Raw genomic sequence first — 57671 nt, 5'->3', positions numbered from 1 at the left:
GCGTGCAGTATCCATTTGGATATGGTTTAAGCTACACAACTTTTGATAAGACAATGACAAACTTCAAGGACAATGGAGATACCGTTTCCTTTGATGTTGAAGTAACCAATACAGGCGATGTTGCCGGAAAAGATGTAGTAGAAGTTTATTATACTCCTCCGTACACAAACGGTGGTATTGAAAAAGCATCTGTAAACCTTGTTCAGTTTGAGAAAACAGAAACACTGGAGCCTGGAAAATCCCAGACACTTTCCTTTGAGATTGCAAAAGAGGACATGGCTTCCTATGACTCCAGTGAGATCAAAGTAGCTGGCGGCGGATATATCCTGGAGGCAGGCGAATATACAATTTCTGTTCGTTCTGATTCCCATACTGTAATTGCAGAAGAAACCTTTACAGTAGACGAGGACATCGATTACAGCACAGAGGGACGTTCTACAGACAAGACTGCTCCGGTAAACGTATTTGAAGATTATACACAGGGTGACTTCATCCAGCTTTCCAGAGCAGACGGCTTCAAGAATGCCGGAGCTTCCTGGGCTGCACCTACAGCAGAAGCAGCACAGATGTCTGATGAGCTTCGCGCAGAAGTAGAAGCAAACACATTTGGTATTTATGACAGCACCAAATATGACAACGCAGATGATAAGATGCCGACTCTTGGTGCTGACAATGGTCTTACCCTCTTCGATCTGAGAGGCGTGGATTATGATGACGCAAAATGGGATGAGCTTCTCGATCAGCTTACTTACGAAGATATGGCTACCATGATCAATGTTGGTGGATGGCAGACCGCAGAGGTTACATCTGTTGGTAAGATCGCAACATCTGACTGTGACGGACCTGCCGGTCTGAACAACTTCGTAACCAAGACCTATGGTACTTCTTACCCGACAGAGGTACTGCTTGCACAGACCTGGAACAAAGAGCTTGCCCGTGAGGTTGGAGAATCTATGGGTCAGGAGTTCTCAGATGTTAAGAACTATGGATGGTACGGACCTGCTATGAACACACATCGTTCCGCATTTGCAGGACGTAACTTCGAGTATTATTCAGAGGACGGCGTACTTGCCGGATATCTGGCTATGAACCAGGTAAATGGTGCAGTAAGCAAGGGTGTATATCCATATGTTAAGCACTTCGCAGTAAACGATCAGGAGACAAACCGTGAATCCTTCCTGCTTACCTTTGTTTCTGAGCAGGCAATGAGAGAAATCTACCTGAAACCGTTTGAAATTTGTATTAAAGGCTTAGAGGGCGGCTCTATGGCTGTGATGACATCTTATAACTGGCTTGGAAGCGTTCCGGCTTGTGCAAACTCTGACCTGCTTCAGACCGTTCTTCGTGATGAGTGGGGATTCCGTGGCATGGCAATCACAGACTATGACGGATCCTATGGATACATGATTTCCGAGAACTGTGTAAGAAACGGAAATGACCTGATGCTTGGATATGGCAATGCAGCATCCAATCAGTTCCCGAATCAGAGCGCAACAGGAACACTGGCAATGCGCAACGCATGCAAAAACATCATGTATACAATTGTAAACAGTGGTGCATATGCAGGAGATGAGAATCCGGTTGGCGGAAAATCCAATATGGATAAGCTCTTCATGAAGGTCAATGTAACAGCTGGTGCTGTAATCGGCGTGATTGCAATTCTTGTACTGGTACGTGCTCTTCTTAAGAGAAAGAAAATGAAAGCAGCAGAAGCTGAAAACGCTGCGAAATAAAATCGGTTTATAATGAGAGGCTGGCGCAGATAATGCGCTGGCCTCTTTTGGAAAGGAGACATATGAAGACAAAGAAACTATTGAGACATTCTCTGTTTTTTCTGCTTCTTTTTGCAGGGGGAAGCACCGTTCTGGCACAGGATACTAAAGAGGAAAGCACTGTCTGGGAGCAGGACTGTGCAAAGGAAAGTACTGTAAATCCGGGGGTAGGAGGCTTTATTACAAGCCTTCCGCTGGATCCTTCATATGCGGAAGAATGTAAGGAACAGGGGACAGTCGAAACATTGACATATACCTGTCATTCCTATGCACTGGAGGCGGTCACAGGAGAAAGCAATATTATGCTTGAGAAATCTGTGAATGTATATCTTCCATACGGATATGATGAAAATCAGGAATATGACATACTTTATCTGCTTCATGGAACCGGAGGCTTCGAGGATTACTGGATTGGAGATAGTTCCACCGGAAAGGTGACCTGCAATATGCTGGACAATATGATAGAAGCAGGAGAGTGTGAACCTGTGATTGTGGTTTCCCCAACGTACTATTCTCCAACAGAAGAGATGGGGTACCGGAAAATGGATCCAATGGAACTGTTTAATAATGAGAAGGATCCTTATGCGGACCAGTGGCCTATGTATTTCTGGAAAGAGCTGCGAAACGATATTATTCCTCTGGTAGAATCCACCTATTCCACTTATGCAGGAAAAGATGTAAGCGAGGCGAAGCTTCAAAAGACAAGAGATCACCGAGGATTTGCAGGATTGTCAAGGGGATCAAAGACAACAGTGAATTCCGGAATGATGCACTGTGCAGATCTGTTTGCTTATATTGGCTCTTACTCCGGTGCATGGGCAGATGTGGAAGCGTTTAAGGAGATTCTGGAGTCAGAGGAATATAGGAATTGTGATTTTAAGTATTGGTACAATGGAAACGGAACAGAGGATTTTTCCCTGGAAAATCACGAAGAATTTCTGAATGAAGTTCTGGAAAAAATGCCGGATCGCTTTTCCCTGGATAAAAATGTGGCGTGGGTGGTGTTTGATGGAGGCGGTCATGCCTATAACTGCTGGATTGCAGATTTGTATAATTCATTGCTTGTTTTCTTTAAGAAATAGAATTGGAAATTCAGAATCGGATACCGCCTGAACGTAATCTGTAGGGTTTTGAGCGTGGGATGCTGTAGCTTTTTTCCAGGTTTCATTTTACAATGTAAGAAGATATAAATTTGCAGAAAGTAATTTAACGATCAAATAAATCTGGAGGAAATGAAAATGGAAAACACATTTTGGATCTGGTATCCGGGAGATTTTGAATTATATCATGCAATGAAGCAGAATTTCAGCCGTGTGGAGAGAGGCTTTGGCTGGCCGGCATTCTGGAAGAGCGAGGGCTTCCGCAACCGTGTGGCTCTTCGCCGCGTTTATGAACTGGAGCAGGAGACTAGCTTTACCGTATTTTCCAATGCAGTGGGCCACGTACTGGTAACCTGGGAAAACGGAGAGAAGAAATATCCATTTGGAAAGAAGATCACAGCAGGTCCCGGAAAGGTGAGAATTTCCATTCATGCAGGCTGTGTAGAGGCTTTTCCATGCGCTTATGTGCAGGGTGAGGTGATTCATTCTGACAAGTCCTGGACTGCTGAGGATTATTCCCAGCCTGCAGTTCCGGTTGGGGTATGCAAGTATTTCACCAAGCCGGAGCAGGATCCAACTGTTTGGGAATACACAGAAAAAGAGTGCAAGCCTGTAAACATTACAGAGGTAAACGGCGGTGTGCTGGTTGAGTTTGAGACAGAGCTGACTGCAGCTGTTTATGTAAATGACAAAAAGGGCAGCGATAAGGTTTATGAGGTTTTCTGCGGAGAGTCTGAGGATGAGGCTCTTGATCTGGAGCATTGCTATTACAGCTGGCAGCCGGATCCGGTTACAAAGAGATGCCCATGCTGTGCAGTACGTTTTGCGTTTATCCCAGACTGCAAGGCTGAGGATGTGGAGATTACCGCATTTTATCAGTATGTGGATTTCCCGAAGCGTGCTTCCTTTAAGAGCAATGATGAGAAGCTGAACAAAATCTGGGATGTGGCAGAGCATACCTTCCGTCTCTGCAGCGGAATCTTTTTCCTGGATGGCGTGAAGCGTGACAAATGGATCTGGTCCGGCGATGCTTATCAGAGCTTTTTCGTAAACCAGTATCTGCTGGCAGACCCGGATATTGACCAGAGAACCCTTCTGGCACTTCGCGGAAATGATCCAATGACCAGACATATCAATACCATTATGGACTATTCCCTGTTCTGGGTTCTGGGCGTGCTCTATCATTATGAAGTGTACGGAGATCTGGAATTCGTGCGTCAGGTTTATCCGAAAATGTGCTCTCTTATGGAGTTCTGTGAGGGACAGCTGGATGAGAACGGTTTCCTTGTGGGAAGAGAGAATGACTGGATCTACATTGACTGGGCAGACATGGACAAGACAGGCGCCCTTTGCGCAGAGCAGATGCTGTTTGCTGCATGCTGGCAGGCTATGGCGAAGGTAAGTGATGCCCTTGGGGAGAAAAATCCGGAATACACTGAGAAATATGAGAAGCTGATCAGCCAGATCCGTAAATTCTACTGGGATCAGGAGAAGGGCGCATTTATTGATTCCTTTGAATCCGGCAAGAGAAATGTGACCCGCCATGCCAACATTTTTGCGATTCTGTTCCATATTGCAACAGCAGAAGAACAGGAGAAGATTCTGGAGAACGTGATTAAGAATGATGCCATTCCGGCGATTACCACACCGTACTTCAATTTCTTTGAACTAGATATGCTTTGCCAGACCGGAAATCTGGAGTTCGTGCTGAATAAAATGCGCAGCTACTGGGGCGGTATGCTGGAACGCGGCGCGGTAACCTTCTGGGAAGAGTTCGACCCCAAGGCGCCTGTGGAAGAGCAGTATGACATGTACGGCGACCGCTTCGGCAAGAGCCTCTGCCACGCCTGGGCCGCAAGCCCCATCTATTTCCTGGCGAAATATTTTATGGGCCTGAAGTTCACCGCAGTTGGCGGAAAGGCATTCGAGCTGGAGCCTCACACTGAGTTCTTCGACAGTTTCGACTGCACCCTCCCTGTAGCAGACGGCCAGGTTCACCTTACCTGGGACGGAAAAGACCTGAAGGTAGAGACAAACGCCGAGGGCGGTGTGCTGAAGGTGAATGGGGAGTGCAGGAAACTGGAAACAAGCCTGTAATATTTGAGCCGTTTTGAACCTGGAAAAAGTCAGTTTCGAGCGATAAATTGGTCATAATCGGGTAACATGCAGAAAAAAACATATGCTATGCTTTTTACCGCAAAGGGAAAGATTCCTGGTCAGCAGGATTACCGCAGCGGTAAAAGGAGGACATTGAATATGAAGAAAAAGATAATAGCATTGTTTTTGACCGGTGTTATGCTGGTTGGCACAAGTGTGCAGGCACAGGCAGGAAGAATCGTAAAGCCTATTGATGAGCAGCTGGCAGAGAGAAAAGTCATTACAACTCCGCAGGAGAGAAAAATCCGTTTGGGAGAGGATGGAAAACCAAGGGTTATCATTACTTCTGACCTGGAAGTGGATGATATGAATTCCTTTATTCACCAGAGTCTGTTTTTTAATGAAATTGATCTGGCTGGAATCGTGGTGTCCGGATCTTTCTGCCACTTTACCGGAGACGGCGAGCATACCCAGGGAGAGGTAATGGACCACATCCAGAACCGGGAAGAAGGAGCTCTGGATATGACTGAGTTCCGTGCGCAGCCGCTTGACTGGCTTTCCAATCTCTGGAACAATGAATATGCAGAAGCCTATGAATATCTGTCTCAGAATGCGGAAGGTTATCCTACCCCGGAATATCTGACCAGCATTACCAAAATCGGAAATGTGCAGTTTGAGGGAGATGTGAGGGAAGATACAGAAGGCTCTGATCTGATCAAAGAGGCAATTCTGGATGATGATGAAAGAAGCCTTTACATTCTTTCCTGGGGCGGCTTTAACACCGTGGCAAGAGCGCTGCTTTCCATCTATGATGAATATTCAGAGACAGACCAGTGGGATGAAATTTATCAGAAGGTGTGTGACAAGGTCCTTATAAGCGGAAACGGACAGGACTTTACATTCACAGACTATATCGCAGACAAATATCCGGATCTTGTAATGGCATCTGGCAATTGCGGATATGCGGGATATTCAACAGCAATCAACGGACAGGCAGATGCACTTTACACATTCCAGGCTGACTGGTTGAAAGAGAATATCAAGTTTGATCACGGTTCTCTGATGGGAGTGTACAAACTGGTCAATGACGGACAGCATCTTGAAAATGAAGAAGATAAGTATCAGTTCGGGGAAACCAATATCGTTTACGAGAAAGAATATAACGATTATGACTTTATTGCGGAGGGCGACAGCTCCAGCATTATCGGTCTGTATTCCTGCGGACTCCGTGGTTTTGAAAATGGTGCCTTCGGAAGCTATGGCGGAAGATATTCTTATTACACAGCCAGCGGAGAGGATGCGGGATACCCGTCTACATTATCCGGCGGTGTAGTTCCCGGACAGTATGTAAATCCGGAGACAAACAATATTGAGAAATATAATCCATACCTGTTGGATTTCCAGCTTGAATGGGCTGCACGTGCTGACTGGTGTGTAAATACCTATGAAAACTGCAACCATGCGCCGGTTGTAGAAATGGACGAAAAAGATTTTACCGCGGCACCGGGAGAGACTGTTTCCTTTGCGGCAGCAGTCAGTGATCCTGACGGGGATGATTGTACAGCAACCTGGAGTACAGAGCCAACAGGCTGTGTATACAGCGGAAAAGATGAAACAATTTATAACTGGACAGCAGATAGCGCAGAAGGTTCCTTTACTATCCCGGAGGACGCAGCTTCCGGTGACTGCTTCTGCCTTACCTTAAGAGTTCAGGACAATGCGGATGCAGTGATGACAAGATATGCGCAGGTTATGGTGACGGTTGCCTGAGTGAGCATTTTTAATTTGAATAACTGAACATCTCAAATTCGTGGTACAATGTGAACAGGCAGTGTACCACGAATTTATTTTTTACAGGAGTTTCCAAAATTGAAAGAACGAATATCTCTGAATGTCAGGCTTTTTCTGGTAACCATGTGCATTGCGGTTCCAGTGATCGCAGCGCTTCTTTTTACAGGAATCCGGGAAAGAGAGTCTGCGAGAAATGAAAAAATAAACCAATTGCAGTCCGACGTGGAAATCGAAATGTCAGGAATTGATACACAGCTGAAATTCCTGAGAAACAGCCTGATCAATCTGGTAATGGATGATGGGGATTTCCGGCATATTGCATCAGCGAAGGAAAAGGACTCGGAATTCTGGCTTGCGAACCAGAGAGTTCTGGAAAAAATCAACAGTCAGACAGCAGATATGGATTCCGGGTTTACTGTGTTTGTATATTATCCGGAAAATGATGTTTTTTATAATTATATGAAGGACATTCAGGTCTCGGATTTTGTAAAAGAACAGGTGCAAAGCAAAGATTACATATCCCGGTTTAGCCAGTGGAGTACAGTATGGTGCGGCGAAAAAGCTTATTTATTTTTCATGCTGGATTACAACAATTATTATATTGGTGCCTGGAGTTCTTACGAAAATATTGCAGCAGATCTGCAGCAAAGCTCCGGGAATTTCCAAGATGGAGAAGGCGCAGAAAAATATCTGATCTGCGATGAAAATGGACAGGTGATGGTGCCGGATGAGGAGAAAGAAACCTGGCTGTCTTTTGGAGAAAATCTTTATAAAGACCAGAAACAAGACAGCTGGTATTATGCTGGAACCATCAGTGAGCTGGCAGATTTTTATCTTGTGAAAGAAATCAAAAAACAGGCATTGGAAAGCCAGCTTCCAGCAGTTGGAGGAGAAATTGCAGTGTTTGCTGCAGTCTTTATATTACTGTTTGCGGTGTACGGAATTTGCCTATATTTATGGATCCTGACCCCTATGGCGTACCTTCAGAAAAGTATGGATATTATCCAGAAAGGTGATCTGGATTACAGGATACCGGAGCTGTCGAACTGCAGCCGGGAATTCGATGCAGTGATTCAGGAGTTTAATTTTCTCATGGATCATATCAAAAACCTGAAGATCCAGATATATGAAGACCGTCTGGCTGGAAAAGAAACAGAATTACAGTATTTGAGCCGTCAGATCCAGCCCCATTTTATTCTGAATACATTGAATACCATTTATAATTACAGTGAAAATGATGTGAAAACAACAAAGCAGCTGATTCGCCTGACCTCTGGATATTACCGTTATGTTGTGAATGTAAATTCCAGATACGTGCAGCTGGGACAGGAACTGGAACACATTCAGGACTATCTGAGACTGCAGAAAATGCGTTACCCTAATGGGTTCGACTATGAGGTAAACTGCGAAGCGGCAATGAAGATTGTGCCCATTCCGCCGTTTATTATAGAAAGCTTTGTGGGAAATGCCATAAAGCATGGTCTGAAGCCTGGAGAGCTGACAAAGATTGAGGTAAATGTAAAACAGCTGGAAGAATTCCAGATTCTCATTCAGGTAAAGGATAATGGTACCGGATTTTCAGATGACAGCCTGGATGCAGTGGAGGAGTTTCTTGAGAAAGGAATTGTTTCAGAAGAATTGGGTGTAGGAATCCGAAATTCGGTGGCAAGGCTGAAACTAATTTATGGAGATAAGTGTGTGATCCATATTTATAATCAGGAGCCATCTGGTGCAGTGGTAGACATTCTGCTGGATTTACAGAAGCAGAAGGAAACATAATATCAAATCATGATTGTGCAGTTATTGCAAAAGAGGCAGTGATATATATAGAGCGAGGAGTGCCAAAAATATGGAAATGGAAATCAAAGCATTGCTTGTAGACGATGAAGAACAGTGTGTGAAAACACTTCAGGATGGGATTGACTGGAAGGACCTTGGCGTTGCGGAAACCTTCGGAGCGTACAATGCGGTTCAGGCCCGAGAAATCATGAAAGAGGAAATGATTTCCCTGATTCTCTGTGACATTGAAATGCCTGGGGAAAGTGGACTTGAATTTATTTCAAGCGTAAGGGAAAAAGCAGATCTGAATGACGAAAATATAGAATGTATTATTCTCACCTGTTATCCAGATTATAAATTTATGCGGAAAGCCATGCAGATTGGGTGCAGCGATTATCTGATCAAGCCTCTTGATACAGATGAAATGACAGCAGTTCTGGAAAAAGCTGTTGAAAAAATACAGAAAAAATTCCAGAAGGACGAAAAAGAGAAAAAGCTTTTTCCAGATACAATGAAAACTTCTTTTCCGGAAGGGCAGCAGAATATTATTGACGGGAAAGTGCTTCCCTATATCCAGGAACATTTTTCTGAGACGTTGACTGTCACGGAAATTGCGGATTATGCAGCGCTGAATGCTCAGTATATGATGCGGCTGTTTAAGAAAAGAACCGGGATTTCTGTGCTGGAATATGTTACAAACTGCCGCATGGAAAAAGCAAAAGAACTGCTTCGAAACACAGACTGGAACAATGAAATCGTTTCAGAAAAACTGGGATATGCAAGTTCCGGGTATTTTATAAAATTGTTTAAGAAAACTTTTAGCATGACGCCCAGGGAATTCAGAAAGGCATCAGATCTATGAGAAAAGGAAAAATACTGGCGGGTGCCGGGCTGGCACTTTTGAGTGCGGCAGTGCTTTGGGGGTGCCAGGACAGAGAAACGATTTCCCCGCTGGAAAATGGGGAAGCAGATGAAGTTTGTGAGATTGCCATCGAAAATCTGACGCTGGGCGCGAAATATCCGGACACAGAGGCAGTAGAAGAACTGATCAACGAAATTACAGTTCCGGCGATTTCCTGTAAAGTGAAAATCGTAAACTGCTTCATCGGAGATCATGCCAATATGCTGAAGAAAGCCAAAATGGGGATTCAGCAGCTGGATCTGGTGAATACAGGAACTACCACATCACTGTCTGATCTGGCAGCAGACGGCACTTTGATAGAGTTAAATGATCTTCTGGATAAATACGGCAAAGATCTTCAGGAAAAAGAAGGAGAGCTTCTGAAGGTTACCTCTTTAAATGGCAAAGTGTATGCTGTGTGTGCAAATCTGAATCCGGGCAGGGCATCTGGAATTGGTTATAACAAGGATCTTGCGGAGAAATATCATATAGAGGTTCCAGAACAATTGGAACTGCAGGATCTTACAGAAATCGGAAGGCAGCTGAAGGAAAAGAACACGGGCGTTTATCTGATTTCTTTCGGCAATGCAGGGAATGTGGATTCGTCTGCCTTTACTTCTTTGTTTGACGTGGAGGATTTGGGCGGGGATATGAATTATGGTGTGATTTTTAACCCGCTGAATAGTACGGAAATTGTGAATGCATATGCTTCTGAGGAATACCGTGATTTTTGCCGGACAATAAAGCTGTGGCGGGATGAGGGATATATACCGGAAGATTCTTTGTACAGCGGCGTGGATGCGCAGTCTATGTTTAATGAAGGGGAAATGTTTTTGCAATGGACAAGCGTGTCCACGGGAACCCTTCATCTGGTCAGTAAAAAGAGCCTGGATTTCGATGAAGTTTTGGTGGCAATGACGCCTAACCGGACAACCACTTCTCTTGTGCAGGAGTTTACCTGGGGAATTACCAGCTCCTGCAAAAATCCGGAAAAGGCTATGGAATTGCTGAACCTGATTTATACAAACAGTGATCTGGCAAATCTTCTGCAGAATGGCAGAGAGGGAACGGATTATGTAAAAACAGGGGAAAAGACTATTGCATATCCAGAAGGCAAGGATAACAGCAGTGTAGGGTATTCCAGCTATTTTACCTGTTATGGAGACAGTGACCAGGTGTATCAGTTTGGAGAAAATGGCACAGATTGGCGGGATTTCATGAAAAATTATTCTGAGGATTCCGAACCGTCCAGGACACTTGGTTATGTGTTTCAGACAGATCAGGTTGCAGCGGAGGTGGATGCGGTTTCCAGAGTGGTGAATGAGTACCGTCCGGTGCTGGAAACGGGAATGACAGAGGATGCGGATAAGACACTGAATCAGTTTCTGGAGGCACTGGATGAGGCTGGGATGGAAAAAATTATTGAGGAAAACAGACGACAGCTGGGTGTGTGGCTGAAGGAGCAGGAGAAAGAGTGACGGCATTGCATATGGGAAATGTAAAAGTCATTTTTGGATAAAAATCTGGTCATTATTGGACAACATAAAAATGTTTGTTGTGGTAAAGTAAAGGTAAAATGCAGAAGATAACTGGGTAAATTTTTTTAGAAGGAGAATATTATGCATAAGAAAAAATGGCTGTCAGTACTGATTGGAACTATTATTGGAACTATGAGTTTGCCTGCGTCTGTTTTTGCGGCGGATTCTGCTACGGCACTTCCGAAAACAGAGGGAAAGCCTCGTCTTCTGGTTACACAGGACGGGGAAGTGGACGATATGAACACATTAATTCATACGCTGCTTTATTCTAACGACATTGATCTGGAGGGAATCGTACAGACCAGTTCCAAACTGCATTACAGTGGGGATGATACTACAGAATCCCTTAGATGGATGGGAACTGACTGGATGTATGAATTTCTGGATGCGTATGCAGAGGTTTATGACAATCTGAAGATACATGATGAGGACTATCCTTCCCCGGATGATCTTCGTGCCATCACAAAAGTGGGAAATATTAAAAACGTAAGTGATACTTCCGAGGAGACAGAAGGATCAGAGTTGGTGAAAGAGCGGATTCTGGCAGAGGATGACAGACCCCTTTATATCGAGGTTGGCGGTGGTGCCAATACCGTGGCAAGAGCGCTGATGTCTATTGAGGAAGAGTATAAAGACCAGGATGGCTGGGAGGAGCTTTACAACCGTATCTGTGAAAAGGTGATTCTTTTTGCATGGGGAATGCAGGATGACTGCTATCTGAACTATATTCAGCCGAACTGGCCATCTATGCGTATGGTAGATGTTTCTGGTTCTACTCTTGCATATGGTTACAGATGGGCGACTCTTGAGGAGCTTTCCGATGAGTCCAGAGAAAAACTGAGCAGTGCATGGATGAAGGAGAATATTGAGCAGAATCTTGGTGCGCTGATGGATAAATATGTGACCTGGGGTGACGGCACATATCTGGAAGGAGAAGCAGATACCGATCAGTATGGTACCAATGAGGCACTTCTTGGAGATGACACGCTCTGGGTTGGACATGCTTACGAGCAGTATGATTTCCTTTCTGAGGGAGATTCCCCGGCATGGTTTGTGACCATTCCTAACGGGCTTCGCAGCCTTGAGGATTTGTCTTATGGCGGATGGGACGGTAGATACGCCCTGAAGGAGAATGATGAAAATCCGGATGTGCGTCTGTACCAGGCTGCCAAGGGGAATGAGAAGGGAATCGCGCAGTGGATTGCCGCAATCCAGAGTGATTTTGCCATGAGAGCGAAATGGTGCGTGACCGACAAGTATGAGGATGCTAATCATCTGCCAGAGGTTTCTGTGGAAGAGGGAATCGATCTGACTGCGAAAGCTGGAGACGAGATTACGTTAAACGGAACTGCAGTGGATCCGGATGGTGATACTACAACCTTCCGTTGGTATCATTATCCATATGGAGATACTTATGAGGAAGCTGAAGATGAGGATGGAAATCCGGTTGCCATTGAGGTGACAGCATCAGGTGAAAACCAGGAGACAGCTACTTTTACAATTCCGGAAGACGCCAAATCCGGTGACACTATCCATATTATCATGGAAGGCGTAGACGGCGGCGGAACCAATCCGGTAGCTTATCAGAGAGTGATTGTGACGGTGGAATAAAAAGAATATGAAGAAATAGGATATAAAGAAATTGGATATAAAGAAATAGCATTGGTTAGGGAGCTGGCTGATGCTATTTTTTTATGAAATAGAAAATTCTGCAAAGCCGAAGTTCTTGCTTATTTCGTGCCGAGTAATCAGCCGGACTTTTTCTGTAAAGGATGTTAAAAAATAGTGTTTTGTGTTGCAAAAATAAGATGAAAATAATATAATTGATATACAAACTCTTAAAGGTTTATAAAGTTCTTGCGTCTCCCGGTACTTTATGCTACGCTTATTTTACATCTCAGGAGTTTTCTATTTTATTCAGGCCGTTCGGCAAATAATTCCTGTGAAATAAGCAGAATAAAGAAGGTGGTGCACTTGGGTGTAAAAGACCAGGGACTACAGGAGTATTTAAGGGATAATGAGCGTTTCGCAGACCTTGTAAATGGTACTTTATTTGCAGGGAAGCAGATTATAGAAGCGTCTTATTTGAAAGAAGTACAAAGGAAAAAACGGGTTTCATGCCAATTGCAGACTATTGGCAGCAGTACACATAAGAGAAAGAGTTCGGATGAAAACGGCGTAAAATTTATATATCTGGAAAGGGAACGGGACTTTCTCCGCCTGTATGATAAGCCAGGATGCAGAGTGCTTCTGGCCTGTGAAGCCGAAAGCAGGGCGAACTATGAAATGCCAGTAAGATGTTTTACATATGACGGTGTAGAATATACGGATCAGCTGAAATCCCGGAAGAGAAACAGGAAAAGAGGAAAACACAGAAAAAGGCGTCCATTGGTGCCGGTTTTCCATCAGGTTCTTTACCTGGGAGAAACGCGTTGGCAAAGTAAGAAAAAACTGCAGGAAATGATGGAATCGTGGAGGTGAGAGACGTGTGTAAAGCATGGGACGGAGCAATGCAGATGTATGCGGATGAGGCGAGAGAAGAGATGAAGAAACAGCAAGCCGAAAAAAATCGCAGAGTGGTATCCAGAATGTTTTCAAAAGGCTATCCGCAGGCGGAAATCGCAGATATGTTAGAAATACCACTGAAAACAGTGAAAAGATGGTGTGCGGGATTGACGCCAGCTGCACAAAAATAGAGTGTGTATAATTAATACTGCTTTCCGCTTTTTGCATATTTAAAAAGAATATTAATGCTGAGGATGGAGGAAATCTTCATCCTCATTGTTTTGCACAAAAACAGGATACCTAATTTGTACAAAATAGATAAATGAATTTTGAATCTAAATTTCCTGTCGGTAGTTAGCGTATAAAAAAGTACTGTTCGCGTTTTTCATGCCACAGGGGCGGGGAAATACGGTACACTGTAGTCAGATTAAGAATGGAGTAAATCGGCTTTCAGATTTAGTGGTGTCTGCGTAAGCAGATATGTCCGCTTGGCGAGGAAGCTGGAAAAGGATAGAGAAGTCTGACGAAAAAGAAAGGAGCAGTTTACTGTATGCAGAAGATTGATTTTAATAAAGGATGGATGTGTAAATGTCTTACCCGCGATGAGGCGGCTTATCCGGTGACTTTGCCCCATGACGCCATGCTCAGCGAGCCGCGTACCCAGGAGAGTACCGGTGAGGGAAACATTGGATGGTACATCGGCGGAGATTACGAGTATACCAAGAAATTTACCGTGCCGAAAGAATATGAGAATCAGAAAGTCCTTATTGAATTCGAGGGTGTTTACCATAACGCTGAAGTCCACATAAATGGAAAAAAAGTAGCAGGCCGTCCATATGGATACACCAATTTCTACATAAATACAGATGGCTTTTTCAAATTCGGAGAAGAGAATGAAGTCAAAGTAATTGCTCATAATGCAGACCAGCCAAACAGCCGCTGGTACTCAGGAACAGGTATCTATCGTCCTGCATATCTGCATATTGGCGGTGAGAAATACATTCCTGTAAACGGAGTAAAAATCCGCACATTAAGCTATAATCCGGCACAGATTGAAGTTGCAGTAAAGACCTCCGCGCCAGGTGAGGTTTCTCTTGAAATTGAATTTGAGGGAAAAAGAGTCCTGACTGCGATTGGAGAAAGTAAAGCAGTAGCTGCACAGAATAATGAAACAAAAAATACATCTGCAGCTAGCGAAAAGCCTGCAAAAGAATATCAGGCAGTCTTTCTGCTGGATGTTCCAAACGCAAAGCTTTGGGATACGGAGCACCCGAGCCTTTACACCTGCAAAGCAGTATTCGGTGAAGATGAAGTAACTGAAACCTTCGGAATCCGTGAACTGGTATGGAATCCGCAGGTGGGTATGACCATTAACGGAAAGCGCGTAATCCTTCGCGGAGCATGCTTCCACCACGACAATGGCGTGCTTGGCGCATGTACATATCCAGAAGCAGAAGAGCGAAAGATGCGTATTTTCAAGGAAAACGGATACAACGCAGTCCGTTCCGCACATTACCCATGTTCTAAGGCACTTCTGGATGCCTGCGACCGTGTGGGAATGCTGCTGATGGACGAATACGTAGATGTCTGGTACATCCACAAAACAAAATATGATTACGCAAATCAGCTTGCCGGCTGGTGGAAACAGGATTTAAAGGATATGGTGGATAAAGATTTCAACCACCCAAGCGTTATCATGTATTCCACTGGAAATGAGGTAGCAGAGACCGCCCAGAAGAAAGGAATTGCCCTTACCGGAGAGATGACAAACTACCTTCACAGCCTGGATTCCACTCGCCCGGTAACCTGCGGAATCAACATTTTCTTCAACTTCTTAAGTTCCATCGGACTTGGAGTTTACAGTGATGATAAGGCAGAAAAAAGCGCCGAGAACGCAGAAAAGTTTGCTGCAGAGCAGGCTAAGAAAGCAGCCGCTGCGAAGCCCGAAAAGAAGAAAAAACCAGTTGGAAGTGAGTTTTACAATACCCTCGCCTGCCTGGTAGGTGACTACTTCATGAAGTGTGGCGCCACCCTTTATCCATGTGATCTGAAGACCAGGGATGCCTATGCAAACATGGATATTGCAGGCTACAATTACGGTATTTTCCGCTACAAACATGACCTTAAGAAGTACCCTAACCGTCTGATTCTTGGAAGCGAAACCTTCTGCAAGGACGCATACAGTTTCTGGGAAATTGCCAAGAAAAACAAGCGGATCATCGGTGATTTCGTGTGGGCTGGATGGGATTATATCGGTGAGGTTGGAGACGGCGCAGCCGAGTATTCCGACTATAAATTTGAAGATCCGTCAACCAGAATGACTGGAGGAAACGGACGAATTGACCTGAATGGAAAGCCTCGTGCGGAGGCAGCCTACACCAGAGTTGCTTTCGAAAGAGAGACAGGCCCGTTCATCGCAGTAGACCCTGTTTACCAGAAAGAAAAGCTTCGTCTCACTGGCTGGCAGCTGACCAAAGCACTGGAGAGCTGGGCATGGGGCGGCTGCAGCGGGGAGCCTGCAAAGGTTGAGGTTTATGCAAGAGCTGCTCAGGTTGAGCTGTTTATCAATGGCAAGAGTGTTGGCAAAAAGAACGTGAAAAAATGCCGCGCCAACTTTAACACAACCTATGAGGATGGCGAAATTACGGCTGTTTCTTACGATGAAAAAGGAAAAGAAATCAACCGCTATTCCCTGCAGACCGCTGGAAAAGAGACCATTCTACAGGTAAGACCGGAGGAGAAATCCGTGAAGCCAGAAGGACTTGCTTTCGTTCAGCTGCAGTACACGGATACAAAAGGCATCTGGAAGCCGATGGAGAAGCACAATTTGAAGGTGACAGTAGAAAATGGAATCCTAAAAGGCCTTGGCAGTCCGGCACCGTACGTAAAAGGGAACTATACAGATGATACGGTGGCAACTTATTATGGTGAGGCCATGGCAGTGGTACAGGCAGACGGAAACGGCCCTGTGAAGGTCACAGTGACAGATGAGACACGGTCTTATGTAGCCGAAATTCCATGTGAATAAATGAAATCACAGGTTTACGGTTGAGAGACTTGTAAACCTGTTTTCTAATAAGAAAAGAGGCAGATGAAATGAAGAAAAAAGGTCTTATGATAGGCGGAATTTGTCTTGCTGTGGTGGCAGGAATATTGGGATATAACCATGAAGCAGTTCGCGTGGTTTTTCATAATGTGTATTCACCTTCTGTGAAGCTGGATGAATCCACAGAATGGGATGGAGGAAACTCCTACGAGAAATTGCAGTATTCAGAGGTATCGGAAAACGATTATCTGGACTTATATGTGCCGGACAGTGACGAACCAATGCCCATGATCGTAATGGTTCATGGCGGCGGTTTTGTCTTTAATGACAGCCAGTCCAGACAGGCACAGCTGATGTATCGCTATTTCCGTGATCATGGATATGCATGTGCGTCCATCAACTATCGACTGGCTCAGGAAGCGGCATTTCCGGCAGGGGTGGAGGATGTGAAATCTGCGATCCGTTTTCTGCGTGCCAATGCTGAGAAATATGGATACGATCCGGAGCGTTTTGCTATTTGGGGAGAATCTGCAGGCGGCTATCTGTCCGTGATCTGTGGTGCTTCCAATGACGAAGAATTCAATAGTGTGCCGTTCATCGGAGAAGATGAGAATAATCCGGTTTCCAGTGAAGTACAGGTAATCCTGAACTACTACGGTTGCATGGAATTCGGAACCCAGGCAGCAGATTATAAGGAACTGAAAATCCCGAAAGTAGTTCAGTGGGCATCCGGTCTGTGGCTTACCGGTGCCATCAAGGATACTGGCTATAATGATGTGGAATCTTATTGGATGCGTAAGGATGTGAACACCCTTACCCAGGAGGAAAAAGATACCTACAGCCCCCTGTACTATATCCAAAAGAACCTTACCCCGGAAAACAGCCCAAGCGTGCTGATCTGGCACGGTGATGCAGACCTAAGCGTCCCCTACCTGCAGTCCGAGCGCCTGAACGAACTTCTCACAGAACAGATCGGTGCAGACAAGGTAGAATACAAGCTTTTCCACAATTACAAACACGCCGCCGACCAGCTCTACAGCGACGAGAATCTTGGAATCCTAAAAGAATATCTGGACACAAAATTAGCAAAATAAAACAAATATCTGGCAGAAAAGCAGAAATGCTCTATGCCAGATTTTTTTATTTTCCGATATCCCGGAAACTCCCTGAAAAAACCTTGGCGATACTTGAAAAAAATTGCTAACTTTGCTATGCTAATTCTAGGATGTGTTTACATGTGTGATTTACACGAAGGAGAGCTATGAGAATCGAAAAGAAACTATGGATTGCTCTGATTGTCTTTGGATTGTTTGCGGTTGGGTTTACTGGCTGGATTTTTAACCGCAGCATGGGTGGGGAGCGGGTGTCCTTTAATAATACAGTAAGGCTTGAAACGGAGGCTGATACGGCAGGAGAAATCAAGACCAAGAATCTGGTTCTGCCGGAGGAATTTGACATTCCGAGGTCGCTTTTGTTCAAGACCACCCATACGTCCGTGCAGATTCTGCTGGACGGAGAAGAAATTTATCAGTATGGACATGAGGAAAACGCTCCGAAATTCATGAAATCTCCAGGTTCCTGCTGGCATATTGCAGACATTCCCAAGAACAGTGCCGGGAAAGAACTGGAAATCCGTATACTCCCTGCATATTCCGGATATTATGGAAACAACATCAGCCTTTACCTGGGAACCAGAGGGGACTGCATCTTAAGGATCCTCAGCGACAGCCTGGGCATATTTATTATCAACTGCGGTATTTTATTCACAGGACTGGTAAGTCTGCTGCTCTATTTTTTTGCAATAAAAAGCAAAAGAAAAACCAAAGTAGAAGGGAAAAATGAGATCTTCCTGAACCTGGGAATCTTTTCTGTATTGATTGCCTTGTGGTCCTTGCAGCAGTGCGGATTTCTTCAGTTTTTGATCCCGGATGGAAGAACCCTGTACTATGTGGATCTGTTTACATTTTACCTTTTCCCGGTACCCTTTAACTTCCTTGTTTACGATATCTGCAGCAGCAAATACCGCAAGGGCGCATTGTATTTTCCGGTGCTTTATCTGGTGGATATGACGGTATCTGTGATCCTTCAGTGTGCCGGAATCGTGGACATGTTCCAGCTGCTCCCGGTAACCCATGTTCTCATGATATGCAACGTTATTTATACATTTGTGCTTATTCATTATGAGGCAAGGGTAGAAGAAAATGAGTCTGCAAGGGAGTTCACCTATCCCTTATATATTGTGCTGGGATTTGGCGTTGCGGAGCTTATTTTATACTATGCAAGACATTTTAAGACTACATCCATATTCCTTCCTCTTGGAACAATGGGATTTATTATTGCCCTGATCTGGATACAGGTGTCCCGCTTTTATGACCAGTATGTTGAGAAGCAGAAGGTTTTGTATCTGCTGAAGGTTGCCAACACAGATATGCTTACAGAAGCCATGAACCGAAATGCTTACGAGCACACCATCAGGCAGCTGGATGAACAGGCATCGCAGCTGCAGAAAACAGGCGTTGTGCTGTTTGACCTGGATAATCTGAAGGTGATCAACGATAATTTCGGACATGAGAAAGGTGACGAAGCCCTTAAGCTGTGCTACAACTGCATCCGCCAGGTTTTTAAAGAGGCACAGAACTGTTTCCGAATTGGCGGGGATGAATTCGCATATGTGTATCACAATGATGAGAAAGACCTGATCGCTGATCGTATAAAACGTCTGGACATATTGCTTGAAGAAGCAGCCAAAAAGGTCTCCTATCCATTAAGTGTATCCGTCGGATATGCTTATTATCTGCCTGATAAAGACCGTGCTTTTAAGGATATTGCGAAACGAAGCGATATCATGCTTTACCGCCGTAAGCGCAGGAAAAAGCTGAACCGTGCATGCATGGACACCGCAGCAGCCGGCATGGAAAAAATGCTGGCGCAGGAAAATGCAGAGGATATTTTCCAGGAAAAAGAGTACCAGGATATTACACCGGAGGAGCTTTGCAAAGTAATCGACCTGCTTAGCCCGAGTACAGATAATTACCTTTATCTGATAGATTTCAGAACGGATTTTTACTATATTGCACCTCAGGCAATGGAACGGTTCTGCATTCCGAAAAATGCTTTTCATGATGTGATGGAGTGTCACAGAGAGTTTGTATATGGACCGGATTATCCTCTTTTGAAAGCAGAATTTAAAGATCTGCTGAGTACAGACCGCAGTATTCACAATATGGAATACCGCTGGCTGGATCCCAAAAGAGAACCCATCTGGATTAACTGCAGGGGCTATGTTGTGCGGGATGAAAACATGAAGCCGCTGTACATGGTAGGCTGCATCAACGAGATCGGAGCACAGCAGAAAGCGGATAATGTCAGCGGATTATTGGGAGAAACCGGACTGAGAGAATATCTGAAAAAGCTGAAGCCGCCTTTTGAAAACGGATATTTGATCCGCCTTGGCTTGGACCATTTTAAAGAAATTAATGAGAATCTGGGATGGGAATACGGAGATCAGGTACTGCGTGAGACAGCAGTCTGCATTTCCGGCTGCATGTCAGAAAATCAGACGGTATACAGATTATTTTCCGATGAATTTATGATTCTGGATCTTTCTTCCAGGAGCGTAAAGGAGGTAAAGAAGCTTTACGATAAAGTGAGAGAATCTGTGAATCAGTTCATCAGAGATAACGAATATACTGTGATGTTTACAATTTCAGGAGGAATCCTGCCGCTGCATGCCATAGAAGAGATGGGGTATTCCGCAGCTATGAAGCTGACGGATTTTTCCCTGAATGAGGCCAAGAAGCTTGGAAGAAACCGCTGTTATGTATTTGAAGAAAAAGAATATCGGCAGTTCCTGCGAAGAAGCGAGCTGAAACAGGAACTGAGAAATGCAGTGATAAATGACTTTAAGGGATTTACCGCATTTTATCAGCCGGTATTTCGGTCAGAAACCGGAAAGCTTTATGGCGCGGAAGCGCTGATGCGTTTTATCTCAGAGAAGTTCGGAATGGTATCGCCTGCTGAATTTATTCCGATTCTGGAAGAGACGGGACTGATTATTCCTGCCGGACGCTGGATGATGGGTGAGGCAATGGGAAAATGCAGCCAGATCCGGGAAGTGCTTCCGGAGTTTCAGGTCAGCATTAATATTTCACAGGTACAGGCTGCCAAGTCAGATGTAATTTTGGATGTGATCGCAGCTATGGAGAAAGCCAAGCTTCCGGCGGATGCGCTTATTATTGAGCTGACAGAAAGTGATCTTTTGGAGCAAAATATAAATGAGAGACATTTCCTTACAGAGCTGCAGCGAATGAAGATCAAGCTGGCACTGGATGATTTTGGAACCGGATATTCCAACTTCCATTACCTTAGTGAGCTGGGTCCGGCAATCATCAAAATTGACCGTTCCTTTACAGCCAGTGCGGTGGCAGATGAGGAAGAATATTATCTTCTGAATCAGTTTTGCAGCATGATCCACAATCTGAACCTGAAACTCTGCATTGAGGGTGTGGAGAATAAAGAAGAGTGGTCGAAGATTCGGAACCTCCAGCCGGATTTCAGCCAGGGATTCTTCTGGGGAAGACCCTGCCCGTATGAGGAGTTCGTGGAGAAGTTTGTAGAGAAATAAAATAATGTTAAATGATAATCCGTTCTGGGCACTTAACCGGGACGGATTATTTTTATGGCATGATTTTGATATTACCCATTGGGCAGCGGGCACCGGAATTATGTTTTTGACGTTGAATAAGTCAGATAAGATTTTGGAGAAAATGATTTAGAGATCCTTTTTCATTTTGCAAATTGACGGTGGAAAGTATTTCTCCTATAATGAAAATAAGTATATTTGAAAAGTAAGGCTTGTAGCTGGGAGAAATGAGGTGTAAATTTGGGAACTTATCTGAATCCTGGGAATTATAAATTTCAGGAAGTGCTGGCATCGGATATTTATGTAGATAAGACAGGTTTGCTGAAATATACCAATTCAGTCCAGCACACGACAACGAAAATAAAACAGTAAAGATTCCCAATAATGAAATCCGTGCAGAGTATGTGAATACGGTTTCTACTTCTGACTGGGGAGAAGTATCGAAGAAATGCAGGAAATATATTGCTTGTTGGGGTAAGCTATGACAAAAAGACGAAAGAGCATGAATGCATAATAGAAAGATTGGACAAGTAAGACAGTGGCAAGAGTATATTTTGTAAGGGAAAAAATCAGTATGGAAGTTCCGCTGGGGGTAACGGTTTTGGAGGCGGAAATCCGGGCAGGGCTGGAGCCGGATGCGCCTTGCGGCGGGCAGGGAAGCTGTGGAAAATGCCTGGTGAAGGTAAATGGAAATCCTGTGCTGGCCTGTCAGACCAAGGTGGTAGGGGACTGCCAGGTGGAGATTCCGGGAAAGAAGAAAAGAGGAAAAATTCTCAGTGAGGGATTTTCAAGAAACGTAAATTTCCAGCCAGATTTACGGGTGAAAAGGATCCGCCTGGAAAAACCGGAGATTGGGGAAAAAAGGTCAGAATGGGAACGACTGCTGGCTGCGGTATATGGGGACGGGGAAATTCATAACGATCATGAAGAAATCGGGTGCAAAAACAGTGCTGTTCCATATATTAAGGTGGGGGCTGCAGATGTTCAGCTCTCTGGCATCTTATATGAGAAAAGGATGCTTGCGCCAGTGTGGGAAGTAATCTATACAGAGAATGAAATTCTGGATTTTCGGCAGAGTAGCAACACGGAAGCGGATCTCTGTCAAAACCAGTCTGGAAATGACGCAGGATATTCAGAAGCATGTTGTAACATTTTCACAGCGGCTATCGATCTTGGAACCACTACAATTGTTGGCTATCTTCTTGATGGAAGAAACGGACAGACTCTGGAAACAGAAAGCCGGATGAATCCTCAAATGCAGTATGGCGGAGACGTAATTCAAAGAGCCAATTATGTGTTGGAACATGGCACAGAAGCGCTGAGTGAATGTGTGCGAAAGACAATCAATGAAATATTAGAAACCCTTATTGAAAAATCACAAAAAGCCGGAGATATCTATCAGATCAGCCTTGTTGGAAATACCTGCATGCATCATCTGTTTCTTGGAATTTCGCCTGCATCATTAGTTCGTGCTCCGTACACTCCGGCAATCAGTCAGCCGCTTACGTTACGGGCATCTGATTATGGAATTCATATTCATAAAAAGGGCCAGCTTATTTTGCTTCCAAACATTGCAGGCTACATAGGTGCAGACACCAGCGGGTGTCTGTTGGCGCTTCGCCAGGATCTGAAAGAAGAAACCACACTGCTTCTGGATATTGGAACCAATACAGAAATGATTCTTGGAAATAAACATGGTCTGGCTGCCTGCTCCGCAGCATCCGGGCCTGCATTTGAAGGCGCAAAAATCCAGTGCGGAATGCGAGGACTTCCAGGTGCCATTGACCATGTGAAATATGAAAATGGAAAGTGGCAGTATACTACTATTGAAAATGAGAAGCCAACAGGATTATGCGGTTCTGGCCTGATTGACTTGATAGCAGAACTTCTGCGCACTGGGCTTTTGGACGAAAACGGAATTTTGCACAGTGGGCAGGTGAAAGCGGATACCTTTGTACTTGTGCCGTCAGGGGAATCACAAAGGGAAATTTATCTTACACAGAAAGATATTGGTGAGGTACAGTTGGCGAAAGCTGCCATTGCTGCGGGAATCCGACTTTTAATGAAGAAACAAAATGTAGAAGAAACTCAGGTTCAGACTGTGTATCTGGCTGGCGGATTCGGGAATTACATGAACGCCAGGAACGCCGCGCGAATCGGCCTGATTCCAGAAAACTTTGCTGAGAAAGTAAGTTGTGTGGGAAATGCTGCCGGAGAAGGGGCAAAGATTGCACTGTTAAATAAAAAGGAGCGCCATGAAGCAGAAAAGGCCGTACAGAAAATTGAATTTCTGGAGCTGGCTGCTTGTCCGGAGTTTCAGGACTGCTTCGTAGACGAGCTTGGATTTGGGAAGTGAAAAAATGAATTTTAAAGAGCTAAAGGAATTATGTCAGTCCCATGGTTTTACCCATACAGTGCCGCTGGCCTGTGATACCATCGAACTGAAACCAGAAGTCCGTCAGATGTGCGCTTCTGATTCCTGTCATAAATACAATAAATGCTGGAGTTGTCCTCCAGGCTGCGGCACTTTGGAAGAATGTGAAAAGAGAGTAAGAAAGTATAAGCTGGGAATTCTGGTGCAGACCGTGGGCCAGCTGGAAGATCCCATGGACGGGGAAGGTATGATGCGCACCGAAGCCATGCATAAGGCATCCTTTTACGCCATGGAAAAAGATCTGCGGAAGTTTTACCCGGACATGCTGTCCATTGGAGCGGGATGCTGTACGAAGTGCAAGGTTTGTACCTATCCGAATGCGCCCTGCCGTTTTCCAGGGGAGGCTTTTTCCTCAATGGAAGCATATGGAATGCTGGTTATGCAGGTGTGCCAGGCAAATCATCTGGATTATTATTATGGTCCAGGGAAAATTGCCTATACCAGCTGTTATTTACTGAAATAAGATCAAAAAAGCAAAATGCAACTCGTATTTACATGACGAAGCGTTTTGCTTTTTTTATGAATCCACCATAATATGTGAAAATATTCACAGTAAGATAGTATAATGGAATGAGAAAAAAAGAGAAGCGGCGTTCCCTTTTTCTGATATAAAATGAATTTGTTAAGAAGAATGTCTTAGCGGAGGCATTCAAGCGGAGAGAACGATGAATGCTGTCGAAAGACAGCAGCTGATTAGCAAAAACAATTTCATATTGGAGGGAAAATGCCATGATTATTATTGGTGAGAAGCTGAACGGATCCATTCCGTCAGTTGCCAAAGCTATCGCTGAGAAGGATGCGGACCTGATCAGAGAAAGAGCCAGAATGCAGGCAGAATCGGGAGCCACATTTCTGGATGTATGTGCGTCAGTAGAAGAGGACGTAGAGGTAGAAACTTTGAAATGGATGATTGATCTTGTACAGGAAGTGACAGACACACCGATCTGTGTGGACAGTCCAAGTGCAAAATCCTGTGTCGCAGCCATTCCATTTTGTAAAAGACCGGGACTTATTAACTCTGTTTCCCTTGAGGGAGACAAAATTGACACTATTTTTCCAGTGATCGCAGATACAGACTGGGAGTGTGTAGCCCTTCTCTGCGATAACGATGGAATTCCGGATTCCGTAGAGCGCCGTATGAAAATTTTCTTCGGAATTATGGAAAAAGCAAAACAGTACGGTATTGCACCAAGCCGTTTACATATTAATCCACTGGTTGTAACACTGGGAACAGACCAGACCGCATTAACTGTATTTGCAGACTGCTGTAGAAGAATTAAATATGAATATCCGGAAATCCATATCACCAGTGGACTTTCCAACATTTCTTTCGGACTTCCAGTAAGAAAGAATATTAACCAGGCATTTATGGTGCTGGCTATGAATGCTGGTATGGACAGTGCTATCGTAGATCCTACCAACAAGAATATGATTGGTATGATTTATGCCACAAATGCACTGTTAGAGCGTGATGAATATTGTCTAGAGTATATTGGTAAGTTTGGAAACAAAGCCGCAGAAGAAGCAGCACAGCCAGCTCCTGCATCTCCGCTTGATGAGAAAATGCAGAAGGTTTTCAAATTAACACAGGATGGAAAAAATAAAGAAATCGGACAGGCTGTCCAGGAAGCACTTGATAATTCCTTCTAAGATGGGGACAGCTTTCTGAGTGTTTAAATTCAGAGGGCTGTTTCTTTTTTGCCTGAAAATAGATTAAATTTGCCAGATGGGGCGTAAAGGGGCAAGGGTTTGATATTGTTGATAAGTGTGGTAAAATAATCTGAGACATAAGGTGGGACAGTAATGAAGATATGTGATGAAAAACAAAGAAAATTTGAGAAAGATGCGGTGGACTGGATTTGCCGGATTACATCGGGGATTTTGATTTTATTCGCCTGTATTGACATTGTCCGTTTTGCAATGCTGGGGGATAAAACAGCATTTATTACATTCGGGGTAATTGCGGTAGCGTTCATTTTGCTGGCTGTTGCTGCGTGGAAAAGCAGGATGCCGTTTTTGTATCTGGTGATTGGAGCGGCGGCGTTTGTCCTGTATTTTAATACAAATTTTTCTACCAGCACTTATTACTTCAACTGGATGTTTCTGGTGGAATGCATTGTGGCGGCAGTTGGGGGAATTCTGGGAACTGGGTATATGGTCTGGAAAAAGACACCAGTTGGAAAAGCGGCAGTTTTTCCATTATTGGCAGCAGTTCTGATTGCGGCAGGGGCACTGGGATTCTGGAAAATGAGATATGAGGCAGCACATAATGCCGATGGACAGGCCAGGGACGAGCTGTGGGCAGTGCCAGAAAAATATGATGGGGCTGAACCGGAGCAGGCGGGAACGGTAGAGGAAGTTGTTTATGAAACGAAAGCCTATGCAACTGATGAGAGAACTGTAACGAAAACCGCTTACGTATATTTGCCATATGGATATTCAGAGGAGAGGGAGTATAATATTTTATATCTCATGCACGGTACAGGGGATGATGAAAAATACTGGCTGAAAACCAATCCATATAACAAGACTATGCTGGACAATCTGATCGCCAGCGGGGATATTCAGCCGCTGATCGTGGTGACGCCGACTTTTTATGTGGAGGATGACTGTGCAGAGGATCTGGATCAGCTGACCTATTTTTTTGCAAAAGAACTGCGGAATGATCTGATGCCGGAGATTGAATCTTCTTATTCAACTTATGCGAAATCAGCGGATGATGTCGGATTTTCGGAGAGCAGGGATCACAGGGCCTTTGCAGGATTATCTCGTGGAGCTGTGACCATGTATCATTCCGTGCTTTGCCAGAGCCTGGATTATTTCTCCTGGTTTGGGGCATTTAGCGGAAGCAGGACGGATGCACAGGCGTTTGAGGATACCATTCAGGCGGGGAATTTTGCAGATTTACCAATTCATTATCTGTATGTGGCAAGCGGTAATTTCGATTTTGCATTGCCTGGACAGGTACAGGATTATCAGGCACTTCTGGATATTGAGCCAAGGCTGCGCAGCGGTGTGAATACGACGTTTGACGTATTTCCTATGAGGTATCATTCTATGGGAAACTGGCATTTGGCGTTGTATAATTATTTGCAGAAGATATTCTGAATAATATATTGACTTGATTGATTTTTTCATACGCCGCACTTACGTCAGTCAATGTAGCCATTACTGCGTTTGGCATATGAGAAAAACATTTGGCTTGGATGTATCAGAAATTTACATATGGGAGGTATTTTAATATGGACAAAATTATTGGAACCAACCTTGGCAACTGGCTGGTACTTGAGAAATGGATGCAGCCTTTTATTTTCAAGGGAACGAGAGCAGAAGACGAAACCTGGCTGAACCGCAACGTACCCCAAGAAAAGCTTTGGCCTATGATGAAAGAACACAGAGACACTTACGTAACAGAAGAGGATTTCCAAAACATTGCCTCTCACGGATTAAACACCGTACGCATCCCGGTACCATATTTCATTTTTGGAGACAGAGAACCATACTCCGGATGCATCGAATATCTGGACAAAGCTTTTGACTGGGCTGGAAAATACGGACTGAAGGTTCTCGTCGATCTTCACACTGCACCCGGCGGACAGAATAGCTATGACAATGGCGGAATCGAGGGCGTGTGCAAGTGGAGCCAGCAGCCGGATGAGGTGGAATTTGTACTGACCGTGCTGGAGCGGCTGGCAATGCGCTATCGCGACCGGGAAGAATTATTTGGAATCGAAGTACTCAACGAGCCTATCAGCTTCAGCGTCTATATGACTGCACCCAGCAGAAAGAAAGCAGCAGATAAAGAAGAAGCCAAAGGCTCCCGCCACGTTTCCAGCAGATTCCTGAAAAAATTCTATGTGCAGGCCTACGGACGGCTTCGCAAAATCCTGCCAGAGGAAAAAGTAATCGTATTTCATGATGGTTTCCGCCTGGGAATGTGGAAGGACTTTTTCGTAAAGCATCACATGAAAAATGTCATGATCGATACTCATATTTATATCCAGGCAATGGAAGATGTGACACACATTCACAGCTTCTGGGCATACCGTGCATTTATTGCATACCAGCAGCATCTGCTGAAGAAAGCCCAGAAATATACCCCTGTTTTTGTAGGTGAGTGGTGCGTATGCAATGAGCTTGCGGATAAGAAAAAGGGTCATGAGGTAATCCGTGACGAGTATGAAGATTACCGCAAAAAATGGTACAGAAAGGCGGCTGTTCTTCAGCTAAATGCATGGAAGGATACTGCCGGTTTCTTCTATTGGAACTATCAGCTGTACCGGGATAAGGAAGTGCCCATGTATGCCACTCGCCTGGATTCCTGGGACTTATGCAGATGCTGGAAAAAAGGTTGGATGCCAGTGAGAACGGATAGATTCATGGAAAAGCTGTAAGGAAGAATATATAATAGGTAGTGATAAGAATCTGGATAAAGAATGAAGTGTATTTATACAGTTTGCGTGTATTTTCTGGCAGGTTGCGCCTAAAATAGTGCAGCCTGTTATTTGTTTGATAATATATAATCAGAAAGTATGTGAAATTGCTGGTTGTGTATGGGCATGTAGATTGTAGGAATGATTTTTTGGCACACGAAACAGCAATAATTATGTTTTTTTAGAAAAATTGGGAGATTTCAGGAGGTAAATATGAAACAGAATTTCAACAATAACTGGCTCTGCTACAAAACAGGTGACAAAGAGCATGCATTTGCAGTGACTCTTCCTCATGACGCCATGCAGTTAGATGAGAGAAGCGAGACAAGTGCAGGCGGCGTAAATACAGGATGGTATGAGGCGCAGGACTATACTTATGAGAAAACTTTCACACTTCCGGAAGATGCAAAGGAAGAGAAAATTATCCTGGAATTTGAGGGGGTTTACCGTAAGGCAACGGTATATATCAACGGGGAAAAAGCGGCATATCATTCTTACGGATACATTGGATTCTATGTGGATGCAACCAAATATGTGAAATTCGGAGAGGAAAATGAGATCCGCGTGGAAGTGATCAACCATGATCAGCCTAACAGCCGCTGGTACTCCGGAACTGGAATCTACCGTCCGGTATGGCTGTACATAGTGCCGAAAAAGCATCTGCGTTTTGACAGTGTGAAGATCACTACGCTGGATTATAAAGAGCCGAAAATCCGTGTGGAGGCATGGCCAAATGCTGCTGGTGAAGTGAAGGTTGAGATTCTGGAAAGGAGTGGAAACAAAGAAGTTTCCAGTGTGGGAAATTCTGCACTGGTTGAAGGGGAAAATCAGTCAGCAGGCAATGCTGCTGAGAATATTGTTGCCATGGAAATCCTTCAGGCAGACGGCAAATTTTCCTGCGAGATCGCATTTCCAGGAGCAAAGCTCTGGAGTCCTGAAGAACCAAATCTGTATGCCTGCCGCGTAACCTTTGGCGAAGATGTACAGGAGGAAACTTTCGGTATCCGTATGGTAAGCTGTACCCCGGAGAATGGATTCCAGATCAATGGAAAACGTGTTCTTCTTAAAGGCGGATGCATCCATCACGACAACGGACTTCTTGGCGCATGTGCCTATGAATTTGCGGAACGCCGTAAAGTACGCATTCTTCTGGATGCTGGATACAATGCGATCCGTTCTGCCCACAACCCATGTTCCAAGGCGCTTCTTCGTGCCTGTGATGAGATGGGAATGCTGGTAATGGACGAGTATATTGACGGCTGGTACATCCACAAAACCAAATATGACTACGCAGATGAGATCCTGGATAACTACAGAAAAGACCTGAAGGATATGGTGGATAAGGACTATAACCACCCGTCTGTGATTATGTATTCCACTGGAAATGAAGTATCTGAAACCGCTCAGAAAAAGGGAATTGCCCTTACAAAATCCCTTACAGACAGACTTCATGAGCTGGATTCCACCCGCCCGGTAAGCTGCGGAATCAACATTTTCTTTAACTTCTTAAGCTCTATGGGCTTTGGAGTTTACAGTGACAAAAAGGCAGACGAAGCTGCGGAAAATGCCAAGAAGAAAAAGGCTGTGGGAAGTGAATTCTATAACACAGTTGCCGGAATTTTTGGCGCCGGATTTATGAAAACAGGGGCAACTCTTTATCCTTGTGATGTAAAAACACGAGATGCTTACGCAAACATGGATGTGGCCGGATACAACTATGGAATCAAGCGTTACCGTCATGACCTGAAGAAATATCCGAAGAGAATGATTCTGGGAAGCGAGACCTTCTGTGCAGATGCTTATCAATTTATGCAGGAAGCAAAAAGGGACAAACGTATTATCGGTGATTTTGTCTGGGCAGCGCAGGATTATCTTGGAGAGGTTGGAATCGGAGCCTGGGAGTACAAGGATTATGCACCGCGTTTTGATGGCGGCTGCGGCTGGGTAAGCGCTGGTTCCGGAAGAATCGACCTTACTGGAAAGCCTCTTGGCGAGATGACTTATACAAGAGTGGCTTTCGAACTGGAAGACCTGGCAATTGCAGTAGTTCCGGTTGACCACACCAAAGATGCGCACTCCCCATCCGCATGGAAAATGACCAATGCCATGGAAAGCTGGTCCTGGGATGGCTGTGAAGGAAAGGCTGCGAAGGTTGAGGTTTATACACGCGCAGATCATGTAAAGCTTTATATAAACGGAGAGTGTGTAGGAACGAAGAAGCCGAAAAACGACTGCAAGGTATTCTTTGATACCACCTACCACAATGGAGAAATCAAAGCGGTTGCATTTGATGCAAATGATAATGTAATTGCAGAGAAAACCTTAGCAACAGCTGGAAAAGAAACTGTCCTTCGTGCAGAACCGGAGCTTACCCGTGTGAATGCAGACACCGACCTTTGCTATGTAAGAATGCGCTACACCGATGAAAACGGCGAGACCAAACCTCTGACAAGAGGACGGATCAAGCTTGAAGTAGAAGGCGGCGACCTTCTTGCCTTCGGCAGTGCATGCCCGTACTACCCGGAAAGCTACCAGAGCGCCGAAACCGATACCTACTACGGCGAAGCCCTTGCTATCATTCGTCCACAGTCCGGCGCTGGCAAAGTAGTTGTAAAAGCACAGTCTGACCTTGGCGAAGCAGTGGCTGAGGTGGAGATTCTTGGATAAATAATTTATCGTTTTTTGCAATATGTTCTGGATAATAGGCAGTGATGCCTGTATAATTAAAAAGAGATGCAGATATTCTGACACTCAAAAAGGAGGAATAGCTGCAAGAGATGAATAAGAACAAGATATTCTGGCTGCTTCTTTGCTGGAATATCTTGTTGTGCATTACAAAGAGATATAGAAAAGCCTTTTTCAAACACGCTCTAGCTGGAGGAACCTTGCCCTATGATATCAATTGCTGTAGTAGAAGACGACCAGGAGTATCAGAAACAGCTTTTACAATATATAGAACAATACGGAAAAGAACAGGAAGCGCAGTACAAAATTACGGTATTTCAGAACGGTATGAATTTTCTGGATGACTATAAGGGAGATTGCGACCTGATTTTTATGGATATTGCAATGCCTCATATGGATGGTCTGGAAACAGCTGCCGCATTGCGGAAAAGAGGGGACAACACCTGCCTTATCTTTATCACAAGCATGGCGCAGTATGCGCTGAAGGGCTATGAAGTGAATGCCTTCGATTTTCTTGTGAAACCATTGGCTTATGAGCTGTTCTGCATCAAATTTGAAAAAGCTCTGTCTCATATTGACCGGAGTGAAGCCTACTATATTAAGATCCCAAACGGAGCGAAGAAGGTTTCTCCGGGGCAGATCACATATATAGAAAGCAACAAGCATTATCTGGAATTTCATGTTCACGGAGATGTTTACAAAATGCGGGGAACGATGAAAGAGATTCAGGAATATTTTCTGGCAAGTCATTTTGCGCTGGTAAACAGTTCCATTCTGGTGAACCTTTCCATGGTGGATGAATGGAAGGGAAACGAAATCAAAGCAGCAGGTCAGACTTTCGTTCTTTCCCAGAAATATAAAAAGGAATTCCTGGACAGGCTGACCATGCAGATGGGACAATGATGCAGAGCAATGAAGTGGATAATGCTATGGAACAATAAGAATGACATGGAGCAATAACATGGAAAAAATGGATTTGTTTAGGATTACCCAGGCGCATGGATATATTTTCCAGATTTTTTTCGCGGAAGTCCTTTGTACAAGATATTTGCCAAAGAAAAAGAATTTTCTATTACGGGCATTGACCAGTGGGATGATTTTTCTGCTGCTTTCTGTTGTGCTGCCGAATATAATCAGCAATTATGTTTCAGGAGTATTTTCCTTTACCGTATTCTTTCTCAGTCTTGGCTTCTGGCGCTTCTGCCTGGCAGCAGATTCCCAGGAAATATTGTATAGCTGCATGCTTGCTTTATTTATCCAGAATCTGTCCTCCAACGTTTATAATGTTATTTTTTATTCAATGTTTTACGGAGCACCTGTAACAGTACAGTTTTCACTTTCGGTAATTTTAATGCTGCTGATCTATAATGTTTTCTATTTCCTGATCATAAAAAGATTTGCAAAGGAAAGGCTGGAAAATATGCTGAGCAACACAGCATGGATCTGGCTGATCGCAGTTGGTATTTTTGTATTTTTCCTGCACTATTTATTCTGGATGTATGGAATCCGGGAGGTCTGGGTAGTATATCCGCCGCTGATTCTCTGTGACATTCTGGGGCTTGGCGTCGCCCTTGGATTTGTGGAGCTTCGCACAAGAAATGCAGACAATGAAAATCTGCGCCAGCTTCTGGAACTGGAGAAAAAGCAGTTTGAAATGACCAGAAGCAACGTGGAATTTGTAAACAGAAATGCCCATGACCTGAAACATTACATCCACAAAATCCAACGCCTGGAAAATCCGGAAACAGAAGAACTGGAGAAGGTGCTGACCAAAGTGGAAGCCTATGAAAGTGCATTCCAGACAGGAAATGCAGCGCTGGATGTGGTGTTGACAGAGAAGAAGCTTCTGTGTCAGCAGGAGAAAATTTCTTTTACATGTATGGTTGATGGAGAAGCTTTAAATTTTATGAAGATTCTTGATGTGGCATCCTTGTTTGGAAACGGCCTGGACAATGCCATCGAACATGAGCGAAAAGAAGCTGTAGAGAAGCGGTACATATTCCTGAAAGTATTTCAAAAAGGCAGCTTCGTCAGCGTAAGAATTGAAAACTACTGCTCTCATTTCCCCGAACTTTCCCCTGAAGGCTTGCCCGTAGCGTCCTCCAAAAAAGACGCCGCATTTCATGGCTATGGAACCAAAAGCATGCAGTACATTGTGGAAAAATACAACGGAAACCTCCGAATTTCCGAGGAAGGAAACCTGTTTGTTGTAAGCATGCTGTTTCCCACAGGGTAATATCTTTAAAATTCAACAGTTAAAATCCTCTGGATGACTCTGGGGGATTTTTTTATATTGAGTGTTAATAAAATTGGAAAAGTGTACAGATACACATCAAAAAGTGTTGGAAAAGTGTACAAAAACGAGTTAAAAATCATTGGAAAAGCGGTTGGCTATAATTTTGCCAGAATTTCATATGAATTTGCCACCTTGTCCTGATCGCCCTTTTTCTGTGGTATTTTAACATGCAGAAAAACCTGCGGATATCGCAGTGAAAAGGAGAAGAGGAAATGAAAAGAAAGGCATTTATTATGGCTATGGTGATGTGTATGATGGGTTCCACTGTGGGAACAACAGGGATGACTGTATATGCAGAAGAAAACACAGCCGAATCAGAAGAGAGCGTTGAGACAGAAGAAAGTACCGAATCAGAAGAAGGTACTGAAACTGAGGCAAGTGTAGAGACGAGTACAGAAGCTGGAGACACACTTGCAGAAGGCCAGGTTCTTCTTCCTGCATCAGAAGCAGTCTTCACTGAGGGCGAAGGCGTAGGCCCGGATAACGAAAAAGAGCCGACTTCCTATGACGAAGAAGTTGGCATGATCCGTGCAGCAGCCCAGGGAACAGAAATCGTATACACTGTCCCGGAAGGTGCAGAAGGAACTTATGATATGTACCTTACCGTATCTAAGGTTCTGGCAGCATTCAGCTCCCAGCCGTTTACCTTTACTATCAATGACGGGGAAACTTTTTCCGTGCCTGTAGATTTGCAGGTTCCGGCAGATTCCCCGGCATCCTACACAGAAGACGGAGAGTACGACGAAGGAACTCTCACGGATTCCGGAAGATTTCTGATTAAACAGAGCCTGGAATTAAAAGCTGGAGACACCATCAAGGTTACCTGTGCATTTGGATGCAAGGCTCCGACCCTGAAGGGAATGGTTTTCCCATATGTAGGAGATGTTCTTCTGGCACCTGCCGGAAGTGAAGTACCAACTGGATACGACAATACAGTGAAAACAGTTCCGGAAGCAGACCCATCCGATCCTCTTGCAGGCCTTAACATTATCTGGCTTGGTTCTTCCGTAACATACGGTGCGCAGTCTGGCGGCCATTATTCCATGGCAGACGCCATCCAGGACAACCACCCGGGAACTGTTTGCGAGAAATACGCCATCAGTGCCACCACTCTGGTAAATGAGAAGGAAGACTCCTATGTAGGCAGAATGAAGCTGATCAGCAAGGATGAGACCCCGGATCTGTTTGTAGTCCAGCTGTCCACCAACGATGCAACTACAGGAAAACCAATGGGAGAAGTTACGGACAGCACAGACCCTGCTGATTTCGACGACACCACAATTGCAGGAGCAATCGAAACCATTATTTCTTATGTAAAGGAAACCTTCGGCTGCCCGGTTGTGTTCTACACCGGAACCTACATTGAGAAGGAAGGCTACGATGAGATGGTAGACTTGCTCCTTCAGATCCAGGAAAAATGGGGCATCGGAGTTGTAGACATGTACCACAACGAGGAAATGACCGCCCTCTACGGCACAGATTTGTACAACGAGTACATGCACGACGAGGTTCATCCATTCCGCAAAGGTTACGTAGAATGGTGGACTCCGGTAATCGAAGAGTATCTGACAGAGTTTCTTAGTAATCATTAACAGGCGGAATTTTGGAAAACACCGATTATGCTGTAAAAATATCCGTTTATGCCATTTGTATTGCTATTCAACAGCCGCAGGCTATAATGAAATTATCTTAAAAACACGATTTCAGAAGGGCTGTAGAGGATATAACGTGAATGGTTCTAGAACGTGTCATTTTTGAATAGGAACCAGTCACGATTGGACAACATTACCAACGATATTTGTGCTATACTACCAAAAAATAAGTTGACTTTTTGGTAAAATAGACAAAAGCGGTTGCAATTTGCGTATGAAAATTGACAGTCTGCGCATGAAATGAGCCGTGAACGGAAAAATCTGTTATAGTACTACCATAAAAGATAAGCTTACGCGCTGTGGCAGCGCAAAATATAAAAGGAGGGAGCTTATGAGCAACAAGAAAAAGTCCGCAGGCTTATGGAGAGGACTCACATCAGTATCAGCCAGTCTTCTTGCAGTCACAGTGGGCGCATCGGCTATTGTGGATGCCAATGCAGCATTCATCAACACACGTCTTGGAGTTTCCAGCTACAAGATCGTAGACACAAGTAACGGAGAGAAAACAGATTCCACTTATTTCAAATCTGAGTTTTCAAGCCTTGATGAGGTAATCGAAGCGAAAGATGCTCTTGCAGCAGAAATCGCATCAGAAGGAACTGTATTATTCAAAAATGAAGATACAACCCTTCCACTGAATACTTCTTCTGACAAGGTCACCCTTTGGGGATTGAACTCCATCAATCCAACTCTGGGTGGTATGATCGGATCCTCTGTTTCCATTGATGCGGAAGCAGGTCAGAAGCAGTATGATATCCAGACTGCACTGACTGAGAAGGGCTTCTCCCTGAATCAGGATATGCTGGATCTGTACAGCAGCGAGGATGTAAATGGTACATATGGCAGAAAAGGCGGACATTCCTTACAGCCATCTTTTGGAACAATGTATGAGAATCCGGCAGCTTACAAGGTAGGCGAGGCACCGGAGAGCATTTACACAGATGATGTTCTGAAATCAGCAGATGACACCGTTGCACTGGTTGTAATTTCCCGTGACAGTTCTGAGGCTTCCGATTACAACCCGAACATGACAAGCGCAGACGAAGCAGACAGCTACGAGCGTCCGTTGGCACTTTCCGATAATGAGAAAGCCATGATCGAGCTTGCCAAAGAGCACAGCACAAAGGTTGTAGTTCTTCTGAACACAAACAACCCGGTTGAGATCGATGACCTGAAGAATGACGAGGGAATCGGCGCAATCGTATGGGCTGGTGAGCCAGGTGCAAATGGTTTCCTCGGTGTAGCAGATGTCCTTTCCGGTGAGGTGAACCCATCCGGTCACATCGCGGATACATATGCAGTAAACTCCACATCTGCTCCGGCTATGGTAAACTACGGTGTATATCTTTACACAAACAATTCCCAGGCTGGCTCCGATGCAGTTCTTACTGAGGAAAACAAAGCAGACTGGTATCTGGTAGAATCCGAGGGAATCTACACCGGATACAAATATTATGAGACAAGATATGAGGACGAGATTCTCGGACAGGGAAATGCAGATACAACAGAAGGTTCTTCTGACGGCGCTGCATGGGATTATGCAAACGAAGTTTCTTATCCATTTGGATATGGACTTTCCTATACAACCTTCGAGCAGAAGCTTGAATCTGTAGATGTACAGGTTGGCGGAACTGCTACAGCAAAAGTAAATGTAACCAACACAGGTGACGTTGCCGGTAAATCCGTAGTTCAGCTTTATGTACAGTCCCCATACACAGAGGGCGGTCTTGAGAAATCTGCAATCCAGCTCATCGGTTACGGAAAAACAGAAGTTCTTGATCCAGGTGCTTCCGAAGAGGTAACCATCGAGTTTGATCCTCTTTACATGGCAAGCTATGATGAGGATGCTGTGAAAGCGGATGGAACTCAGGGTGCATGGTCACTGGAGGCAGGAGATTACTACTTCGCAATCGGTAACGGCGCACATGAGGCACTGAACAATGTTCTGGCAAACAAGAATGGCAATGAAGACGGACTTGTAAAAATTGCTGAGACAGACGAGATCAATGCAGACAATGCAATCAAATGGAATCTTGCTGATACAGATATTGAGACCTATTCCGCAGGAGTTGAGAACCAGCTTCAGGATATGGATATCAACAACCTGATTGAGGATACTGTTGAATATACCACAAGATCTGACTGGTCCAAGGGATGGGAGCCAATTGAGTCACTGACACCTACTGAGGCTATGATGGTAGGTCTTACCGATCAGCTGTACGAACTCACTGAGAATGAGGGTGATGGAAGCGGCATTACATGGGGCGCAGACAATGGCATGAAGCTCATCGACATGATGCAGTTTGATGAGAATGGCAACTATGCCGGAGCATTGGACTTCGATGATCCGATGTGGGATCAGCTTATGAACCAGATTACTCTGGACGAGGCAATTCAGTTCATTGAAAAAGCAGGTGATGACTTCGAGAATATCGATTCCATCCAGCTTGCAAGAACATACGCAAACGACGGTCCTTTGGGATACACCGGTGACCAGGTTGGCGGTTATTTCGTAAGATGGTCAAAAGACCTTTCTGAGGAAGACTACTATACAGAAGAAACAGATGACAAGGCTACTTACCGTATGGCAACCATGCCAACAGAGCCGATCGTTGCAGCAACCTTTAACAAAGACCTTGTTGAAAGAGAAGGCGAGCTTCTTGGAGAAGATGGTCTGTGGGCAAATGAGAGCTCCTTATTTGCACCAGGTCTGAACCTTCACAGAACTGTTTACTGCGGACGTAACCATGAGTATTACTCAGAGGATTCCGTTCTTACTGCTTACATGGGAAATGCTCTCTGCGTTGGCCTTAAGAGCAAGGGAACCATGGCTGAACCAAAACATTTCGCATTCAACCATCAGGAAGCAAACCGTTCTGGTCTGTCCACCTTTATGACCGAGCAGGCAGCCCGTGAGAACGAGCTTCGTGGATTTATGATGTGCATGAGCAGTAACAATGCACAGGGCGTTATGACAGCATTCAACCGTGCCGGTACTTCTTTCGTTGGTGCGTACAAGAATCTTCTTGAAAACATTACAAGAAATGAGTGGGGCTATCAGGGATGGTTCGTAACCGATATGATTAATGGTGCGGACTACATGAACTGGAGAGACGTAACAGCAGCTGGCGGCGGCGGAACACTGACCTCTTCTGCATATGATACTTCTACCATCGGTGCTATGGCAGAATCCAAAAAGGACATTGAGAAAGATGTAAACTTCCAGCAGATGATGAAGAAGAACATCAAATACTTCCTGTATCAGCTGGTACAGAGCAATGCCATGAACGGAATCAGCTCTACAACTGAGATTCAGGCTGTAAGAACCTGGTATCAGAATGCTTTGACAGGCGCAGAAGCAGCATTCGCTGTACTTACACTTCTGTTCCTGATCATGACGATCCTGAAAACTGTTAAACCGAAAAAAGAAGCGTAATGGGAGGTGCGGATGATGAATAAGACAAAAAAATCAATCGGACTGTATCTGACGCTTGTAGCAGGCATTATCGCTATCGTAGAAGCAATTTACTACGGTCAGGTAATGTACACTTATCAGCCAGTATATTACTTCCTGGCAGCAGCAATCGTCCTTGCGGTACTTTCCTTTGTACTGGTTGGTTTCAATAAAGTGATTACCGGATTTATCCCGGTTGTAAATGCAGTATTAATGGCAAGCGCAGCTGTATGGAGCGCTTCCGTAATGGTAAACCAGATCGGTTATGTAGTTTCCGGACTGGATGGAATTGACACAATTATGAGTTTCATTATCTTCTGCAGCGTGGCAGTGGTTGGCATGATCCTTAACATCGTAGCTTCCTTCCTGCCGGTTGCAAAAGAAGTTGAGTAATTTATCTGAAAATCTTCCAGGAACAGGCGTGAGACGACCTGTTTCCGGGATGATAAAAATTTTACAGATGTATGTGGCATGTTACATCTGCAAAATAAATGTAAGAAGTTAACTGCGCGGCAAGCAGTTACAATAGAAAAGGAGAGAAAATCATGAAGAAAAAAGTTTTAGCACTTGTACTTGCAGCAGCAATGGCATCCTCTATGGCAACAAGCGTTTCTGTATTCGCAGAGGCAGCTACAGAAACAACAGCCGCAACAGCAGCAGATCTTCCGGCAGAGCCACAGTTTGAGCCAAACAAAGATTATGATGAGTATACTGTAGTAGAGTACACAATCGAGGATATCCAGGCAGACCTTGTTTGCACCGTATCCACAAACAAAGATCACACAGAGTTCTACCTTGAGTGCAACTTCTACGGTGATGATCAGATGACAAAAACAACCTATGACGGAAAAGAGTACACAGTAGAAGAGGATAAGACAGGTTTCATGAAAGGTGATACACCAGCTATCCTTGACAAAGCTCTTGAGCAGAACATCTGGGTTCCAATCGGGGATGCAGCAGCTTCCGATGATGCAAGCGCAGACAAGAAAGAAATCAAAGGCGTAACAGAGGATCAGCTTCCGGCAGAGCCAATGTTCGAGGCTAACACAGACTATGACAAATGGACAGTAGTAGAGTACACAATCGAAGACATCCAGGCTGATCTTGTTTGCACAGTATCTGCAAAAGAAGACAACAGCGAGTTCTATCTTGAGTGCAACTTCTACGGCGATGATCAGATGACAAAGACAACTTATGACGGAAAAGAGTACACAGTAGAAGAAGACAAGACAGGCTTTATGAAAGGTGATACACCGGCAATCCTTGACAAAGCAATCGAGCAGGATCTGTGGGTATACTTCGACAACGGCGCTGATGATGCAGATGCAGCAGAGGCAGCTGACGGAGAGGCAACAGCAGCAGACCTTCCGGCAGAAGCACAGTTCGAGCCAAACAAAGACTATGACGAGTACACAGTAGTAGAGTACACAATCGAAGACATCCAGGCAGACCTTGTTTGCACCGTATCTACAAACAAAGATCACACAGAGTTCTACCTTGAGTGCAACTTCTACGGCGATGACCAGATGACAAAGACAACCTATGACGGAAAAGAGTACACAGTAGAAGAAGACAAGACAGGCTTCATGAAAGGTGATACACCGGCAATCCTTGACAAAGCTCTTGAGCAGAACATCTGGGTTCCGATTGAGAAATAATTGCTGACCATCTGGTAAAAAGATAAGCTTACACTTAAAAAATAATATACAGCATTTCGGTAACAGAGGTGCTGCAGCGAAAAGGGTGCCTTTGCCATGAGGCGCCTTTTTTGCTGGGAAAATGTATATGCAATAAGCTAAAATTAGTATACGCTGCCAGGATAATGAGAATAAATTTTCGTCTTAGTTCTGGTGAACTGGTAGTGAAAATGGTAAAATGTAAAGTAATTACAAGAGATAAGTTACGGGGGATTTACTATGCTTAGAGTGGCAGTTGCGGAGGACAATCCGAAGGACCGGGAACGGCTTTTAAGCTTTCTGAAACAATATGGGGAAGAGAAACATGTGCAGATCGAGGTGACGGAATATACGGACGGAAGTGAGCTTCTGGAGCAGTACCGTCCTTGCTATGACGTGATTTTCCTGGATGTGGAAATGCCTCAGATGGACGGCATGAAGGCTGCGGAAAAAATTCGGGAAACAGATGAAGAGGTTATCCTGATCTTTATTACAAATATGGCGAAATATGCGATCCGGGGCTATGAGGTCCAGGCTCTTGATTATGTTCTCAAGCCTGTGAAATATCAGGCGTTTTCCGTAAAAATGGACAAGGTAAACCGGCTTGCGGAGAAGAAAAAAGACAAGAGCATTGCCATCAAAACAGGTACTGCCACGCACCGTATCCTGCTTTCTCATATCCAGTATGTGGAGGTGGTTCAGCACCTTTTGATCTTCCACACAGAGGACGGGGATTTTTCCACACGAGGCGTGCTCAAGGATGTGGAAGCTGTGCTGGAAGAGAATGGATTCTACAAATGCAACAAGTGCTATCTGGTGAATCTTCGCCATGTGCGAAGCGTTCATGACGGAATGGCACTTGTGGGAAACGACCAGCTGCAGGTGAGCCGGGCAAGGAAGAAGGCGTTTGCGGAAGCTGTGGCGGCGTATATTGGGGATATGCAGAGTATTTAGTACAGCGGCCAATAAATATTAGGTGTACTGGAGCCCTTTTTTAGATTAGGCTATGAAGATACGAAACATTCAAATCTACATAGGATCTATAGGAGAGAAAAATGGAAACTTGGTTACAGGGAATGGATGGATTTTCCTATTGCATGGAAATGCTGGCAGCAGCGTTATGCTTTTTTATTTTTTTAAAGAAAAGAAGTGGCTTTTGGCTAAGAGTGGGAGCCAGTGTCCTCATGTTATTTTTTGCCAGCTTGTTAATTTATCCTTATTTTGTTGACATAACAAGTGTCTATAACTGGATATGGTTTGTTTTTATCTTTGTACTTATTATTGTGACGTGTTACTTTTGCTGTGATATTGCATGGAAAGATGCGATTCTGGCAGCCTCCTGCGGTGCGCTGCTTCAGCATACTGCATCTTCTCTGTTCATTGTTATTTTTTATCAGGGGATTATTCCGGAATTCTCAGGAATTCGCTACTGGGTACTATATGTATGTGTCTATCTGATTGGCACCGTTCTGATTGCCAGAAGGCTTCCGGATGAGGGACATTATCACGTAAGCCGCGCCAACGCAGCGATTATGGCGGTTACGGTTCTTACAATTGTGCTGGTTTTAAGTATTCTGGTGAAAAGCACAACCATTGATGTAATTGGTGCAGGAACAGCGAATCAGGAATACATAAAGCTGTTTCGTTTAAATCAGATTTATGCCCTTGGAGCTTGCGTGCTGGTCCTGGCTCTGGAAACTATTCTGCAAAGAGAGCTTCGTGTCCAGAGAGCACTTTCTGAAAACAAAAACCTGTGGAACCAGCGGCAGCTGCAGTATGAAATGTCCCGTGAAAACATTGCCATGATCACCCGGAAATGCCACGACATGAAGCACCAGATTGAGGCTCTGATCCAGACAGAAAGCCATTCGGAAAGACGGAAATCTTTCATAGAAAGTGTGCAGGATATGATCGAAGTTTACGACAATGATGTGCACACTGGAAATGAAGCACTGGACACCATCCTCATGGAAAAAGGCCTTTACTGCAAGGTCCATCACATCGACTGGACATGTGTGGCAGACGGAAAACTGCTGGAATTTATGGATGTGGTAGACCTTTTTACCATTATGGGAAATGCTTTGGATAATGCGGTGGAGAGCGTGGAGAAGCGAGGAAAAGAAGAGTACAAAAGTATCGGTGTACGAGTGTGGAAAAAAGATCTTTTTGCAGTGATCCAGGTGGAAAACACCTTTGAAGGAGAGCTGAAAATGAAGGACGGCCTGCCCCTTACCAGCAAAGCAGACAAAGAAAATCACGGAATCGGTATCCGCAGCATCAAGTCCATTGTGGAGAAATATCAGGGAACTGTCAGCGTTCGTGTGCAGGACGGAAACTTCGTTCTCACCATTTTATTACCGATCATGTCATGAAAATGACGGTTCATTCCAAAGCCCTTGCGAGGGCTTTTTCTTTTGTTATAATTGCCTCATAAGCAATTGGGAAGGGCAGGAAATAGCTGGTGCCAGCACGCTGGGATTTCTGTATTTTGCCAATAGAAATAATTTTAGGAGAAGACAATTATGGAGAAGAAAGCCAAAAAGCGAATGAGCAACAAAGCATTTGCAGGAATCTGGGGAACCGTTCTTGCAATCCTTCTGATCGTGGTTCTGGTAGGCAATTATTTCGCAATGAAATATACCACCATCATCACCCGATCACTTGGACACACAACAACAAAGGTTACCACTACAGGTGATGGAAGCAGTGACAATGAGTACTTCAAAAGTGACTACAGCAGCCACGAAGAGCTGGTAGATCACGAGACTGAATTCAGCAAACAGCTGGTAGCAGAGGGAATTGTTCTTATGAGAAATCAGGACAATGTACTTCCTCTTGAAAGAGGTAAAAAGATCAGTCTTTTCGGAAGTGGTTCCGCGAAATTTGTATACAGCGGACTTGGTTCCGGAGCAATCGACACCTCCAAAACAACCAGCTTAAAGGATGCACTTGAGGCAGAAGGCTTCCAGGTAAACCCGGATCTTTACTCTGTTTATGAGAAGTCTGAAGCCCGTGTTGGAAAAGAAGAGGATCCATCCACATACCTGGATTCTGTAGCAGATTCTGTAAAAGAATACAGCGATGCAGCAATCGTAGTCATCTCCAGAAATGGAGCAGAGGCACAGGATCTTACCGAAGATCAGCTCTCTCTTTCTGATGCAGAAATGTCACTTGTAAAATATGCAAACGACAATTTCGATGATGTAATCGTTATGCTGAACACAGCAAACGCCATTGAAATGGGCTGGTCTGATTCCAGATTTTTCCCGAACATCAAGGCCTGCATGTGGGTAGGATATCCAGGACAGGAAGGTATCATTTCCATTGCGAAAGCACTGACAGGAGAGGTAAATCCGTCCGGCCGTCTTGTGGATACATATGCTTATGATTCCATGAGTGCACCAGCAACTCAGATCTTTGAGTATGGCGAGTGGACCAACACAAACAACGAGGAGAACGGACCGAAAAACGCTTACACTGTTTACGGTGAGAGCATTTACATCGGCTATCGCTATTATGAAACACGCTATGAGGACACGGTTCTTGGACAGGGAAATGCCTCCACAGCAGACAGCGAATACGATTACACCAAGCAGGTTCAGTACCCATTTGGATATGGAATTTCCTACACACAGTTTGATTACAGCGACTTCTCTCTGACAGAAAACGGAGATAATTTCACAGCACAGGTAACGGTTACAAACAGCGGTGATGTGGCTGGAAAAGACGTTGTAGAGGTTTATTTCCAGTCTCCTTACACAGACTATGACAGAGAAAACCTGGTAGAAAAATCAGCAGTTGAGCTTTGCGGATTTGAAAAAACAGGAGAGCTTGCCCCTGGCGAAAGTGAGACAGTAAGCATTGATATTCCGAAGGAAACTCTTCGTGCATATGATTACACAAATGCAAAAACTTACATTGTAGACGATGGTACTTATTACTTTGCAATTGGCGATGACTGCCATCAGGCACTGAACAATATTCTTGCTGCAAAGGGTTACACAACAGCTGACGGTATGGATGCAGATGGAGATGATTCTCTGGTTGGAACCTATGAGCAGAAGGAATTTGACAACACAACTTATGCAAAAGATGCAACAACAGGCAATGAAATTACAAACCAGTTTGACTATGGAAACATCCAGACTTATGATGATTCCTATGTATATCTGACAAGAAATGACTGGACAGGAACATGGCCGACCATCTATGGAGAGCCAAACGAAAAAGGCAGATACAATGCAGAAGCAACAGAGGAATTTGTACAGTTAAGTCAGAATAATATTTATCAGGATGACCCGAACGAAGAGATGCCAACTACAAATTCCGGCGATAACATCAACCTGATCACCATGCGTGGAAAGGATTATGATGACGAGGAATGGGATGCAGTTCTTGACTGTCTGACAGTAGATGAGATGGTTGAAATGGTTCGTCTTGGCGGATGGCAGACCATGGCAATTGACAGCATCAGCAAGCCAATGTCCAGCGACCAGGACGGCCCCGCAGGTATTTCCGGCGAGTTGATCATGAGTGATGTAGACTGTATGGGATATCCGAACCAGGAGCTTCTGGCAGCTACATGGAACAAAGAACTGGCACTTGAGTTTGGTAAATGCATTGGTGAGGACGGACTTTCTGTAAACGTACAGGGCTGGTATGCACCTGGTGCTGGAACCCACAGAACTCCTCTTGGCGGACGTAACTTTGAGTATTATTCTGAGGATACCTACCTTGCAGGTTCTATGTGTGCAAATGAGGTAGCAGGTGCACAGAGCAAGGGAATGTACTGCTATCTGAAACATCTGGTACTGAATGACCAGGAGCAGAGACGTTACGGTATTTCCACATTTACTACGGAGCAGGCTCTTCGTGAGCTGTATCTGACTCCATTTGAAATGGCTGTCAAAGATGCGGACTGCCACGGAATGATGGCTGCATTCAACGGAATCGGCGGTATCTGGTGCGGTGCAAGCAAAGAACTGATCACCAACGTTCTTGGCAATGAGTGGGGCTTCCACGGCATTATCGTAACCGACTATGCATCTGCAAATGACGGCTACATGTTCATCGATGCAGGTCTTCAGGCAGGAACTGACCTGTGGCTGAACACTGACTCTGAGGTTTACAAAATGGGTGATGTATCTGACAATGCAACCTTAGTCACAGCCCTCAGAAACGCTTCCCACGACATCCTCTACACCGTTGTAAACAGCTCTGCAATGAACGGAATCGACGAAAATGTAGTAGTTAAGAAAGTACTTCCGCTGTGGCAGTACTGGCTGATCGCATTCGATATCGCAATGGCCGTAATCATCATCGGCGGCGTGATTTTGATCGTCAGAAGATGCAGAAAAAACAATAAGATTGAGATTGTGGTTGAAGAAAAGAAATAAGACGGATTAGACGCAAAAGGCGCTTCCCCGGGGAATGGGGAGGCGCCTTTTAATACATAAAAACATAACAATGCAATAACTTATTAAAAATCAATAGTTTTTACATTGCAATGCAAAAACTATTGACTTTTTATTATGCGTTTGGACTACACTTTCATTTTTGATGATTGGGGAAATAAAAACTGCTATTAGGTTTAGATCCGCTGAAATATTGCGGATGGGTGTTTTTTATTAAAAAAATGAAGAAATGGATGGAATTGTACTGTTTGGGCAGATATGTTATACTTGAAAAAAGTTGTGTAGGAAGGGAGCCTTAGCATGATATTGTATCACGGCAGTAATGTTGAAGTAAGAGAACCGAAGATTATTGTTTCCAACAGAACACTCGATTTTGGTGCTGGATTTTATACAACATCGAATAAAGAACAGGCCGAAAAATGGTCGAAGACACAAACACTTAGACGTAGAAAAGGAACCCCTATTGTTTCATGCTATGAATTTAATGAGGATAAAATTAAAAATTTGTCAGTTTTAAAATTTGAGTCACCAGATATTGAATGGCTGAGATATGTAACTGATAATAGAAAAGCTATTTATAGTGGACCGAAATATGATATTGTTATTGGGCCAGTGGCAAATGATAACACAATGCCAGTAATAAATGATTATATGGCAGGAACTATAAATGAAGAAACTGCATTAATCCTGCTGAAACCGCAGAAACTGGCAGATCAGTTTGCTTTTTTGACCTGGAAGGGTCTTTCGGCATTAAAATACCTGGAGGGAAATGAATATGGAAAAAAGAACTAAGCCATCAATTCTTCAAAATTTTGACTGTGAAGTAACCGCTTTAATAGCTCAAAACAGAGGAATTTCTCAGACAGAAGCGCTTAGAAGATTCCTTAATTCTAAAACTCATGAAATGTTGGAAGATGATGATATGAAACTATGGTATTTCAGTCCTCTGGCGGTATATGACATTTGGGAAGCGGAGGAAGCAACTGGAGATCCTGGAAATTCTCTTTATTTGAGGGGGGATGAAATTTGAGTAAGGAATTTAGATTTTTCACATATCTGCTGGAAAGTTATGCACAGTATAAAGGAACAACTGCGGCTGAAGTACTGCGGATACTGGATGAGAAGAAGCTTACGGATTTTGTGTATAATATGTATGAAATATATCATACAGAAGCAATTGAAAATGCATATATGGACATCGATAGCCTGATTGCTACAGGTAAAACTGCGTGGTAATTGATAGAGTGGGAAAGGTACTTTTCTGTAAAAAGAAAGGTACCTTTTTTGCTTAAGGTTATGTCAGAAAACTGCAAGGTTATGCGATATCGGTTGAAAGGGTCTGATTTTTCATATGCCGCGTTGTCGTCAATCGCCGTAGCCGCCGCTACGCCTCATTCCTCCGCCTTGCATATGAGAAAATCATTCTGCGTCAATATAGCAGATACTTAATTTTCGATGTACTAGATATATTTTGAATACACAATATAGTGAAATTTTACATATAAAATTCCTGTCAAATTTCAGTTTGCGTACGAATATGCGCACTTTGCGTAAAAAATAACCATTTCACTGTGAAAATGCTACAATATTAACTAAATAAGATGGGAAAAGGCAGCCAGATAATGGATGCCATCTCATCTGAAAGAACATGTAAGCGCAGCTTCCAAAAGGCTGCACAGGCAAAATGTATGCAACAAAGTATCACAAAAACGAGGAGGAAAATTCATGAGTATGAAACGAGTGCTCGCTGCATTCATGGGCGTTACCCTTATGGTGGGAAACGGTCCGGTGAGTGTGATGGCAGCAGATGTGGCAGCCGAATCATCCGCAGAAACCGCAATTGTAAATCTGGAAACCCAGGGACGCACCAACCCAATTGGCGTGGATGCCCAGCAGCCTGCTTTTTCCTGGCAGATGCAGTCGGGAGAGATTGGCGCAGCCCAGAAATCTTACCAGATCGTAGTACAGGATCCGGAAGGAAATGTAGTATGGGATTCCGGTGTAGTGGAAAGCAGTAAATCCAACGAGATTGAATACGAAGGAAGCGGGCTGACTCCGGCAACAAAATACAGCTGGACGGTAACCGTAACCGACAACAATGACAACACCATCCAGTCTGAGAATGCAACCTTTGAAACAGGTCTGATGGATACTTCCACAGCTTCCTGGGATGGAGCGAAGTGGATCGGTGCAGGCGAACTTCAGCTTGATGCCGCATCCAAGGCAGTATTCAATATTACCGCAGATGTACAGGTAGCAGAAGGCAGCAACGCAGCTTCCTTTATTCTTGGCGCAGACGATTTCCGTCTGGAAAACAAGGTATTCAACAGTGAAATGCAGGAAGGCGAGAACTACGTTCGCGTAGAGCTTGATCTGTCCGGTGTTGATGCAAACGGCGGAGCTAAGATCAATGCTTACCGCATGGGCTATGCAAAAGATGACGATCCGTCCACTCCATTTTTCACCATTGAGGATGACGAAGATCTGAATACCCTGATTACAGATAAGAACAAAAACGAAGCGCACACCATCAACATCTTCTGTACCGCAAGTACACTGACTATTACCGTAGACGGTACAAAAGTGGGCGATGATATCCTGGTTAATACCATGGAAAATGGAAATACATTCCCGAACCTGAATTCCGTAGGTTTTGCAGCAAATGCAGGCGACACTGCCACATTTACAAATTACAAAATTGAAAACGGCGGAAGATATGCAACCGGAACCCTTCTGGACGCAGAAACCGGTGCAACCTATTCTATTTTTGACGGAATGGACGGCGTAACTGTAGATGGAAATACAATTACTGTAAATGGCGGTGACGCAGGTGTTCTTGGATATGCAGATCCCTCCTATGCGGCAGCACCTATGGTGCGTACCGATTTCGAAGCAAAATCCGAGATCGAGTCTGCAAGACTTTACCTGACCGCACAGGGTATCTATGATTTCTACATTAACGGACAGGAAGTGGCACCAGATGAATGGTTCAATCCAGGCTCCACAGAGTACGATTCCATTCTGGCATACAACTCTTATGACGTAACCGATTACCTTCAGACCGGGGAAAACGCAATGGGTGCAATCCTTGGCGAGGGCTGGTGGACAGGAATGACCACATTTGAATGCCTGAATAATAACTATTATGGCGATCAGCCAGCCCTTATGGCAAAACTGGTTGTCAACTATACAGACGGCTCCAGTGACGTCGTTGTAACCGATGACGGCAGCTGGACCTACTACAACGATGGCCCGGTACGTCTGGCATCTCTTTTCCAGGGAGAAAGATACGACGCTACCAAAGAGGCAGCAGTAGAAGGCTGGACAGAGGCTGGATATGATGACTCTGCATGGACAGCTTCCTCTGAAATCGAGACAAGAAAACAGTTTGCAGATTATCAGCTGGTTTCCCGCTATGACGATCCGGTTCACGTAATCCGTACCAATGATGTAAAAGAAGCTCTTGGCGAAACCAAAGAAGGCTCCGATTCCTATATCTACGACATGGGCGAAAATGTTTCCGGTGTTCCGGTTATCACAATTCCTGAAGAGTATGCAAAACCAGGCGAGACCTTAACCGTTCGTTTTGCTGAGATTCTTTATCCGGAGCTGGATGAGTACACCAGCGAAGGCGTTGACGGAATGCTGATGGTTGAGAACTACCGTACCGCGATGGTAACCGATTTCTATACTATGAAAGAGGGCGAGAACGTATTTTCACCGGATCTTACCTTCCACGGATATCGTTACATTGAGATCACAGGCCTTGATGAGGAGCTTCCGGCAGACTGCATCAAGATGCAGGTACTTTCCTCGCTGGATGCAAGCGCTGAGTATGAGTCCTCCAATGAGCTGACCAACCAGCTGTTTACAAACATCACAAACTCCACAACCAGCAACTACATTTCCATTCCAACAGACTGCCCGCAGCGTGACGAGCGTATGGGATGGACCGGAGATGCGCAGATTTATGCACTGTCTGGTTCTTATGTAGCCGATACTTACAACTTCATGCGCCAGTGGATGGATACTGTTCGCGCGGACTGCGGTGAGACCGGAATGTCTTCCCAGTATTGCCCGGCATTTGTAACTTATGATCTGGAAGCAGATGACAAGATCCCGCACAACGGACAGAGCTTTGGTATTACCTGGAACTGCCTGGTTGTAACTATTCCTTACAACCTGTATATGCAGACAGGAAAACTTGACATTGTAAAAGACAACATTGATAACATTTATGCATACGTAGATCACCTTGCTTCTACTCCAATGACCTACAAGGATGAGAACGGTGATAAGCAGGAAGATGCAAGACTGACTGGTGAGACTGGTACACTTTGTGATCACCTTTCCAGAATTCCGACTGACGGCGTAATGCTTGGAAATGTTCTTTATATTAACTGTCTGGATCAGGCAGCAGTACTTGCCGATGCTATGGGTGATACAGAAAAAGCACAGAGCTATCGTGAGACAGCTGCAACTGCAAGAGAAGCATGGAATGAATTCTTCATTGACCCGGATACCGGAAAAACAAAGAACACCAAGGGTGAGATCCAGGATACCCAGGCTTCCTATGCAACACCTCTTCGTTTCCATGTAGTAAGCGATGAGAATTTGGAAAAAGTTCTGGAAAATTATAATGCTTCCATTGCAGAAGCATCTGGTGAGGACAGTGACGGAATGCCGATTGTTCCTTATACTCTGACAACTGGATTTAATGCAACCGGAAACCTGCTGAATGCACTTTCCGATTATGGTTTGAACGACACTGCTTACAAGCTGTTTGAGTCTACTGATTATGCTTCCTGGCTGTATCCGGTAACTCAGGGCGCAACCAGCATCTGGGAGCGTTGGAACGGATATACCAACGAGCTTGGCTTCAACGGAAACAACAGCATGAATTCCTTCAACCACTATTCACTTGGTGCAGTTTATGAGTGGATGGTTGCTTACCAGCTTGGAATCAAAGCTGACGAGTCACAGCCTGGATATCAGCACTTTATCCTGCAGCCTACTGTCGGCGGTGATTTCACAGAGGCAAAGGGAAGCTATGATTCTGTATACGGAACCATCAAGAGCGGCTGGACCGCAGCTGACGGTGTGATGACATCTTACGATGTAACCGTTCCTGCAAACACCTCCGCAACCTTATACCTGCCAGTATCCGGTGACGTAACAGCCTGCGACGGCGTAACCATAATGGGTGCTGCACAGTACAATTCAATTGAAACTCAGCAGATGGAATTAGTTGCCGGAACCTATCACTTCGAAGTGACAGACGGCAATGTAACGGTAACTGCTGCATAATCAATCATCATTGTTATGAAATGCTTTTTACTGAAGCGTTTTATAAAATATATGCAATAACTGTTATCATAGATAAAGTCCTCCAATTTTATTATGATACGGAACATGCGGAATCTTAAAATGCTGCCAGATTCCGTATGCGAAAAGGCCAGTACGGAGAGCATTCTGATCCAGTACTGGCCTTTTTCGTTGCATTCTATTGAAAACTTTCTCTTGCTAAATTGTGAAAGTTTGTTAGAATATGTATAAAATAATTTGCGCAATTACAATTTATGAGAAAGTATGCTCTTTGGAGCGAGGTGACAAGTATGGTTACATTAAACGATTATTTATATTCCGGTGATACGGTTTTAAAGATTCTGCAGAAATATACGGAGGATCTGCGCAGGGAAGCCAAGGAGAACTATAATGAGATTGATTTGGTACACAGCAATTTCCTGCTTCAGATCACGGAGCTTCTGGAGCACAACGATTTCTTGACAGCCCAGTCTCAGAAGATCCGTGAATTTTATAAATATATGGCCCATGAATATCCGTTCCTGGCGTTTACTTTTAAGGGAAGAATTAAATCCCTGATTCGGGCGGAAGAGAAATTTAACGGGTATATTGTGGAATATATTTATAATTATTACCGGGAAAATGGAACCTATCCGCCTGTGTCTGAGCTGAAAAACAAGCTGAGCTGTTTCCGTGACTTTATTGCATACAGGATTGTAGTCTGTCTGCCAAGATGTCATCTGAAACCGGGAGAAGACCAGGAGCAGGCTTCTATCCGCTATCTTTATAAGATTGCAAACGTGCTTCCGGGATTCCTGGAAGAGAGAGGGTTTACTGCGGAGTCTGCCCAGGGAGTGAAGCTGAGTACATCACCTTTGCTGGATGAAGAGGTGAAGCCATACTACAGAGATTATATCTGTGGTACCAGTGAATACGGTTATCAGTCCTTACATATTACTTTTTATGATAACAGCTCAAGATCCTATATGGAAGTGCAGCTGCGCACCCAGAAAATGGATGACATTGCGGAAATCGGTCCTGCGAACCATTTAGGCTACGAGAAACGCCAGCAGGATGAACGTGCCCGAAGGGACGTGATCCCGGAAGGCGAATGCGTCTATTTCGACGAAGCCTACGAACGCGGCATGCGCCTTCTCCAGCTGGAACTTGCCGACCTGGACGTAAACATGTTCTCCGCCGTCAACAACAGTCTCATCAACGACGGCTGCGGACTGTTCCGCGGAAGGCTGATTTTGCCCTATGAGCATTTGTCAAGGTTTCAGAATGATGTGATAGATTAAAAGATAAGGAAAGCGAAAATCCTCTTTGCAGTTGTGGGTAAATTGCAGAGAGGATTTTTTTTAAGAAATACTGCATTCTATGCGACGGATGATAAAATTTTGCGTGATATATGATGAAAAACAAAATATACAGGAGCATTGGAAAGAAAATCACGGAATGGATGATGCACAGATTGTAGATTTATATTTTGCCAGAGATGAAAGTGCGATTACAGAGACAAAAAACAAGTATCAAAATATGTGCTTCTTGATTGCGCATAACATTTTATATAACCGGGAAGATTCAGAAGAATGTGTGAATGATACGTGGCTTTTTACATGGAATAGTATTCCTCCGAAAAGGCCTTCTATATTAGCTCCTTTTGTTTCAAAGATTACGAGAAATACCGCAATTGACCGATATCGCAAAAGAAATGCACAAAAGCGAATGAATTCTCACATGGAAAATATTGCAGGAGAGGTAGAGAAGTTAGGAAGTGTAATTTCTTCAGAAATTGATGCGTATTTGCGAAGGAAAGAAATTGTAGAAATTTTCAATGACTTTTTGCAGGGGCTCTCTGAACGTGACAGGGATATTTTTATACGACGTTACTGGTACATGGATTCTATAAAGAAAATCGCAAACAGACACAGATGTGGGGAAAGCAAAATAAAATCAGTTTTGGCACGCAGCAGGAAAAAACTTTACGCTTTGTTGAAGGAGGCTGGCTATGCAGGATAACAAGGGTTGGGATTTTCTGGAGGTATTTGCGGATGTTAATGAAAATTACATCTATCAGGCTTCAAAACCCTGGAGAGAAAATAAAACCATAGTGTTCAGAAAATATATGAGGTTTGCGGTTGCCTGTGTTGTGATAATAATTGCAGTGGCAATAGGAGCAACACATAAGAATGAGGTCAAAGCTGCCTGGAATAAAATGACTTCTTTAATTAGCAGGATATTAGGCAGTACAGAAGATGCGGATGATTATGTAAAACAAATTCAGAAAACGATTCGAAAGAACGGGATTGCAGTATCTTTAGAGGAAGTGGCGATGGATCATGAGAATTTGTGGATTGCTTATTCTTTGAGCAATGAGAGCGGTGATAATGATATATCCATGAACAGTGCCGAGGCCGTAATCGATGGGAAAAATTTAGCACTGGAGGGGCAGTATTCGTTTAATACTAATTCGAAAGCTGATGATGCAGTCTCTAAAAGTTATGTGGCAAAATTTTACCGAAATGATTTGTCTGGTTCACAGAAAATTGATATAACGATTGGTACATTTAAAACGGAAGATGATCAGATTGAGAAGAAGGATGAATACATTTTTTCCTTTACTGCTACGCTGGAAACCTTAGCCGTAGATACGAAGGAAATACCCATTAAGGAATCCATGCAGCTGCAAAATGGGAAAAACATTGCTATTTCAAAAATTAAATATAATATTTTTGGCGGAACAATTTATGGTGAATTGCCAGATATGGCAGAAAATGATGAATTCTTGATCCGCGGAGAAGATGATCTTGGAAATGAACTGGTTTTTGAACTGAATTCATATCGAAATCCAGATCTTGTATTTGATCTGACAGATTCCGGAATTTCTCCAAATGCGAAACAGCTAACTTTGCAGTTATATTATTATGCAGACGATGCTGGAAACCAATTTGTATATCAGGATGGGGATGATGAATTTTATGTAGAAGAATCTTCCAGTGAGTATGGAGAAAATGAAAATCCGGAGGATAGAGCAGTTCCGGTTGGAGATGGGTTTATGATAGATTTGCAAGAGTAGACTAATAGGAATAGAAGACAGCCATCAGTGAAAAATAGCTGGTAGCTGGCTATATATTTTTAATTTGATTACAAATCATCTCATAGAGCATTGCGTTCCTAAAACAAAAATGATATTATATAAATGCAAACAATAAAATAGATATTCTTAAAACTTTCTAAAGTCATTGAACTGGCCTTGGTTTTGTGATACTCTGGTACTACATTTCAGGAACTCTGTATTTTTCTTATGCCGTTCGGCAGCAAATTCCTGTAAGTAGTATAAAGTGAAAGAAGGTGAAGGCCTTTGGGGCTAAAGACCAGGGAATGCAAGAATATCTGGCAGACCATGAGCGATTTGCGGATCTGATTAATGGAACTGTATTTGCAGGGAAGCAGATTATTGAGGCTCAGTATCTGAAAGAAGTACAGAGGAAAAAACGGGTATCAGTAGCGGATACTGCTGATCTGGTAAATTTACAAAAGAAAAACAGTTCTTCTCAAAATGGAACGAAGAGAATTTATCTGGAAAGGGAGCGTGATTTTTTACGGCTTTATGATAAGCCTGGCTGTAGATTCCTGATTGCATGTGAAGTGGAATCCAGTGCTGATTATGAAATGCCGGTACGCTGTCTTACTTATGATGGAGTCGAATATACGAATCAGTTAAAAGCACGCAAGCAAAAAGATGATTCTGAAAAAACTCATGAACGTCAACCATTGATTCTAGTTTTTCATCTGGTAGTTTATCTGGGCGAGAAACGTTGAATCAGCAAACAGCATTTACAGGAAATGATGAAAATTCCTGAAGAAGTGAAGAAATTTTCAGGACAGCTTCCTGAATATGATATTGGCTTAGTTGACATTCATGAGCAGAATCCAGATTTGTTCCATACGGAATGAAAAGAAATCTTTAAGATTATGAACCATAGCCGGAAGAAGGAAGAACTGAGAAAGTACATAGAAGATCATAAAGAAGAAATACAAAAGTTAAGCGTGGAAACCAGGTGGTTTCTGGGGATTTTGTTGGAGCAGTATACGATTGTGGATGAAAGAGTTATGGAGGTGAAGGACATGTGTGAAGCATGGGACGGTGCGGTAAAATTGCAGGCGCAGATAGAGGGTAGGGTGATTGCTCAGGAACTGGCGCCTAAAATGGCGGAAGAGATGGCGGCTAAAATAGCGAAAGATATGGCGGCTGATATGGCTCCGAAAATGGCAGAAGAGATGGCTGGAGAAATGGCGGAAGAAATAGTTGAAAAGCGTCTCAAAGAGCATAAGCAACGTTTAAAAAGAAAAGAAAAAGAAAGAAATAAAAAAGTTGTTTATAACATGTTCGCGAAGGGTTATCCGCAGGAAGAAATATCCGAGATTTTGAATCTGCCATTTTCAAAGGTAAAGAAATGGTGCAAAAATTTCAGTAAAGATGCTGCAGTAGAAATGGCATAAACATTGGGTGAGTCTCTTTACAGTTTGAAAGATAGCTGTAAAGGGACTTTTCTTTATTTCTTGAAACGGAACGTGGGAAATAATCACCGTAATTATGCAATCTGTCCATGTAAACTATCCATACACGATAAAAAAACAGCATATTGCGTTAAAAAGATGCAGAAGCGTGGAAAAATGTTATTATTTTAGATAAGATATTATGGAAGAAGTGTGGGAATATTTGGGGATTGGAGGAGGAAAAATGCTTCGCATTGCGATTGTAGAAGATAACGATACAGACAGAGAAATAATAACAGATGCTTTGGGACGGTTTGAGACAGAGGAGAATGAGCATTTTAGTATAACGGAGTTTCATGATGCCATGGATTTTCTGGAACAGCGGAAAATGGACTTCCAGATGGTATTTATGGACATTCAGATGCCGTACATGGACGGGCTTGAGGCGGCGCGGAAATTCCGGGAGAGAAACACAGAGGCAGTGCTGGTTTTTGTGACAAGCATGGCACAGTATGCGGTTCACGGCTATGAGGTGGATGCTATGGATTACATTGTAAAGCCCCTTAACTATTTCAGCTTCAGCTTGAAAATGAAACGGGCGGTAAAGCAAATCCATTCCCGTGAAAAACAGCAGTTCATCATCAACACCAGAAACGGCCTTGTGAAAACCTCTATAGACGAAATCAAATACGTGGAAGTACTGGGCCACAAAGTAATCTATCATCTTGAGGAAAAGGATGTGGAAGCCTATGGCAGCATGAAAAAGGTAATGGAAGAACTTCCAAACAACACATTTGCATTATGCAACAACTGCTATTATGTAAACCTATATTACGTGACTTCTGTGGAAGGTTATCTGGTAAGCATTGGGGAAATCCAGCTGCAGATCAGCCATCCCAGGAAGAAAAGCTTTATGAAAGCCCTGAATGATTATGTAGGAGGATGCAGCGCATGAACATATGGGAGATTGTCTGGAAATGTGAACTTACCTTTGAATTACTGCTGTTCAGTTTCCTGATGTGCCGTAATTTTGCCAGAAAACCGCTGTTCTGGATAAGAGCGGCTGCCGGAAGCGGAATCTGTCTGTTTGGAACGCTGCTCTTTGTAAGCAATACCAAAACCATGTGGGAAAGTATCCCGGGAATCATAATCATGTTTCTTCTGAGCATGCTGACCATGGTATTTTGCTATGAAAATTCTGTGAGGGAAATCTTTTTCGTCAGTGTGGCGGCGTACAGTACCCAGATTATTTTGTACAGCGTGTTTATTCTGTTACAGACTTTTCTGAACATAAACGATGGGATTGCATTTATTCTGCTTTATGTAGTGTTGCTGGCAGTGGCCGTATATATGGTACTGCATTTTATGGAAAAGAGAATCGATGAAACGGAGCATGTAACCGTTCACCCGGGTTTCCTCTTGCTGCTTTTGGTAACAGCAGGGCTGATTGATACGGTGTTTAAGTTTTATATGGTAGACCATATGCTTGGCGTGGAGACAAAAGAGATTTTCGCTGCGTGGAAAATTTTTTCCATGGTTGCCTGTCTGCTGCTTCTGATGGTACAGTTTGGTACTTTGAAGCGCAATTCCATTTCTGCCCAGAAGCAGCAGCTGGAAGATCTGCTCTATCAGAAACAGCAGCAATATGAGCTTTCCAGAAAAAATATGGAACTGATCAATATCAAATGCCATGATCTGAAGCATTGGTTCAAGCGTCTGCAAAGTCTGTCTGGAAGTGCCTACGAAAAAGAGGCGAAGGAAATCCAGAAAGCACTGGCAATTTATGATTCTATGTTTCAGACGGGAAACAAGATTCTGGATACCATTCTTACAGAAAAGAAACTCTACTGTGAATATAACAAAATTAACATGACCTGTATCGCAGAGGGAGAAAAACTGGATTTTTTATCAGAAAGTGAGCTTTGTTCCCTGTTTGGAAATATTGTGGACAATGCGGTGACTGCTGTTTCCCATCTGGAAGAGGAAGAGAAACGGACAATCAATATTCTGGTGCGTACCCGGGGAAATTTCCTGTCCATTCATGAGGAAAATTATTATGAGGGAGAATTGAAAAAATCTGGCGATGGTTTTGAGACAACCAAGAAAGATAAAGAGCATCACGGTTTTGGTCTGAAGAGCATTAAGATGATTACGGAAAATCATCACGGAAATATGTCCGTGACAGCGGAGGACGGAGTGTTCAATATTAATATTTTGATTCCCCTGCCAAGCATGGAAAAATGAGCAGCGTGGCGTGCGTAAATGTTTATGCACGCTATATTTTTACTGGTCGGATGAAAGGCACTTGCATGAATGAAGATTATGACGGAAAAATGCAAGGTTATGCAAGTATGGTAGCAAACTGCCAGTAAGGATGATAAACTTTTTCATAATAAGTCAACGAATTTGGAGGAATGAGAGATGTTTAAGAAGAAAGTATTATTGGCACTTGGTATGGCAGCAGTATTAAGCACAGGCTGTGCAGCAACATCTGTTTGGGCAGAAGAGAATGCAGATGTGCAGGCAGAGACGGAAAGTACAGATACAGAAGAAAATTCTGAAGCAGAAGGCGAAGCAGAGGAAGCAAATCCAGAAATAGAGGAAGGCTACACCACCGAACTGGATGGCTGCACAAAAGTGGTTTCCTGG

Annotated in this window: 40 protein-coding genes (2 of these 40 cut by a window edge); all 40 read left to right on the top strand. The window is 43.9% G+C overall.

Going from position 1 to position 57671, the window contains the following annotated elements; translation table 11 throughout:
* Positions 1-1733: the 3' portion of a beta-glucosidase gene (locus tag OCV70_RS11340; RefSeq protein ID WP_173767712.1), read on the top strand. The gene continues 1303 nt to the left of window position 1, outside the view; 1733 of the gene's 3036 nt are visible here — the last part of the coding sequence; its start codon lies beyond the left edge, outside the window; its stop codon occupies positions 1731-1733.
* A 62-nt stretch (positions 1734-1795) separates the two neighbouring features.
* Entirely contained in the window at positions 1796-2854 is a 1059-nt protein-coding gene (locus OCV70_RS11335) for an alpha/beta hydrolase (RefSeq protein WP_173767714.1), read from the top strand.
* 156 nt (positions 2855-3010) lie between these two features.
* Positions 3011-4969, top strand: coding sequence for an alpha-L-rhamnosidase-related protein (locus OCV70_RS11330; protein ID WP_173767716.1), 1959 nt, complete (start codon positions 3011-3013; stop codon positions 4967-4969).
* A gap of 159 nt (positions 4970-5128) precedes the next feature.
* The gene (locus OCV70_RS11325; RefSeq protein WP_173767718.1) at positions 5129-6739 is read left to right on the top strand and encodes a DUF1593 domain-containing protein; all 1611 of its coding nucleotides are present in this window, start codon (positions 5129-5131) and stop codon (positions 6737-6739) included.
* Positions 6740-6838: 99 nt separating this feature from the next.
* On the top strand, positions 6839-8539 hold the full coding sequence (locus OCV70_RS11320; RefSeq protein WP_173767720.1) for a sensor histidine kinase: 1701 nt from the start codon (positions 6839-6841) through the stop codon (positions 8537-8539).
* A gap of 70 nt (positions 8540-8609) precedes the next feature.
* Complete coding sequence (locus OCV70_RS11315; protein WP_173767722.1) at positions 8610-9401, top strand: response regulator transcription factor; 792 nt, start codon at positions 8610-8612, stop codon at positions 9399-9401.
* A complete protein-coding gene (locus tag OCV70_RS11310) occupies positions 9398-10918 on the top strand; it encodes an ABC transporter substrate-binding protein (RefSeq protein ID WP_173767724.1) in 1521 nt (506 codons plus the stop codon). Before OCV70_RS11315 ends, OCV70_RS11310 begins: the two co-directional genes overlap by 4 nt.
* A gap of 141 nt (positions 10919-11059) precedes the next feature.
* The gene (locus tag OCV70_RS11305; RefSeq protein WP_173767726.1) at positions 11060-12589 is read left to right on the top strand and encodes a DUF1593 domain-containing protein; all 1530 of its coding nucleotides are present in this window, start codon (positions 11060-11062) and stop codon (positions 12587-12589) included.
* Between the two features lie 363 nt (positions 12590-12952).
* On the top strand, positions 12953-13459 hold the full coding sequence (locus OCV70_RS11300) for a hypothetical protein (protein ID WP_021924310.1): 507 nt from the start codon (positions 12953-12955) through the stop codon (positions 13457-13459).
* Between the two features lie 5 nt (positions 13460-13464).
* Positions 13465-13674, top strand: a complete 210-nt coding sequence (locus tag OCV70_RS11295) for a sigma factor-like helix-turn-helix DNA-binding protein (RefSeq protein WP_021924311.1) — start codon at positions 13465-13467, stop codon at positions 13672-13674.
* Positions 13675-14033: 359 nt separating this feature from the next.
* A complete protein-coding gene (locus OCV70_RS11290; protein WP_021924312.1) occupies positions 14034-16511 on the top strand; it encodes a glycoside hydrolase family 2 TIM barrel-domain containing protein in 2478 nt (825 codons plus the stop codon).
* A 68-nt stretch (positions 16512-16579) separates the two neighbouring features.
* The gene (locus OCV70_RS11285) at positions 16580-17623 is read left to right on the top strand and encodes an alpha/beta hydrolase (protein WP_173767058.1); all 1044 of its coding nucleotides are present in this window, start codon (positions 16580-16582) and stop codon (positions 17621-17623) included.
* Positions 17624-17790: 167 nt separating this feature from the next.
* Entirely contained in the window at positions 17791-21153 is a 3363-nt protein-coding gene (locus OCV70_RS11280) for a bifunctional diguanylate cyclase/phosphodiesterase (RefSeq protein ID WP_021924314.1), read from the top strand.
* Between the two features lie 556 nt (positions 21154-21709).
* Positions 21710-23527 (top strand): ASKHA domain-containing protein, encoded by a 1818-nt coding sequence (locus OCV70_RS11275; protein ID WP_262579696.1) that lies wholly within the window; start codon positions 21710-21712, stop codon positions 23525-23527.
* A 4-nt stretch (positions 23528-23531) separates the two neighbouring features.
* On the top strand, positions 23532-24068 hold the full coding sequence (locus tag OCV70_RS11270) for a DUF2284 domain-containing protein (RefSeq protein WP_021924316.1): 537 nt from the start codon (positions 23532-23534) through the stop codon (positions 24066-24068).
* Positions 24069-24334: 266 nt separating this feature from the next.
* Positions 24335-25255, top strand: coding sequence for a methyltetrahydrofolate cobalamin methyltransferase (locus OCV70_RS11265; RefSeq protein ID WP_173767056.1), 921 nt, complete (start codon positions 24335-24337; stop codon positions 25253-25255).
* Between the two features lie 153 nt (positions 25256-25408).
* On the top strand, positions 25409-26713 hold the full coding sequence (locus OCV70_RS11260; protein ID WP_021924824.1) for an alpha/beta hydrolase-fold protein: 1305 nt from the start codon (positions 25409-25411) through the stop codon (positions 26711-26713).
* 134 nt (positions 26714-26847) lie between these two features.
* Positions 26848-27999 (top strand): glycoside hydrolase family 5 protein, encoded by a 1152-nt coding sequence (locus OCV70_RS11255; RefSeq protein ID WP_021924825.1) that lies wholly within the window; start codon positions 26848-26850, stop codon positions 27997-27999.
* Between the two features lie 252 nt (positions 28000-28251).
* The gene (locus tag OCV70_RS11250; RefSeq protein ID WP_021924826.1) at positions 28252-30705 is read left to right on the top strand and encodes a glycoside hydrolase family 2 TIM barrel-domain containing protein; all 2454 of its coding nucleotides are present in this window, start codon (positions 28252-28254) and stop codon (positions 30703-30705) included.
* A 225-nt stretch (positions 30706-30930) separates the two neighbouring features.
* The gene (locus tag OCV70_RS11245; RefSeq protein ID WP_021924827.1) at positions 30931-31626 is read left to right on the top strand and encodes a LytR/AlgR family response regulator transcription factor; all 696 of its coding nucleotides are present in this window, start codon (positions 30931-30933) and stop codon (positions 31624-31626) included.
* A gap of 58 nt (positions 31627-31684) precedes the next feature.
* Positions 31685-32959 carry a sensor histidine kinase gene (locus tag OCV70_RS11240; protein WP_021924828.1) on the top strand — a complete coding sequence of 425 codons (1275 nt, stop codon included), beginning with the start codon at positions 31685-31687 and terminating at the stop codon, positions 32957-32959.
* A 272-nt stretch (positions 32960-33231) separates the two neighbouring features.
* Positions 33232-34611 (top strand): SGNH/GDSL hydrolase family protein, encoded by a 1380-nt coding sequence (locus OCV70_RS11235; protein WP_021924829.1) that lies wholly within the window; start codon positions 33232-33234, stop codon positions 34609-34611.
* 391 nt (positions 34612-35002) lie between these two features.
* A complete protein-coding gene (locus tag OCV70_RS11230; RefSeq protein ID WP_021924830.1) occupies positions 35003-38107 on the top strand; it encodes a glycoside hydrolase family 3 C-terminal domain-containing protein in 3105 nt (1034 codons plus the stop codon).
* A gap of 12 nt (positions 38108-38119) precedes the next feature.
* Complete coding sequence (locus OCV70_RS11225) at positions 38120-38518, top strand: hypothetical protein (protein WP_173767054.1); 399 nt, start codon at positions 38120-38122, stop codon at positions 38516-38518.
* Between the two features lie 152 nt (positions 38519-38670).
* Positions 38671-39783 (top strand): hypothetical protein, encoded by a 1113-nt coding sequence (locus OCV70_RS11220; RefSeq protein WP_021924832.1) that lies wholly within the window; start codon positions 38671-38673, stop codon positions 39781-39783.
* 258 nt (positions 39784-40041) lie between these two features.
* The gene (locus OCV70_RS11215) at positions 40042-40755 is read left to right on the top strand and encodes a LytR/AlgR family response regulator transcription factor (protein ID WP_021924833.1); all 714 of its coding nucleotides are present in this window, start codon (positions 40042-40044) and stop codon (positions 40753-40755) included.
* A gap of 101 nt (positions 40756-40856) precedes the next feature.
* On the top strand, positions 40857-42173 hold the full coding sequence (locus OCV70_RS11210; RefSeq protein ID WP_173767052.1) for a sensor histidine kinase: 1317 nt from the start codon (positions 40857-40859) through the stop codon (positions 42171-42173).
* A gap of 150 nt (positions 42174-42323) precedes the next feature.
* On the top strand, positions 42324-45197 hold the full coding sequence (locus tag OCV70_RS11205; protein ID WP_021924835.1) for a glycoside hydrolase family 3 protein: 2874 nt from the start codon (positions 42324-42326) through the stop codon (positions 45195-45197).
* 318 nt (positions 45198-45515) lie between these two features.
* Entirely contained in the window at positions 45516-46007 is a 492-nt protein-coding gene (locus OCV70_RS11200; RefSeq protein WP_021924836.1) for a DUF3990 domain-containing protein, read from the top strand.
* Positions 45991-46245 (top strand): hypothetical protein, encoded by a 255-nt coding sequence (locus OCV70_RS11195; protein WP_021924837.1) that lies wholly within the window; start codon positions 45991-45993, stop codon positions 46243-46245. Before OCV70_RS11200 ends, OCV70_RS11195 begins: the two co-directional genes overlap by 17 nt.
* Positions 46242-46451 (top strand): DUF3791 domain-containing protein, encoded by a 210-nt coding sequence (locus OCV70_RS11190; RefSeq protein ID WP_021924838.1) that lies wholly within the window; start codon positions 46242-46244, stop codon positions 46449-46451. Before OCV70_RS11195 ends, OCV70_RS11190 begins: the two co-directional genes overlap by 4 nt.
* A gap of 489 nt (positions 46452-46940) precedes the next feature.
* On the top strand, positions 46941-50522 hold the full coding sequence (locus OCV70_RS11185; RefSeq protein ID WP_021924839.1) for a family 78 glycoside hydrolase catalytic domain: 3582 nt from the start codon (positions 46941-46943) through the stop codon (positions 50520-50522).
* A 308-nt stretch (positions 50523-50830) separates the two neighbouring features.
* Complete coding sequence (locus OCV70_RS11180; RefSeq protein ID WP_021924840.1) at positions 50831-51820, top strand: nucleotidyltransferase family protein; 990 nt, start codon at positions 50831-50833, stop codon at positions 51818-51820.
* A 103-nt stretch (positions 51821-51923) separates the two neighbouring features.
* Positions 51924-52541, top strand: coding sequence for an RNA polymerase sigma factor (locus tag OCV70_RS11175; protein ID WP_317259467.1), 618 nt, complete (start codon positions 51924-51926; stop codon positions 52539-52541).
* On the top strand, positions 52531-53598 hold the full coding sequence (locus OCV70_RS11170; protein WP_021924842.1) for a DUF4179 domain-containing protein: 1068 nt from the start codon (positions 52531-52533) through the stop codon (positions 53596-53598). Before OCV70_RS11175 ends, OCV70_RS11170 begins: the two co-directional genes overlap by 11 nt.
* Before the next feature lie 305 nt (positions 53599-53903).
* Positions 53904-54344 (top strand): hypothetical protein, encoded by a 441-nt coding sequence (locus tag OCV70_RS11165; protein WP_195588209.1) that lies wholly within the window; start codon positions 53904-53906, stop codon positions 54342-54344.
* A 306-nt stretch (positions 54345-54650) separates the two neighbouring features.
* Positions 54651-55025, top strand: a complete 375-nt coding sequence (locus tag OCV70_RS11160) for a RecX family transcriptional regulator (RefSeq protein WP_173767050.1) — start codon at positions 54651-54653, stop codon at positions 55023-55025.
* 241 nt (positions 55026-55266) lie between these two features.
* Positions 55267-55977: a LytR/AlgR family response regulator transcription factor gene (locus tag OCV70_RS11155; protein WP_021924845.1), complete on the top strand. Its 711-nt coding sequence runs from the start codon at positions 55267-55269 to the stop codon at positions 55975-55977.
* A complete protein-coding gene (locus OCV70_RS11150; protein WP_021924846.1) occupies positions 55974-57266 on the top strand; it encodes an ATP-binding protein in 1293 nt (430 codons plus the stop codon). The genes OCV70_RS11155 and OCV70_RS11150 overlap by 4 nt, the downstream gene beginning before the upstream one ends.
* Before the next feature lie 177 nt (positions 57267-57443).
* Positions 57444-57671, top strand: partial view of an alpha/beta hydrolase family protein gene (locus tag OCV70_RS11145; RefSeq protein ID WP_021924848.1) — the 5' portion only. It continues 777 nt past the right edge of the window; the window shows 228 of its 1005 coding nt (coding positions 1-228); the start codon lies at positions 57444-57446; its stop codon lies beyond the right edge, outside the window.

This window comes from Blautia acetigignens (assembly GCF_025566865.1).
In the GTDB taxonomy this organism is placed as follows: Bacteria; Bacillota; Clostridia; order Lachnospirales; family Lachnospiraceae; genus Blautia_A; species Blautia_A acetigignens.
The sequence above is the reverse complement of the archived record's forward strand: the minus strand, read 5'-3'. Positions and strand labels throughout refer to the sequence as shown.

Excerpts from the sequence above, each read along its gene's own strand:
- OCV70_RS11335 (WP_173767714.1), top strand. The coding sequence starts at position 1,796 with ATGAAGACAAAGAAACTATTGAGACATTCTCTGTTTTTTCTGCTTCTT.
- OCV70_RS11330 (WP_173767716.1), top strand. The coding sequence starts at position 3,011 with ATGGAAAACACATTTTGGATCTGGTATCCGGGAGATTTTGAATTATAT.
- OCV70_RS11325 (WP_173767718.1), top strand. The coding sequence starts at position 5,129 with ATGAAGAAAAAGATAATAGCATTGTTTTTGACCGGTGTTATGCTGGTT.
- OCV70_RS11315 (WP_173767722.1), top strand. The coding sequence starts at position 8,610 with ATGGAAATGGAAATCAAAGCATTGCTTGTAGACGATGAAGAACAGTGT.
- OCV70_RS11310 (WP_173767724.1), top strand. The coding sequence starts at position 9,398 with ATGAGAAAAGGAAAAATACTGGCGGGTGCCGGGCTGGCACTTTTGAGT.
- OCV70_RS11305 (WP_173767726.1), top strand. The coding sequence starts at position 11,060 with ATGCATAAGAAAAAATGGCTGTCAGTACTGATTGGAACTATTATTGGA.
- OCV70_RS11290 (WP_021924312.1), top strand. The coding sequence starts at position 14,034 with ATGCAGAAGATTGATTTTAATAAAGGATGGATGTGTAAATGTCTTACC.
- OCV70_RS11285 (WP_173767058.1), top strand. The coding sequence starts at position 16,580 with ATGAAGAAAAAAGGTCTTATGATAGGCGGAATTTGTCTTGCTGTGGTG.
- OCV70_RS11280 (WP_021924314.1), top strand. The coding sequence starts at position 17,791 with ATGAGAATCGAAAAGAAACTATGGATTGCTCTGATTGTCTTTGGATTG.
- OCV70_RS11270 (WP_021924316.1), top strand. The coding sequence starts at position 23,532 with ATGAATTTTAAAGAGCTAAAGGAATTATGTCAGTCCCATGGTTTTACC.
- OCV70_RS11265 (WP_173767056.1), top strand. The coding sequence starts at position 24,335 with ATGATTATTATTGGTGAGAAGCTGAACGGATCCATTCCGTCAGTTGCC.
- OCV70_RS11260 (WP_021924824.1), top strand. The coding sequence starts at position 25,409 with ATGAAGATATGTGATGAAAAACAAAGAAAATTTGAGAAAGATGCGGTG.
- OCV70_RS11255 (WP_021924825.1), top strand. The coding sequence starts at position 26,848 with ATGGACAAAATTATTGGAACCAACCTTGGCAACTGGCTGGTACTTGAG.
- OCV70_RS11250 (WP_021924826.1), top strand. The coding sequence starts at position 28,252 with ATGAAACAGAATTTCAACAATAACTGGCTCTGCTACAAAACAGGTGAC.
- OCV70_RS11245 (WP_021924827.1), top strand. The coding sequence starts at position 30,931 with ATGATATCAATTGCTGTAGTAGAAGACGACCAGGAGTATCAGAAACAG.
- OCV70_RS11240 (WP_021924828.1), top strand. The coding sequence starts at position 31,685 with ATGGAAAAAATGGATTTGTTTAGGATTACCCAGGCGCATGGATATATT.
- OCV70_RS11235 (WP_021924829.1), top strand. The coding sequence starts at position 33,232 with ATGAAAAGAAAGGCATTTATTATGGCTATGGTGATGTGTATGATGGGT.
- OCV70_RS11230 (WP_021924830.1), top strand. The coding sequence starts at position 35,003 with ATGAGCAACAAGAAAAAGTCCGCAGGCTTATGGAGAGGACTCACATCA.
- OCV70_RS11225 (WP_173767054.1), top strand. The coding sequence starts at position 38,120 with ATGATGAATAAGACAAAAAAATCAATCGGACTGTATCTGACGCTTGTA.
- OCV70_RS11220 (WP_021924832.1), top strand. The coding sequence starts at position 38,671 with ATGAAGAAAAAAGTTTTAGCACTTGTACTTGCAGCAGCAATGGCATCC.
- OCV70_RS11215 (WP_021924833.1), top strand. The coding sequence starts at position 40,042 with ATGCTTAGAGTGGCAGTTGCGGAGGACAATCCGAAGGACCGGGAACGG.
- OCV70_RS11210 (WP_173767052.1), top strand. The coding sequence starts at position 40,857 with ATGGAAACTTGGTTACAGGGAATGGATGGATTTTCCTATTGCATGGAA.
- OCV70_RS11205 (WP_021924835.1), top strand. The coding sequence starts at position 42,324 with ATGGAGAAGAAAGCCAAAAAGCGAATGAGCAACAAAGCATTTGCAGGA.
- OCV70_RS11200 (WP_021924836.1), top strand. The coding sequence starts at position 45,516 with ATGATATTGTATCACGGCAGTAATGTTGAAGTAAGAGAACCGAAGATT.
- OCV70_RS11195 (WP_021924837.1), top strand. The coding sequence starts at position 45,991 with ATGGAAAAAAGAACTAAGCCATCAATTCTTCAAAATTTTGACTGTGAA.
- OCV70_RS11185 (WP_021924839.1), top strand. The coding sequence starts at position 46,941 with ATGAGTATGAAACGAGTGCTCGCTGCATTCATGGGCGTTACCCTTATG.
- OCV70_RS11180 (WP_021924840.1), top strand. The coding sequence starts at position 50,831 with ATGGTTACATTAAACGATTATTTATATTCCGGTGATACGGTTTTAAAG.
- OCV70_RS11170 (WP_021924842.1), top strand. The coding sequence starts at position 52,531 with ATGCAGGATAACAAGGGTTGGGATTTTCTGGAGGTATTTGCGGATGTT.
- OCV70_RS11165 (WP_195588209.1), top strand. The coding sequence starts at position 53,904 with ATGCAAGAATATCTGGCAGACCATGAGCGATTTGCGGATCTGATTAAT.
- OCV70_RS11160 (WP_173767050.1), top strand. The coding sequence starts at position 54,651 with ATGTGTGAAGCATGGGACGGTGCGGTAAAATTGCAGGCGCAGATAGAG.
- OCV70_RS11155 (WP_021924845.1), top strand. The coding sequence starts at position 55,267 with ATGCTTCGCATTGCGATTGTAGAAGATAACGATACAGACAGAGAAATA.
- OCV70_RS11150 (WP_021924846.1), top strand. The coding sequence starts at position 55,974 with ATGAACATATGGGAGATTGTCTGGAAATGTGAACTTACCTTTGAATTA.